Here is a 57,671-nt window from a genome sequence, read left to right on the forward strand (position 1 = left end):
TGTTTTTGGCAAAAAATGGACGTAAACCAAAAACATCTCCAGCATAACATTTGTTTAATAGCGTTTCTTCAGCATCGGCAATTACAGAAAGATTAATTACACCGGAAGCAACCACATAAAAACTATCGTGGAGTTTATCATTAATTTGAAATAGGATTTTATGCTTATCTAAATTGATAACACCAATACTTGTAGCAACCTGAATCAGTTCTTCGTGACTCAAATAACTAAAAGGTGAATATTCCTTTAAAAAGTTGGCAATGTTTTCGGCAACAGAATTACTCATGTGTTTATTTTAGGGAATAAATTTCTATTCACAAAAATAGCAAAGGTTTAGAGAAGAAGAAGCCAATTGTTAAAAACATTTGAAAAGTAATAATAGACAAGGAAGTGGTTGCTTTTCAAAAATACTATTTTACATAATATAAATTATAGTTCAATTGTGTTGTATTATTTTAATTTGAAATATAAAGTCATAACTTATTGTTTTTAAATAGTATAAACTACCTTTTGTAAAGTTATGATTCTAAAAATTAAGCTCTCTGAATTTTTTACCAATGGCTAAACTTAATTTGGTCTTATAATCTTCAATTAGCCATTCGCGATAATTCTTGCTGGTTTTTCCCAAACAATTTACAAATCGTTTTACGCGGCTTTCAATATCATCAGACAATAATTTAGAAAGCATTCTTGCCTGGACTAATTCGGTTGTATTTTCAACACACATTAAAGCATGTTGCAGAATTGATTTTTCGAGAACTTCTTTGGAACGCAAATTTTGAGCAACTCCTTTTTTAAATTCTTCTTCAATATCAATAGTTATATCAGCCGTTTTGGCAAACATCTTTCTAATGGATTCCGGCATTACATATTTGAAGTTATTTTCAATTTCGGCATCATCTCTAAGATTTTCCAAGTAATATTCAGGCGATCTGAAAATATGTTGCCAATCAACTGGGTCATTCCATAAACCAAATCGCAAAGCGTTATTCCCTAAATCGATAACCGTGAAAGTATCTTTATTTGGTAACTTTCTCGAACCACGTCCAATCATTTGAAAATATAATGTCAGGGATTTTGTGGCACGATTTAAAATAATGCTTTCCACTGTTGGCTCATCAAATCCGGTAGTCAGGATTCCAACAGAGGTCAAAATAGCATCCGGTGTTTTTTTGAACCATTGTAAAATCTCTTTTCTGTCTTCTACAGAGGTTGTATTGTCCAAATGTCTTATAGGATAACCAGCTTCTCTAAAGGTTTCATAAACATATAAAGACGTATTGATTCCGTTGTTGAATATTAAAGTCTTTTTTCCTAATGATTTTTCGGTATACGAATGCAATAATTTCTCCTGCATTACCATATTCATGTACAAATCATCAGACGATTTAACGGTATAATCACCATTAATTCCAACTTTCAAAGATGTTAATCCAACGTCATAACTATAGGTTGTTGCTTTCGCTAAAAACCCTTTATCTATAAGCGATTGAATCGTATCACCAACAATAAGTTCACTATAATTATGATGCATTGGCAACTTAATATTTGAACTCAAAGGTGTTGCTGTAACGCCAAGAATGAAAGATTTCTTAAACGAACTCATCAATTTTCGAAACGAATTGTAATGTGCTTCATCAATAATGACCAAACCAACATTGTCAATCATCAGCTTTTCATCATTCAAACGATTTTTCAACGTTTCAACCATCGCCACAAAACAGGAATACTCATCCTGGTCGGGCAATTCTTTAATATTACTGTTGATGATTTTGTTTTTTACATCAAACCCTTTAAGCATTTTTGAAGTTTGCTTGCAAAGCTCAATCCGATGTGTCAGCACTACAACTTTTTTGTCGTGTTTCGATAAATAACGTCTAACAATTTCTGAAAAAATTACTGTTTTTCCGCCACCTGTCGGCAATTGATATAACAAATGATGATCACTTGGTGCATTATCTAATCGGTCAAAAATTTTGTCAATATCGCCCTTTTGGTAACCGTAAAGTTCCTTTTTTTCTTCAATTTCGTGAATAAAATCTTTTTGAGACATGGCAATTTGTACAATTTTGCAAAAGTACATCTAAAAAAGAGTTATCGCTAAAATTAAATTGGTTATTTACAAAAAATTAATATTCAAAGCGTTCTACTATGGCATTGAATTCATATTGGTTAACCCAATTTTGATGCAAAGTCTCATCTTTTATAGCCACTACTCTACTTTGAAATTCACTTAAAATTCCATGCTCCATCAAAAAACTAACGGTCTGTTGGAAAGAAGTCAGCATACTTTTGAAAAATAATTCCTGCTTGATAGTTTTCTCAGCAGAAAATGTCTGGGCAATCTCAATGTTGTAAAGCATTATATCGGCAATGATGAAAACATCCACGCCAAGTGTTATAAAATGTTTGATGAATTTTTGAGCTACAGAACGACGCATTTTTGACTTCTTGCCTTTTACAGGAAAGTATTCATTGGATATTTTGAACTTAGCTTCACGAACTAATTTATCCTCATTGGGATTGAATACAAAATCATAATAGACTTTCACATCACTAAACTTATGGTACAATTCTATGATTTGCTCTTCCAATTGCTCTTTATTAAGCTCGTTTAAGTATTTTTTTAAATCGCGTTTACTCATAATGACAAATGTAAATTTCTTTATCGTTTATTGCCTCATATAATTAATGATATTCATTATTTTTGCAGTATAAATTATAAATCATGACCAAACTTTTCAAGTTCATTGCCATTGCTGAAGGTATTTCGTATTTAGTGTTATTTTTTAATATGTTAGTTATAAAACGTTTAAACCCCGAATTATATAAATCTTTGCTGTTTCCAATTGGCATGGCTCATGGATTATTATTTATATCTTATGTAGTTTTAGCTTTCATCATTTGGAAAAATCAAAAGTGGACAATTAAAGAGTTTTTTATTGTTCAGGTAGCATCACTTCTTCCGTTTGGGACTTTTTATATTGAAAAAAAATATTTGAAACATGCATAAACTAGTTGAAAAAATATTTGGCTGGTGCTATCCGTTACTCAAGAAACTTGATTTTGGTGAAACAATTTCAGCATACTTAAGTCTGGCTGTAAATATTTTTATTCTTTCTGTTTTATCCTATATAATCTATTTGGTTTTCCGATTTGTATTGGTTCGAACCATGATTATAGTGGCAAAAAAAACAAAAACAAAATTTGATGATTTATTAGTTTCCAATAAAACGGCTAAATATATTGCTCATCTAATTCCGCTGCTCTTTATATATAAATGTGTTCCAATAATTCTGGAAAACTTTGTGTATTGGGAATCTATTTTCGGAAAACTCATTGGTATTTACATTGTTTTACTGAGTTTGTGGATTATCAAAACCATTTTTAATGCACTGCGGGATCATTTAAAGCTTAACCCAAGATATAGCGACAAACCAATTGATAGTTACATTCAGGTAATTATGATAGTGTTGTGGGTTTTTGCTTTTATTTTTGTGGTTTCCAAAATTTTCGACATCAGAACCAGTACAATGCTGGGAACTTTTGGAGCTATTTCAGCCATTATCATTTTAATATTCAGAGACACTATCCTCGGTTTTGTAGCTAGTGTGCAGGTTTCGTTAAACGATATGGTTCGCATCGGCGATTGGATAACGTTTGACAAATTTGGGGCAGATGGTGATGTAATTGAAATCAATTTAGCAACTGTAAAAGTTCGAAATTTCGATAATACAACTACCACTATTCCAACCTACAGCATGATTTCTGATTCCTTCAGAAACTGGCGCGGTATGTTGGATTCAGACGGAAGAAGAATAAAAAGACATATTTTAATCAAAGTAAACAGCATTCGGTTTTTAGATGAAAATGAACTTCAGGAATTGAAAAAAATTCAATTGGTTAGTGATTACATTGATCTTCGTCAAACGGAAATTGATAAGTATAACAAAACACATCAGGTTGACAAATCGGTTTTAATCAACGGAAGAAACATGACAAATTTTGGGCTTTTTCGAAAATATATCACCCAATATTTAAGTCAGTATCCGGGTTTAAACAAGGATATGATTTTGCTTTGCCGTCAGCTGCAACCTACTCCACAAGGTGTTCCGTTAGAGATTTATACTTTTTCTAATGACAAACGATTTGAAAATTATGAATACATCATGTCCGATATTTTTGACCATATTTTTGCATCAATTCGTTTTTTTGATTTAGAAATCTATGAAATGCCTTCGGGTAAAAACGATTTTGTCGGCATCGACTAATCTTCTAATCGGTCTTTAACATACTCAATCTGAGTTTTACCATGAGCTTTGGGCTTTCCATCATCACCAAGACTAACCATAGTAATATGATCAATGGAAATAATGGTTTCTCTTGTCATCATATTTCTAACCTGACAAGTCAATGTGATTGAAGAGTTTCCAAATTTTATCACATCAATACCAATTTCAATAATATCACCTTGTCTCGCAGAGCTTCTGAAATTGATTTCAGACATGTGTTTGGTTACAATTTTGGAATTTTGAAGTTGGATGATAGAATATAAAGCCAATTCTTCATCAATCCACGCTAACAATCTTCCACCAAACAAAGTATGATTGGGGTTTAAATCTTCGGGCTTTACCCATTTTCTGGTATGGAATCTCATTTTTGTATTTAGTTTATGAACACAAAAATAATGATTTCAACATTTGCACGCATTAAAGTACAAAAAAGTTGATTTTTAATTGTAAACATTTATATTTGTACCGTTTGTAAAATATTATTAATTATCGAAAATCAAACCATATGAAGAAATACCTACTATTATTAATAACCTTATTTTGTGTTTCGCTGTCATCTAATGCCCAGAAAGATAGCAAAAAAAATAAGAAAGATTTAGAACTTATTTCAGTAGAGCAGGATAAAGAACTTGAAGGAGAATATTTCAACAGATGGAGTATTGAAGCTGATTTTGGTCAAGCCAAAGGTTCAAAACCATACACTGATGGTTATTATGCAAATAATCCAAAGAAAGTTTTTGGAGGAATGCCAATTAACCACGTTGGAATCGGAGCAAGATATATGTTTAGCCCAAAATTTGGAATTAAATCAAATTTCAACTGGGACAACCTTCAGGAGCAAAATGGTTCTGAAAGTTTGCCATTTCAAATGGAGCATCTTCAGTTTTCTGCCGAAGGAGTTATTAACATGACCCGATTATTTGATATTCAAAATCAAGTTGGACGATTCGGATTGTTATTTCATTTTGGATTTCAAGTTTCCCGTATGTCACCAAAAATGGGACCTTTAGTTGGTAAACATGAATGGAACGGTGGAGCTGTCGGCGGATTATCACCACAATTTAGAATATATAAAAACATAAGTATTTTTGCTGATTTTTCAGTTAACTCTAACCTAAGACAACATTTCACTTGGGATGGTCAAACTTATTCCGAAAGCGCAAATAACTTAACAGGAAGTTTATCGAGAGTTACATTAGGAGTTTCAGTTGCACTTGGAAAAGGGAAAATTCACGGAGATTGGGCTATCATTCAGGATAAAAATGATAAGCGTCTTGATTCTCTTAATAATAGAATTGGTGAAATCGAAGAGTTAATGAATGACAGCGATAAAGATGGTGTTCCTGATTATCTTGACGTAGAACAAAATTCAATTGCAGGAGTTGCTGTTGATACCAAAGGTAGAATGGTTGACAAAAACAATAATGGAGTTCCGGATGAGTTAGAGAAATATGTAAATAACTCGATTACAAACAATAACAATACTGCAACTGCAGCAGCATCTGAAAATGCCATATTGCAACTCATAAACGAAGGCTATATTGCTGCTTATTTTGATACAAATAAATCTCAGCCTAATAGTGCTTCTACCAGCAGCATCGGATTTATATTGAATTACCTTAAAAATAACCCAAGCAAAACTGTTGACATAACCGGTTATGCAGACGAAATTGGAAATACGGAATACAATAACAAGCTGGCTAGCGATAGAGCTCAAAATGTTAAAGCAATCCTGGTAAAAGCCGGAATCAGCGAATCCAGATTGAATATCTTATCAAATGGTGAAGATGATTCAGTAGATAAGAAATCAGAATACGCAAGACGTCTGGTTCGTAAAACAGTCTTCAAAATCAAATAATAATTAACAATTAATTATTAATAACTATAATAAACCTCTGTTGAAAAGCAGAGGTTTTTTTTTAACTTTCAAAGAAAAACATGGAAGCCAGAGACACACACGTACTTGAACTTAGAGGGGAAACCCTTGGAACAATCACTAATCAATCTTCATCTGAAGAAATTTTTCAAAACATGACGCTGCGTCCAATTCTTAAAACGCAAAATGATTTATTCATTCAGGTATTTATCAATTACGCCATCAAACAAAAAAATGTTTTTTTTAGCCTGACACCCGAAAAAAAGATGCAATACATTGAAAACGTTATTCAACGCGACATAAAGTTTAGAAACTCTCTAAAAGGAATGATAATAGCGTTGTTTACTTTGGATGAATATGCCGAATACATCCGAATATCTTCCAATTTGAATAAGCGAATGATGAATATGCTTATTGAACGGTTGAAAAGTCAAATGCAGCTTATCGAGCAATAGTTTGGTAAACTGACAAATATTAAAATCAACATCTTATTTCAGGATATTTATTAGGGATAATTCAATATCTAATTATCTTTAAAAAGTATATCGCAAAACTTAAAGTTTTCTACATTTTTACACATTTCACAACGTTTTTTTTATTATAATTGTTAAACTAATAACAATTTATGAAAGAAGAATATTTTAAATGGTATTCACCAAATTTAAATAAAGAAGTCGAAATGCTTGTTTTTGGTCATACCGGTTATCCGGTTATTCTCTTCCCTACTTCTATGGGAAGTTATCATGAAAATAAAGACCAAGGATTGATTGAAAGTGCCCGATGGTATATCGAGCAAGGATTAATCCAAATATTCTGCCCTTCAAGTATTGATAAGGATAGTTTTTATAACAAAAGCATTCATCCTGTGCATCGCATTCAAAACCATACCTGGTATGACAAAATGCTTTGCCACGAAATCGTTGAACGTATAAAAAACAATACCGGTTCAGGAAAAGTTGCCGTTGCAGGCTGCAGTTTTGGGGGTTATCACGCCGCTAATTTTGCTTTCCGCCATCCCGGATATGTTAGCCATATGTTCTCTATGAGTGGTGCTTTTAGTATTAAGAGCTTTATGGATGGCCATTGGGATGATGATGTTTTTTATAACAGTCCCGAGGATTATATTCAAGGACTAAATGACCACGAATTATGGAATATGGATATTGTTCTTGGAACCTCTAATTGGGATATTTGTTTCGATGCAAATCTTAAATTAAGCCGAATCTTAGCTCAAAGAGATGTGCCGCATTGGTTGGATATCCGACAAGACAGAGAGCACGATTGGCCGGTTTGGAAAGAAATGTTTCCTCATTATTTATCAAGGATAAAGTTTTTTTAAAGGAATAAAGACACAATTAGTATTAAGATTTTAAAATATAAGAAAATGAAAAAGATTGGAATTTTATTTGGTATGGAAGACACCTATCCACAAGCGTTTATCGACAGAGTAAACTCGAAAGGTGAAAAAGGCATTATTGCCGAAGCAGTTTCCATTGACAAAGTCGTGCAAAATAAAGGTGGCGAATATGCCGTAATCATCGATAGAATTTCACAAGACGTTCCTTTTTATCGCGCTTTCCTAAAGAATGCAGCACTCACCGGAACTAACGTTATAAACAATCCGTTTTGGTGGAGTGCTGACGATAAATTCTTCAACAACTGTCTGGCTGATACACTTGGTGTGCCGCTGCCAAATACGGTTATTCTTCCTTCAGCTGAACATCCAACAGATACAACTTCTAAATCATTCAGAAACCTGAAATATCCAATGGATTGGGATGGTATTTTTGATTATATAGGTTTTCCTGCTTATATGAAACCTTATGCTGGTGGCGGTTGGAAAAATGTTTACCGATTAGAAAACAAAGAAGAGTTTTGGCAAAAACATCAGGAAACCGGACAATTAGTAATGCTGCTGCAGGAAGAAATCGTGTTTACCGAATATTTCCGCGTGTATTGTTTGGGATGCAAAGATGTTAGAATTATGCAATACGAACCAAGAAATCCACATCATTTGCGTTATGTAATTGATGGTCCACCAGTAGATAAAAAGTTATTGGCAACTGTTAAAGATTATACGTTACGACTTTGTAAAGGTTTAGGATACGATTTCAATACGGTTGAATTTGCCGTTCGTGACGGAATTCCATACGCTATTGATTTTGGAAACCCTGCTCCTGACGCTGAATTAACATCTGTTGGCGCTGAAAATTTCGAATGGGTTGTAGAAGCTTCTGCTAAAATGGCAATCGCTGCAGCTAAAAAACAAAAACCTGGACAAACCAATTTGACTTGGGGAACATTTATTAAAGAGTCTGCTGCTCAGAAATAAAATATTCTTTGTTAATTAATAAGAGGAACGATGACGAAAAAATTACCAATATTCACCCTTGGTGTAGAAGAAGAATATCAAATTATAGATCCGGAAACACGTGATTTGCGTTCGCATTTATCCAAAATAGTTGACGGTGCTAAAATCATATTAAACGAACAGGTAAAAGCAGAAATGCACCAATCTGTGGTCGAAGTCGGAACCAATATCTGTAAAAATGTTTGCGAAGCCAAAGACGAAATTCGATTTTTAAGAAGCAAAATTGTAGAACTTGCAGATAAACAAGGTCTGGTTGTTGGCGGTGCAGGAACACATCCGTTTTCGCGTTGGCAAGATCAGCCGATAACTGACGATCCACGTTATCATCATATTGTAAACGAATTACAGGATGCCGCTCGTTCCAATCTGATTTTCGGAATGCATTGCCATGTTGGAATTGAAAATCGTGAAATTGGCTTGCAATTAATGAATCAGGCAACTTATTTTTTGCCTCATATTTTTGCTTTATCGACTAATTCTCCTTTTTGGGAAGGTAGAAATACTGGTTATAAATCTTTTAGAACTAAAGTTTTCGACAAATTTCCACGTACCGGATTACCTGAATACTTTGACAGCGTTCAAGCGTATGACAATTATTTGGAAACTTTGGTTAAAACAAAATGTATTGACAATCCAAAGAAAATCTGGTGGGATTTGCGCTTGCATCCGTTTTATGATACAATTGAATTCCGTATAACGGATATGATGTTGACAACTGATGAAGCAATGTGTGTTGTTGCCGTAATTCAGGCAATTGTTGCTAAATTATATAAACTTACAGTAGCAAATACCAGTTTCAATATCTATAGAATTGCATTGATTAAGGAAAATAAATTTCGTGCCGCACGTTACGGAATTGACAACCATATGATCGATTTTGGTTTGCAGAAAGAAGTAGAAACTAAAGATTTAATTCTTGAATTACTTGAATTTATTGATGATGTTGTTGATGAATTAGGCAGTCGTAAACATATTGATTATGTGCATACAATCCTAAAAGAAGGAACCGGTGCAGACAAACAGTTAAGAGTTTTTGAGCAGACCCATGATTTAACAAAAGTTGTTGATATGATTACAAGTGAATTTACAAAAGGATTATAATTGAAAAAGTTATATTTGCACCACCATCCGAGGCCAATTTTGGCCGAATTGAACGGAGTTAAATCATAAAAAAATGACCCAGCAAATTCGCATCGCAGTTTTAGATATGTACAACGGAGAACCCAATCAGGGAATGCGTTGTATCATTGATATTATCAACAGATTTAACCAAATTGTAACCTTTCAGATATTTGATATTCGCGGGAAATGTGAATTCCCAAACATTGAAAAATTCGATATTTATATTTCTACCGGCGGACCGGGAAATCCATTAGAAGGCGACGGAAACTGGGATTTAAAATACTATGATTTTATTGACCAATTAACTGAATGGAATAAAGAGCAAAAAGTAAAAAAACATGTTTTATTTATTTGTCATTCGTTTCAAATGGCTTGCTATCACTTTGGTTTGGCCGAAATCACCAAAAGAAAATCTACTTCGTTTGGTGTGATGACGATTCATAAAACAGAAGCCGGAACAAATGACCCAATTTTAGAAGGTTTGGAAAATCCATTCTATGGTATTGATAGTAGAGATTATCAAGTAGTGCAGCCTAAATTGAGCATCTTTAGTAAAAAAGGCGCTATGATTATTGCATTAGAAAAAATCAGAACGTATAGAGAATACGAACGTGCCATTATGGGTGTTCGGTTTACCGAGCAGTTCGTTGGATTGCAATTCCATCCCGAAGCAGACGCTTTGAGTTTTATTGCCAATTTAAAAAATGCAGAAAAACGCGAGAAAATCATCGCCATGAAAGGAAAATCAAAGTTCCGTGATATGCTGGAAGATTTATTAGATGAAAATAAAATCTACAAAACAAACGAAACCATTATCCCAAATTTCCTTCGTATTGCCATCAATGATTTGATTAAGACTAAGAAGATTTTATCGAATTAATAAAGTAAATAATGCTCTATGAATTCCAAATACAGACAACTCTTTAACGAACAATTTTCAGAAGCCAAATACAATAACTTTATTGAAGACATCACTTCTGATTTTGATTATAAAGTAACGTTCCGTATTGGGGAAACTCCTTTTTTTATTCCGAATGAATTGAAAGAACAATTGCTTGAAGGTTGTCAGCAAGTGATTGATTTTATTAAGAGAGATGATTTCATAAGCCTTACCAATAGAGCTTTAGAATTAAACCGAAAAGTTCCAAACGAAGATAATCACACCACATTTTTAGCGATTGATTTTGGGATTTGTGAAGAAGATGGTGAAATTGTTCCGAAGCTGATTGAAGTGCAGGGATTTCCGTCTTTATTTAATTTTCAGAATCATTTATCACAAAAGTTTGTCAACCACTACCCTTTTCTTTCAGAACTGACACCGTTTTTAAACGGACTTACTCAGGAAAGTTATTTGGCGTTAATCGAAGAAGTGGTTTGTAATAAGCATCCAAAGGAAAATGTTATACTGTTGGAAGTAGAACCCGAAAAGCAAAACACCAAAATTGATTTCTATTATTGCTATCGCGATATCGGAATCCCAATAGTTTGCGTTACGGATTTGTACCAAAAAGGGAAACAGCTTTTTTATAAAAATGAAAAAGACGAAGAAGTTTTGGTAAAACGTATTTACAATCGTGTGATTTTTGATGAACTGGATTTGCGTACCGATTTGAAACTGAATTTCGATTTCTCTTCCGATGTTGATGTGGAATGGGTCGGACATCCGAATTGGTTTTTCAGAATTAGCAAATTCATTTTGCCTTATTTAAAAGGAAAATATTTTATAGAAACTACCTTGCTTTCCGACTTAAAGGAAATCCCAGCTGATTTGGAAAATTATGTATTGAAACCGTTGTTTTCATTTTCAGGAAGCGGTGTTGTTTTCCATGTCAAAAAAGAAGATATCGAAGCTGTCAAAGAAAAAGATTTATACATACTTCAGAAAAAAGTAAACTACAAACCAATTATTCAATCACCTGATGGCAAAGTAAAAGCTGAAGTTCGCTTGCTTGCTGTATGGAAAAAAGACGCGCCTTCTCCTACTCTAGTCACTAACTTAGTACGTTTAAGTCGTGGAGAAATGATTGGAGTAAAATTCAATAAAGACAAAGATTGGGTTGGCGGAACAGTTGGAATGTTTGAAAAGTAATTATAGATACTGCTTCTTAATCTCTAAAAAGCTCTTTTCAGAATTTACCAATTGCTCAATAATTTCCTTTCTGAAAACTTCCAAATCGTCATATTGTAAATACTTTGCCCAATCGGTTTCGTTTAAAACTCTTTTTATGATTTGTATGGTCTTGGCCGTTTCTCTGGCATTTCGCAGGATTACTTGTTCCTGATTTTCCAGGCTTAGTTTGTGATAGAAATTGACTTCCCTTTCTTCAAAATCAACTTTAATAAAAAACAGTTTTGAAGTGTCATCATTGGAATAAAAATCAATCCATTTTGCAAAGCCAACAATGTTATGCTGACTTTTAAACTCGGCTAACGGAATCAACCGCCAATGACAATTAGCAACTCTTCCCCAATGATTGGAAATGCGATACAATCCTTCAGCAGTAAAGATATACTCGCTTCCGGATTGACTTTTGTAATTTATTTTTAAATCTTTAATTTCACTAAACAGCACTTCTTTCCAAATACAAAAAGTGTACGAGTGAAAGTTGAGTTTGGTGTAGGTTTTAGTTGCCACGAATATTAATGAAGTTTTTTTACGGCTTCTTGTTGCGCAACAGTAGCAAAGTCTTTTATTAATCGCGCAGCGTAATTGTCTAACAATTCAAGAATACGAGCATTGTTATCACTTTTCACAATCAAACCGGCATGATAATCTAACGGTACTCTGAAACAAACTTCGGCATCATCAAAACCAGATAAATCAGGATGTTCAAACTTGGAAAGCGTTAATACAATTCCGGCGAATTCCTTTTTGATAGTAGGTAATTTATAGTCTTTTCCCTTTGCCAGACAATCTTCAATTTTAGCCCATTCTCCCCAAAGATTTACACCCGAAGCCGCATCGACCATTTCGGCAAGATGTGCGCCACCGACACGTGACGCCGTTTCAAGGAAATAGATTTTACCATCATCATTACATTTGATAAACTCCGTATGATTGGCTCCATGCATCATTCCGAAAGCTTTCAACACTTGTTCGTTTACTTTCCTAATTTCCTTATCGTCTTTTGAATCGTATGGAATATTAGCACTTCTGAAAATTCCGCCACCTTGTGAGATTTCCATTGGTGTTGCCAAATATTGTGACGTAATTGAAAATACTGTTTTTCCTTTCCAATTCAAGCCATCACAGTGATAAACAGCTCCGGGTTTGAATTGTTCTACGAGATATTTTAAACGATTTGTATCACCCAAGTCATGGATTTTCTGCCACAGTTCTTCTTTAGAATGGACTTTCATAATGCCTGAAGCTGAAGCTTCAGAACGCGGTTTTAAAACCCATGGTGGCGAAACAGTATCCGCAAACTGATTGATTTCTTCATCGTTAAACAAAGAACTAAACGCGGGAATCGGAACGCCAGCGTCTTTGGCTTTCATTCGCATAGCCAATTTATCACGGAAATATCTCCCGGTCGTTTGTCCCATTCCGTCAATTCTGAGGTTTTCTCTAAGGTAGGCTGCTTTCTCTACATCAAAATCATCCAAAGCAACAATTGCATCAATTTTTTTATGACGCATCAAATTCCCAACACCTGCAAGTAACTCTTCTAAATTCCAATCGACATCTTGTCCCGGCATGAAAAAGATTTCGTCGATATAATCAAAAGCCCAAGGTTTGTCGCGTAGTTTTTCGGAAGTAATGAGATAAACACGATTCCCTTGCTTTTTTAAGTTGATTAAAAAATCATTTCCTTTGAAATAATTCGAAATGCAAATGAAGTTCTTAGTAACATTTTCCATACGCTATAGATTTTCAATAAAGTTTGTAATTAAATGCACACCGTAAGCCGTTGCATGTTTAGTTTTGGCAAATTCATCGTCGCCAAAAGCCACACCGGCAATATCAAGATGTGCCCATGAAGCGTGATTATCTGTAAAGAATTCCAAAAACTTTGCTGCAGAAATTGCTCCGGCAACAGGTTTCCCTGAATAGTTTTTTACATCGGCAATCTCACTATCAATATCCGGTTTGTAGGCATCCCAAAGCGGCAACTGCCATAAGCGTTCCCCAATAGTATCTCCGGCTTGTTGCAGTTTCTTTGATAAATCATCATTATTCGTAAACAATCCGGCACATTCGTAGCCCAAAGTTCCAACAACGCTTCCTGTTAACGTAGCCAAATCAACTACTGTATCGGGTTTGTAATTTTTAATCAGATACGATAAACCGTCAGCCAAAATCAACCTTCCTTCGGCATCGGTATCAATAATTTCAATTGAATGTCCGGCATAACTCTGAATCACATCACTAGGTAAAAACGATTGTGCATCAACCGAATTCTCACAAGCAGGAACAATTGCCGTAACCCGAATCGGTAATTTCAAATCGGCTATCAGTTGCATTGTTCCAAGAACTGCAGCGCCACCAGCCATATCGCATTTCATTTGCACCATTCCCGCAGTTTTAATATTCAGGCCGCCAGTGTCAAACGTAATTCCCTTTCCAACCAAGCCAATATGCTTTTTGGCACCAGCAGGTTTGTATTCCATAATGATGAATTGTGGTTCCTGTGCGCTGCCTTTTCCAACGGATAGAAACGAATGCAGACCAATGTGTTCTGATTGTTCTCTTCCAAAAACGGTAACTTCAAAACCATACTTTTTTCCGGTTTCGGTGGCCCAATTGGCTAAATATTTTGGTGTGATTTTGTTTGGTGGTAAATCGACTAAAGCAAAAGTTTCCAGTTGTGCGTTGGCGATTTTAATTCCTTTATTCGCAGCTTCATCAATATCTGTTTTAGAAATATAATTCAATTCAAAATCTGCATCCAAAAAAGGATGCGCTTCAGTTTTCTTGTAATGTCCTAAATCATAAGTTCCTAATAGTAAACCCGAAACAGCGGCTTCTATTTGATTGGCTGTGAATTTTTCAGGAATCACCAAGGCTACATTTTTAGCAAAGACTTCTTTTTGTTTAGAAGCAATTCTTCTGAAAGTAGTCTTCAACGCTTTATAATCCAAATCTTTTCCAAGGCCAATAAATACATGAGTGCAATCGTATTTTTCGACTAAATAATGGGTGTCTTTTTTTCCGTAAAACACTTGGGAATACACCGTAACACCGTGATATTCTATGGGAACTATACTTTTGGCAGTTGTTTCAAAAGCAGGGATTAAAATGGTTCCTGTGAAATTATGCAGGCTTTGTAATTTTTTAATTTTCATAGTATTGTTTTTAAACACAAAGTGCGCGAAGAAGGCACAAAGCTTTATTTCTATTCATTCTTATCACTGAAATACAGCCATTCAATCGCTTTTGGAAATTCATCACTCCAATAACGTTCGTTGTGTTTACCTTCCATATTGATACTTAGTCGCACTTTCATTTTATCGGTGTAACCCTCTTTTTTTAGCAGTCTTTTCTTGAAATTCTTAACGTGATCTATCATTGTGGCGCTTTCATCGCCTCCGGCATAAAGATAAATTCGAGTGTCCTGTGGTTCATCCATATCTAAAAACGAAAGTTTTATTTTTGGTACTACCCAAAGCGATGGCGAAAATATCATTAGCTTTCCAAATATTTCAGGATACATGATTCCCGAAAAAATGCTTACTAATCCGCCCATGGAACTTCCTCCGATTCCGGTGTTCTCTCTATCCGATTTTGTTCTGAAATTGCTGTCAACAAAAGGTTTTAATGTTTCGGTTACAAAGCGAATGTATTTTTTCCCCTGACCGTTTCCGAGAACGGTATTACCAACATTGTATTCTTTAATTCTTTCTTTTTCGGCGTGTTCAACAGCAACAACAATGATTTTACCAATGTTATATTCTGCCATTACCGCGAGTTTTTTATCAATTTCCCAATTGCCATATTTGGCTTTTTCATTGAATAAATTCTGTGCGTCCTGCAAATATAAAACCGGATAACTTTCGGTTGATTTATCGTAATCATGTGGCAGCAACGCCCAAACTCTACGGGTTTTATTCAATTGTGGGATTTCAAACTCTTCTGAAATTAAATGCACTTTGGGTAAGAACTTTGACTTGAATGGCAACCAATTGTGGCGCCACTTGGCAACATGTTCTTTGTGAACACCATTGTGTTTTTTACACGAACGGTTTTCGGTTCGGTTTCCGTATTTATCAATCTCTACTTCACTCCAATCACCTCGGGTGAATTTATATAACAACTCATCCGGATACACAAAATCATGTTCAAACTTAAAGTGATACAAACCCTGCCCCACTTTTTCCATTTCAAATTTCTTGTCCTGTGTTACCCAATCGTTGAAATTACCTGAAATATATACCGGACGCTCATCATCTTCGTCGGTGGTGAGTATAATATTGAGTTGGGGTTCAATGATATTTTTAATTTCTAAATCTTCTGCCACACTGCTTTCTTCTTTGCTCATCGCATTATGCTAATCTATATTTATACAAACGTAAAAATACCTTTTTGCATTTTTATAACAAAGCCTTTTCTAAAATATATGGATATTTTAGTAGAATGGAAGTGTTCTTATAGAATTGGATTTTTAAAGCAAAAATTTTAAGAAAAAAGCATAAAAAAACCTAACTGTCGTTGGCAATTAGGTCTTTGTTTGATGCAAACTATTTTTAGTCGTCATCTTCTGTTTCGTTGCTTTGGGTTTGCGGAGTATTATTTCTAATTTCGGTATGGCGAATTTCGCCTCCGGAAGTTCCGACATGTTGCGCAAAAAAAACAGCGAGAAGAGAAACGATAAAAATCAAAAAGGAAAATAAATCTGCTTTGCGGTGATTCTTGATATTCGTATACAATCCAAGTAATGAAAGTATCGCTAAAGTATATAAGACATAAGCCAAATTATTGGCAACTTCTTCATGTTCGTGGATAATTTGTTTACCAATAGCAGGCATGTCTTCAACTAATTCTTCTGCTCCTTCTCCAGTAGACATACTTATAAATGCAAAAATTGCAGCAACGATAAATATAACATAGGAAACATTTTTAATTGCATTGTTTTTTAAAAGCCTGCCTGCAATTAAAATTCCCACTCCAAAAATCGTCCCGATAATTGGAAAATGGTTAACTACTAAATGTAAATGCGCATCATTCATATTTTTACTTTTTTGATTTATAATTAAGTCGAAATTATAATTTTAAAATAAGATTTTAAATGATTATTATCATATTTACTTATTTAGAATCAATATGTTAGTCGCAATTACTTTGGAAAACTCAGACTCACACTGGTGCCAACATTCTCTTTGCTTTTGATTTCTAAATCAATTTGAAGTAGTAAACACAATCTTTTTACTATTGACAATCCAAGTCCGGTTCCTTTAATTTCAGGATGTTCGTTAGATTTTGAACGATAGAACTGATCGAATATTTTTTCCAAATCTTCTGTTGCAATTCCAATTCCACTATCGGAAATGGTGAAAACTACAGCATCGGTTGTTTCTTTAATATCAAAGTTTATTACGTTACCGGTTTTGGAGTATTTCACAGCATTGGTCAAAATATTATTGACAATAAGTGAAAACAAATACGAATCGGTTTCAACATAAAAATCCTTTGTGAATAATGGCACACAGCTTAGTTTCTTTTCATTTATAATCGTAGAATTTCTGGAAACAATATCTAGGAATATAGCGTTTAATGAGACTTTTTCTATTTTTAAAGATTGCCTTTGATTTTCGAATCGGGCCAATAAAAGCAACTCGTCAACCAAATGATTCAAACGGTTTACTTCGCTAATACAAAAATCAATTTTCTCTTTATACTCTTCGGGATTACGTGGTTTTCTTATCAATACTTCTAATGTTCCTTTGATAACTGCTAAAGGCGTTCGGAGTTCGTGAGAAGCATCTGAAGTGAATTGTTTTTCACGTTCTATGGCGTTTTCAACTCTGTCTAATAAATTGTTGATTGTATTTGAAAGCAAATGCAATTCGTCTTTGTTGATTGGCAAAGGAATTCTGGATTTCAAATTGTCTTTAGTGATAATATTTGACGTTTGAATAATAGCACTAATAGGCTTGATACTTCTTCCGGCAATAAATCGGGCGATAAGAAACAGCACCAAAAGAATCAGAGGATAGGCAACCAATAATATAATAAAAAGATTGTGTAACACCATCGCTGAATCTTCCAACGACATGGCAATAATCATATAGCCAATAATTTTAGTGTTCTGATATAAAGGAACTTGTATTTGTCTAACTGAAGTATTTTCTAATCTGGCATCAAACAAAACATTGTTGATAGCTTCGGGATAATAGTTTAGTTTTTTCTGCTTAAGATTTGGTGATTTATCAACTAATGCGCCCAAATCATCTACAAATTGTATGAATGCAGGACTGATATCGACTTTATTAAACTGTATTTTCTTCCATTGCTTTTCTCTGATCAGAAGCACACAATTTTCTTTGACTTCAATTTCTTTTAAATGTTTTGCAACTTCAATTTTAATATCATTGTTTACTTTGACATAAACGCTAAATCGTACTATAGAATAAATGACAAAGAACACCACAAAAATCAATAATGCGGTGGTAATTATATAATTGGAAGCTATTCTGTTTTTAAAAGAAAGTTGTTGCATTTTAGTTAATCGTTAGCGATGAAACCCACACCGCGAATGGTTTTAATATAATCTTCGTCGACTTTTAGATTGAGTTTTTTCCGAATGGCATTCATAAAAACATCTATAACTCCGGTATCATAATCAAAATGAATTCCCCAAACATCCTGAATAATTTGCGTTCTGGAACAAACATTCCCCTTGTTTTTTACCAAATAGCAAAGCAAGTCAAATTCTTTATGGGTTAGAGTGACATCACATTTGTTAACAGTCACTGAATGTTTTTGTATGTTAATTTCAATTGGACCAAGCGTAAGCGTTTCCTGTTCTGCTTTGTCACGCAATTGCACTTTGATGCGTTCTACTAATTCATCAAAACTAAATGGTTTTTTGATGTAATCGTTTGCTCCTGTTTTCAAACCTTCCACTGTTTCCTGTACAGTATCTTTGGCTGTTAGAAATATAATTGGGATTTTTGAATTGGTTTCTCTGATTTTTTGGCAAACCTGTAATCCTGTCATTTGAGGAAGCATCCAATCCAAAAGCACTAAGTCAAACTTCTGATTTTGAAAAAGTTTAAAACCATCTAAACCATTATTAGCTGCAGAAACCTGATAGTTTTCTTCTTCTAATCCTTGCTTTAAGAATTGAACAATTCCTTCTTCGTCTTCTACTATTAAAATATGCTTCATGTGTATTGCTGAATTTTTTCAAAAAGTAAATTTAAAACTTAATTGTCGGATAACCCATGTATAGAATCTGTATTTAAGTAAAAATTAATTTATAGGGTAAATAGATTATTAACTGTTACTACTTTAACCTAACAAAATAATAACCTTGTATGAGCTTTTTTAAAAAACATTCACCTTTCATCAACTTACTCATATTTTTCCTTGTTGTTAATGTAATTCTTAGAATTGTATTGCTCTTCCACCCTATTACGCAATCGACTTTCGGAGTTTTTGAAATCATCAAGATATTCTCATTTGGCTTGCTTTCAGATCTGTTTGTATTTATAGTAGCCAGTGCTTTTTTATGGTTGTATTTACTGTTTTTGTCTAATTCAAAATACGAGAAACCTTGGGGTTATATTATTTTTGCATGTTTACTTTCACTGCTGATATACGTTTCTTTTTTTAATACGATTCTCAATGAATATGGCGGTTCACTACCTGAAATTGGAATTAGTTTCATCGCACTTAAAACCTTTTTCTTTGGACTATTATTGTTTTTACCCAAGTATCGAAAACAAATTCGAATGGTTTTGTACAGCATTGCCATTTTTATTTTTGTCCTGGTAATTGTTCAAAATGCCATCAGTGAGTTTTTCTTTTGGAACGAGTTCGGCGTACGCTATAACTTCATTGCCGTTGATTATTTGGTCTATACAAATACGGTAATTGGCAACATTATGGAATCGTACCCTGTAATTCCGTTGTTTATTGGCGTTGGGTTGATAACCTCTTTGTTTACTTATTTTATCGTAAAACAGACAAAGCCTTTTCTTTACAATCTTCCTTCATTTGCGGATAAAATTAAAGGATTGGGCACGTATGTAGTTCTGTTTATAATCTCTTTATTGATGATTCCGTTTTTTGCAAATCAGCAAATGTCAACAAATGTCTTTACCAATGAGTTGCAGGCTGATGGTTTGTATAAATTCTATGTGGCGTTTATGAATAATGAATTGGAGTATGATAAATTCTATAAAACACTTCCCGATGCAGAAGCATTTGCAGTGTATAAAAAAGAACTTCCTGCACCTTCCAAACCAAGTGCTTCTGAAATGCACAAAAATGTAGTATTGATAACTGTTGAAAGTTTTAGCGCTGATTTTATGAAAGCTTATGGCAACAAAAAGAACCTTACGCCATTTCTGGATTCCTTAGCTACTCAAAGTTTGCAGTTTACTAACATATATGCCGTAGGAAACAGAACTGTCCGTGGACTTGAAGCCGTGACGCTTTGTCTGCCTCCAAGTCCAGCTGAAAGTGTGGTGAAAAAGAAGGATAATAAAAATAAGTTTTCTACCGGAAGTATTTTTAGACAAAAGGGATATCAGGTAAAATACATGTATGGTGGCGATGCCTTTTTTGACAATATGGGAGATTTTTTTGGTGGAAATGGTTATGATATTGTAGACAAAAAATCCTTCACACCTGAAGAAATTACTTTTGCTAACATTTGGGGCGTATGCGACGAAGATATGTATCGCAAAGCCATCAAAGTAATGAATCAGGAAGCCCAACAGCATAAGCCGTTTTTTAATCACATTATGACGGTTAGCAACCACAGACCGTTTACTTATCCTGAAGGGAAAATCGATATATCCGGAAAAGCAAAATCAAGAGATGGTGGCGTGAAGTATACTGATTATGCGTTGCGTCAGTTTTTTGCAATGGCGGAAAAGCAAGAGTGGTTTAAGAATACGGTATTTGTGATTTTGGCTGATCATTGTGCGTCAAGTTCAGGAAAAACAGAATTGCCATTGGAGAAATACCGTATTCCGGCTTTTATTTATTCCCCAGGCTTCGTAGAACCACAACAATTCAACAAATTAATGTCGCAAATTGATGTGATGCCAACAGTATTCGGCCTATTACATTTTAACTATAAAAGTAAATTTTACGGACAGGATGTATTCAAAGAAGACTTCGATCAAAGAGCTTTTATAGCTACATATCAGGATTTAGGTTTGGTGGAAGAAAATATGTTGACAGTCATTTCTCCAGTTAAAAAAGTAAAACAATTTGCTTTGAAAGTGGAAACTAACCCAGAATTGAAACCTGAATTTCAATTGAATTATAAAGAAGAACCATTAAAAAAAATCCATCAGGAATTGGTTTACGAAGCCATCGGTTTCTATCAGACCTCTGCTTATTTACTGAAAAATAAGAAGTATCAAAAATGATTTGTTGTGATTGATGAATGTATTAGTTATTTCTTTTTAGGAACAAATACCATTTTGTCTTTGTCGTAAACAAAAGCTGACTGTTGGGTTTTATTTTTCTGAATTATAGAACCATCCGGATTCAATACAAATTCAAAACCTTCCCTTCTCATTTTTTCCTGCGTTTCGGTAGCGGCTGTGCCACCCAAAGAAACAATCTCGGTAATATGATTCGTTAATTGGTAATTGGAATACACCTGCTTTTTGGAAGTTATTTCATAAATCACAGAATAGATTGTGGTTCTATCTTCTGTTTTCTTTACCGATTTAATCTGGCTAAGTTCTGTCCAGGAAAGCAAATATAATTTTACGCCACTAGCTGTAAATGAACTCAATTTGCAATTGGTTGGAGCGAAAGAAGCATCAACAGCTTTTACAACCAACGCATCATCGGTTTTTCCTTTTTCACTAATTGTAACCTGAAAATTGCCTTTTTTAATTTCAACTTGCAGATTGTCGACTTTAGGTAAAGCAGAGGCTGTTGTTGATTTCTTCTTTTGGCTGAAACCATTGACACTCAATACGGCAACACAAACAAACAAAATGACTTTTTTCATAGTAAAAATAATAGGTTAAAATGGATAGCTAAGTTACAAAATAATCTATTCGGTAAATGTTAAATAAAAAAACCGTCCCAAATACTTGGAACGGTTTTTTGTTATGGATTGCGAGTCAAGCTCGGAATAAGCGATTCACACAATTTTGTTATACAAAATTGGTTCTCTGCTTACTTTACTTCTTCGAATTCTACATCTTGTGTATTATCGCCTTGAGTGTCAGCTTGTGGTTGAGCGTCTTGCGCCTGACCAGCTTCACCTTGAGCATACATTGCTTCTGTAGCTGTTTTCCAAGCTGCATTTACATTGTCAAGACCTTTTTGGATAGCTTCCAAATCTTGGTTTTGGTGTGCCAATCTCAATTCTGTTAAAGCTAATTCGATAGCTACTTTATGATCGTCAGCTAATTTTTCTCCGATTTCTTTCAATTGACTTTCTGTTTGGAAAATCATACTGTCAGCTTCGTTTAATTTTTCAGCTCTTTCTTTTGCAATTCTGTCTGCATCAGCATTCATCTCAGCATCTTTTTTCATTCTTTCGATTTCTTCAGCGGTCAAACCAGATGAAGCTTCGATACGGATGTCATGAGATTTTCCTGTTCCTTTATCAGTAGCCGAAACTTTGATGATACCATTAGCATCAATATCAAAAGTTACTTCAATTTGAGGAACTCCTCTTGGTGCTGGTGGAATTCCATCTAAGTGGAAACGACCGATTGTTTTGTTATCTGCAGCCATAGTTCTTTCTCCTTGCAACACGTGGATTTCAACACTTGGTTGGTTATCTGCAGCTGTAGAGAATACTTGTGATTTTTTGGTTGGAATAGTAGTGTTTGACTCGATTAATTTAGTCATCACATTACCCATAGTTTCGATACCTAATGATAAAGGTGTAACGTCAAGTAACAATACATCTTTTACATCTCCTGATAATACACCCCCTTGAATAGCAGCTCCAATCGCTACAACTTCATCAGGATTTACTCCTTTTGATGCTTTTTTACCAAAGAACTTCTCTACTTCGTCAGCAATTCTTGGCATTCTTGTAGAACCACCAACTAAAATTACTTCGTCAATATCTGAAGTAGATAAACCAGCATCTTTCAACGCTTTAGCAACTGGTTCCATTGAACGTTTTACTAAAGAATCTGATAATTGTTCAAATTTAGCTCTTGTTAATTTTTTCACTAGGTGCTTTGGTCCTGAAGCCGTAGCTGTTACGTATGGCAAATTGATTTCTGTTTCTGCAGAAGATGACAATTCGATTTTCGCTTTTTCAGCAGCTTCTTTAATTCTTTGTAATGACATTGGATCTAAACGCAAATCAATTCCTTCTTCCGCTTTGAATTCGTCTGCCAACCAATCGATGATAGTTTGGTCAAAATCATCTCCACCTAAGTGTGTATCACCATTAGTAGACAATACTTCGAAAACTCCGTCACCTAATTCAAGGATAGAGATATCAAAAGTACCACCACCTAAATCGTATACTGCAATTTTTTGGTCTTTACCTTTTTTGTCCAAACCGTAAGCTAATGCCGCAGCAGTTGGCTCATTGATGATTCTCATAACTTTAAGACCCGCAATTTCACCTGCTTCTTTTGTAGCCTGACGTTGTGCATCATTAAAATATGCCGGAACAGTGATAACTGCTTCGGTAACGGTTTGACCCAAATAGTCTTCTGCCGTTTTTTTCATTTTTTGAAGTGTCATAGCTGACAATTCCTGTGCTGTGTACAAACGACCATCAATATCAACACGTGGTGTATTGTTGTCGCCTTTTACCACTTTGTAAGGCACTTTTTTAGCTTCGTCAGTAACTTCACTAAAGGTATGTCCAACAAAACGCTTAATAGAACCAACCGTCTTTGTTGGATTCGTTACCGCTTGTCTTTTGGCAGGGTCACCTACCTTAATCTCACCACCTTCAACGAATGCGATGATGGATGGTGTTGTTCTTTTTCCTTCTGAATTAGGGATTACTACTGCTTCTTGTCCTTCCATTACAGAAACGCAAGAGTTCGTTGTCCCTAAGTCAATTCCAATTATTTTTCCCATTTTTTTTTAATTTATATTTTAGTTTGTCTGTTTAATTTTTAAAACTTGTTTCTCAAAAGTCAAGTATTGTGCCAAGCAGCAAATGAGAATAAATTGTCAGTTTATTAAAAAAATGTATGACAAGATGACATTTGGCATAAAAAAATCCCAACCGTTAAGTTGGGATTCAATTTATATTAGTCATTCATCGAGATGAGGAATTCCTCATTGTTTCGGGTTTTCTTAATCTTATCATTAATTGTATCCATCGATTCCACCGGATTCATATCGGCAAGGAACTTACGCAATATCCACATACGTTTCAATGTGTTTGGATCTAGTAATAAATCGTCGCGACGCGTACTTGAAGATGTCAAATCGATAGCAGGGAAAATTCTGCGGTTGGCAATTTTTCTGTCCAATTGCAATTCCATATTACCGGTTCCTTTAAATTCTTCAAAGATAACCTCGTCCATTTTAGAACCTGTTTCGGTTAATGCTGTTGCGATGATACTCAACGAACCACCATTTTCAACATTACGTGCCGCACCAAAGAAACGTTTTGGTTTTTGCAGTGCATTGGCATCAACTCCACCCGAAAGTACTTTTCCTGATGCCGGTTGTACCGTATTATATGCTCTTGCCAAACGCGTAATAGAATCTAACAGTATCACTACATCGTGACCACATTCAACCAAACGTTTTGATTTTTCAAGAACGATATTGGCAATTTTAACGTGCTCTGAAGGTTCTCTATCGAAAGTAGACGCAATAACTTCACCACGAACGCTTCGCTGCATATCAGTAACCTCTTCAGGACGCTCATCTATAAGTAATACTATCAAATAAACTTCAGGATGATTAGCAGCAATGGCATTTGCAATGTCTTTCAACAACATTGTTTTACCGGTTTTTGGCTGTGCCACTATCATTCCACGTTGTCCTTTTCCTATAGGCGAAAACAAATCAATTACTCTTGTCGAAACGCTTGCTTGTTTTTCAGCTATGTTGAATTTTTCCTGTGGGAATATTGGTGTCAAATGTTCGAATGAAACTCTATCACGAACTACTTGCGGATCATGTCCGTTTATTTTTAAAACTTTTACTAATGGGAAGAACTTCTCGCCTTCTTTTGGAGGTCGCACCACACCTTTAACAGTATCTCCGGTTTTTAAACCAAACAATCTGATTTGTGAAGTCGAAAGATAAATATCATCCGGCGAAGCCAAATAGTTATAATCCGAAGAACGCAGGAAACCATAGCCATCAGGCATCATTTCGAGTACGCCTTCACTTTCTATAATTCCATCGAATTCAAAATCAGAATCTCTGAAATTATTGTGTTTTTTACCTTTAAAATTTGGATTGTTGTTACCGTTATTCCCGTTTTGGTTTACTTCGTCAGTTCGCTTACGCTCGTGTGGGTTATGATGCTTTGGCTTTTGAGCCTGATTACCATCATTGTTTTGATTTGGATTGGCTTCCGTTTGCTCTGTTTGTTCACTATCGACTACAACAGTTGGTTTTTGCTGCGCCTGTTCGCTAAGGCTCGTGTCTATAACTTCTAAATCGTTTTCCGTTGATTGCTCTTCTGAAGCTATTTGTTCTGTATTATTCTTTTTAAAAAGCGGTTTCTTAAACTTTGAGTTTTTGTTTTCAAAAGCTGGTTTTTCAGAAGCAGCTTCTTCGGTAAACAAATCACTTTGAATGGCATCAGTTGCTTTCTTTGATTCGGGTGAAATACGAGCTCGTTTGGTTTTATTATCAGCAGGTTTCTCTACTGCGACTTTTGGTTCTTCTTGGGCAACAGCACTGTTTTGGTGTTCCAAAATTTGCGCAATAAGCGTATCTTTTTTGGCACCGGCTACTTTAATTGTTTTAGCTAATTTGGCAATTTCCTGAAGCTCAGCAAGCTTCATTTCTTTTAGGGCAGAAATGTTAAACATAAATAGTATTTATATCGTAATCGTTAAAATGGAATGTAAAAAATGAGGGTAGATTTTAATGCTTAGAATAATCCGATTGATGAAGTTCTTGCGGATATGTTATGCAATAATACAAATAATATTTTATCATGCAATAGTATTTTTTTAAAAAGAAATTTTATTTTTGCATCACATTATTGAAAAAACAAATGTTTAGAATACAAACATATTATTTGATTGCCTGCTTGATTGTAACCGGAGTTTTACCGTTTGTGTTTCCATTGTGGACAGTTGCATCCGGAAAACCTTTCTATTTCATGATGGATATGGGTTATGTTACCTTATTTGGATTAAGCACAACACTATCTTTATTAAGCATTTTATCACATAAAAAAAGACAACAACAATTTGTCATGGGCAGATTGAATATAATATTGAATTTAATTTTATTAGGATTATTTGTGTATCGAACACTAACTGCATCTGGAGAAACAGCTATTTCTGAGAAGGGTGTTGGGATGTTCCTACCTATTTTTTCTATCGTAATTTTGGTTTTGGCCAACAAAGCCATAAAAAAGGACGAAGATCTTGTAAAATCTGTGGATCGACTGCGATAAACCTATAAACTTAGTTTTTTAGTGCTGCGAAAAACCCGAATCTTATGGTTCGGGTTTTTTATTTTTTACCTAATTCTATTATCTCTAAGTTCTGAATCTTATCGCCATCTATTTCAAACCGCAACATCGTTCGCACCTGATGAAAACCATAAATGCCACAAGCTCCGGGATTCATATGCAAAAGATTTAGACTTTTATCAAACTGTACTTTTAATATATGTGAATGACCACAAATAAAAAGCTTGGGCGGATTATTTTGAATTTCTGTCCGAATGCTTTGATTGTATTTCCCTGGATAACCGCCAATGTGCGTAATCCAAACATCGACATCTTCACAAAGAAAACGATTGTGCAACGGGAATTCCATTCGCGCCTTGTCATCATCAATATTACCGTAAACTGCACGCAATGGTTTCAATGATTTTAGTGTATCCGTTACAGTCAAATCACCAATATCACCGGCATGCCAAACTTCATCCGCCTGACGAACATACTTTAAAATAGCATCATCAATATGACTATGAGTGTCTGAAAGTAAAAGGATTTTTTTCATTTTTAAGTGACTGAGTTGCTAAGGTGCTAAGTTACTAAGATTTTGATTGAGATAATAACTGGGTTTCTCAGAACCTTAGAACCTTAGCACCTTCATAAATACTTAAATTGACCAAAAGTTTCTATATTTGGAAAACTAATCACATTAAAATCAGCATGAAACAACAAGAACAAGAAGAAATTACTCGTGATGAAATAAAAAAAGAATTCCAATTAGAACGAATGATATTATTCAGCGATGCCGTTTTTGCAATTGTCATTACGCTGATGGCAATAGAAATTAAAATCTCGGAAGACATTGAATTAAACACTGAAACTCTCGCAAAATCACTGGTTCATCTTTTACCAACCTTACTTGCTTATATTGTTAGTTTTGTTTTCATTGGTTCAATTTGGTATCAGCATTTAAAAATGTTCAGTCTGCTCAAAGATTACGATAAAGGATTGGTTATTCGTAATATGCTGTTGCTGTTTTTTATTGGTTTGTTTCCGTTTAGCGCCACATTAATAACAAGAGCCAAAGGGCAAATGATTCCGTTTTTCATGTATTTGTTTATGATTTTATTCTGCATTATTGCTCAGTATATTTTGTATAATTATATTGTCAACAATTCTTCTATCCGAATAAATACAGATATGAGCGAACACAAAACAGAATTGCGTAAAAGAAAAATTGCTGTCGTTGGTTTTTCAACAGCAGCTGTTTTAATTATGGTTACTTATCTTCTTATTCCACAACCGGAATTAAAAAATCTATCAATGCTTTGGATGATGGCATTTCCTATTGTATTCAAAATAATGACACGGAAAAAGAAACCTGCAACCGAATAAACTTTAACCTTTTCTCAACATAAAATCTTTGTAACTTTGACGCTTTAAAACTCTTGAACTTTTACATTGAGATATTTTATCGAACTAGCTTATAAAGGAACTAATTACCATGGTTGGCAGTATCAACCTGATGCTGATTCTGTACAGGAAACACTCAACAAAGCCTTATCGCTATTGCTGAAAACCGATATTGATATTGTTGGAGCCGGAAGAACTGATACCGGAGTTCATGCCAAACAAATGTTTGCTCATTTTGATTTCGAAAGCGAAATTGACACAGCACAATTGGTTCACAAACTCAATTCTTTTTTACCAAAAGACATTGCTGTTTTTAATATTCTAAAAGTTCCCGACGAAGCGCATGCACGATTTGACGCGACGAAACGTACTTATGAATATCACATCCACACGATAAAAGATGTTTTTGAAAATGATGGAAGTTATCAGTTTCAATTGTCATTGGATGTTGATAAAATGAATGAAGCATGTCAAATTCTTTTCAAACACAACGATTTCGAATGTTTTTCAAAAGTGAATACGGATGTCCATACATTCAACTGTGTGATTTTTGAAGCTAACTGGAACCAAAACGGAAACAAACTGGTTTTTACCATTTCGGCTGATCGGTTTTTGCGAAATATGGTTCGCGCCATTGTGGGAACTATGATAAACATCGGAACAGGAAAAATAAGTTTAGCCGATTTTGAAAAGATAATTGATAGCAAAGACCGCAGTCAAGCCGGATTTTCTGTACCGGCACACGGATTATATTTAACCAAAATTGAATACGAATATTTCAAATAACATTAATATAGGAACAGATTGCTTCGTTCCTCGCAATGACTATGCAAGCAAAAGCATTCGACACCAATTTATTTAAACGAATTTTAAAATACACTAAGCCTTATAAATTCAGGTATTATGGTGTTATTTTCTTTGCTTTTTCATTAGCGTTATTTGCCGCTTTAAGACCATTCTTATTAGAAATTACTGTTGATGATTATATAAAAACAGCAAGCAAATCGGGACTTCTGACTTATGTTATCATTATGGGATTTGCGCTATTGCTGGAAACATTATCGCAGTTTTACTTTGTATATTGGGCCAACTTGCTTGGACAAAACATCATCAAAGACATCCGGATTAAATTATTCAAACACATACTGACTTTCCGAATGAAGTATTTTGATAATTCACCTGTCGGGATGTTGGTAACACGCTCTGTATCTGACATTGAGCAAATAGCACGTATCTTTAGTCAGGGATTGTTTATGATTTTTAGTGATTTATTGAAAATGATTGTCTGCCTGGTCGTAATGTTTTGGATGAACTGGCAATTATCAATGATAGTTGTCGTCGCCATGCCAATTCTGGTTTATATCACACGAATTTTCCAACGCAAAATGCAGCTTGCTTTTGAAGAAGTGAGAACGCAGATTAACAATATGAATGTCTTTGTGCAGGAACGTGTTACCGGAATGAAAATCGTGCAACTCTTCAACAGAGAAGACATTGAATTTGAAAAGTTCAAAGAAATTAATCAGAAGCATAATCAGGCCTGGATAAAAAACATTCTTTATAACTCCATCTTCTTCCCTATTGCCGATATTATTTCATCGATAACTTTAGGAGCTGTAATCTTATATGGTGGTTTGCAGATTATTGATGAAAATCCATTTACTACCTTAGGTCAAATGATTTCCTATACGATGTTCATCGGGATGCTGTTTAATCCGTTACGTCAGATTGCGGATAAATTCAACGAAATGCAAATGGGAATGATTGCGGCCAATCGTGTATTTGATATTTTGGATACCAATGACGATGTTCAGAATGACGGAACAAAAACGGCTACTCATTTTCATGGAAACATTCGTTTTGAAAATGTTCGTTTTAGTTATATTGACAATGAAGAAGTGCTAAAAGGTATAAACCTAAAAGTAAATGCCGGCGAAACTATTGCTATTGTTGGTGCTACCGGCGCAGGAAAATCGACAATCATTAACCTTTTAAATCGTTTTTACGAAATAAATTCGGGCTCGATTTATATTGATGACCAAAACATAAACGATTTCAAACTTGAAAGTCTTCGCCAACAAATCGCCATTGTTTTACAGGATGTGTTTCTTTTTGCCGATACGATTCACAATAATATCACGCTGAACAATCCTGAAATTACACGCGAAACAGTCATTAATGCTGCTAAGGAAATTGGTGTTCATAAATTCATTAAAAGTCTGCCCGGCGGTTATGATTACGACGTAAAAGAACGCGGTGTAATGTTATCTTCAGGACAGCGTCAACTCATCGCTTTTCTTCGGGCATATGTGAGTAATCCGAGTATTTTGATTTTGGACGAAGCTACTTCTTCTATTGATACGTATAGCGAAGAATTAATTCAAAGAGCTACAGAAACCATTACCAAAGGCAGAACATCTATCGTTATTGCCCATCGATTGGCCACAATTATCAATGCTGATAAAATTATTGTAATGGACAAAGGCCAAATTGTAGAAGAAGGAACACATCAGGAATTGGTAACCAAATCGGAAGGTTATTATAAAAAATTATACGACTCGCAGTTTTCTTTAGAAAACAATTCCTAATTTGCCTGCAACAATAAATCAATTTACAATGGCATTTACCATAGCAATTTCTGAAGAACGAATTCCTTTAAAAAATAATATTTGGCAGAAAGCCTTTATCGCTTTTTTTCTGATAAACTGGATAAATTCCTATGTTGGAAATACCGATACCGCCAATTGGATTTTAGAAAACACCCTGGTTTTTATCTTTTTAGGGTTTCTTGCTTTGACCTATAAAAAATTTATATTCAGCGATTTGAGTTATCTGCTGATTTGTATTTATTTGTGTCTGCATGTTTATGGTTCAAAATATACTTATGCCGAAAATCCTTTTGGTTATTGGCTTAAAGATGCATTTGATATGTCCCGCAATCATTACGATCGGATAGTCCATTTTAGTTTCGGATTTCTGTTAGCCTATCCGATGCGCGAGATGTTTTTGAAATGGCTGAAATTTCCAAGTTGGGTAGCATGGACATTACCAATAGAAATTACACTTTCCATCAGCGGATTTTATGAACTGATAGAATGGGCTGTTGCCGATGTCTTCTTTAAGGCGCAAGGCGATGCCTATCTTGGAACCCAAGGCGATGTTTGGGATGCTCAAAAAGATATTTTTCTGGCATTTCTGGGAGCTATAATCGCCACAACTATAGTGAGTGTTGTTAAAAAGATTTGGAACGTAACTGAAAAACAAAGCATATTATAAAGTGGTTTCAACTTCTACTTTTATTTTAAAATAAATCCTTAAATTCGCAGTCTCTAATAATCAAAGAAATTTTACATATGAAATACGATATTATTGTTTTAGGAAGTGGTCCTGGCGGTTATGTTACTGCTATTCGTGCATCACAATTAGGCTTTAAAGTAGCCGTAATCGAAAAAGAAAACCTTGGTGGAATCTGCCTTAATTGGGGTTGTATTCCAACAAAAGCGCTTTTAAAATCGGCACAGGTTTTTGATTACCTAAAACATGCTTCTGATTATGGATTAACAATTAAGGAATTTGACAAAGATTTCTCAGCGGTGGTAAAACGTTCAAGAGACGTTGCCGACGGAATGAGCAAAGGTGTTCAATTCTTAATGAAAAAAAATAAAATCGACGTTATTGATGGTTTTGGAAAAATAAAACCGGGAAAGAAAGTTGATGTTACTGCAGCCGATGGAAAAGTTACCGAATATTCAGCTGACCATATTATCATCGCAACTGGTGCACGTTCACGTGAATTACCAAACCTGCCACAAGATGGTGTAAAAGTAATTGGTTACCGTCAGGCGATGACATTACCATCACAACCAAAGAAAATGATTGTTGTGGGTTCTGGTGCTATCGGAGTTGAATTTGCTCATTTTTATAATGCAATGGGAACAGAAGTTACCGTTGTTGAGTTTATGCCAAATGTCGTTCCTGTGGAAGATGAAGATATCTCAAAGCAATTTGAGCGTTCGATGAAAAAATCGGGAATAACCGTGATGACGAATTCTACTGTAGAAAAAATCGACACTTCAGGAAAAGGTGTAAAAGCTTTTGTAAAAACCGCTAAAGGAGAAGAAATCCTTGAAGCTGATATTTTACTTTCGGCAGTTGGAATCAAAACCAATATCGAAAACATCGGTTTAGAAGAAGTTGGCATTGCAACAGATAAAGATAAAATTTTGGTAAATGCTTATTCTCAAACCAATGTCCCGGGCTATTATGCTATTGGTGATGTAACACCAGGTCAGGCTTTGGCTCACGTTGCTTCAGCAGAAGGAATCAATTGTGTTGAGAAAATCAAAGGTTTACACGTTGAACCAATCGATTATGGAAATGTTCCGGGTTGTACTTATGCTACTCCTGAAATTGCTTCTGTTGGTTTAACCGAAAAACAAGCCAAAGAAAAAGGATACGAATTGAAGATTGGTAAATTCCCATTCTCTGCTTCAGGAAAAGCTAAAGCTGCCGGAACTCCGGATGGTTTTGTAAAAGTAATTTTTGATGCCAAATATGGCGAATGGTTAGGTTGTCACATGATTGGTGCCGGAGTTACCGATATGATTGCAGAAGCAGTTGTAGCGCGTAAATTGGAAACTACAGGACACGAAATCCTAAAAGCAATTCACCCACACCCAACGATGAGTGAAGCCGTTATGGAAGCGGTTGCTGATGCTTATGGAGAAGTGATTCACTTGTAATATCAAATCCTAAATAGTTAAGAATCCCATTCGAAAGAGTGGGATTTTTTGTTAACAAGTATTTCTTCCCAATTTTATTTGATAATCAATATTTTAATAAATTTAATAGTCAAAAAAACTAATCAATAAATCTATTATTTATGAAAAAAATTCAATTATTTAAAATCGTTTGCCTGTCCCTAATCTTAGTAAGCATGAGTTGTAAAAAAGCAGAAGAAGCTCCTGTTGAAGAAGCAAAACCTGCTTTTGATTTAGCTGCGGCTAAGACTTCAGTGGAAGCTGGTTACGCAGAATTTGAAAAAGCGTACAACGCCAAAGATTCAGTTGCTCTTGCAAATTGTTATGCCACTGATGGCAAATTCATGAATCCAAATGGTAAGGCTGTTGAAGGAAGACCAGCCATTCAAAAAACTTTTGGCATGTGGTTTAAAGGTGATACTACAAAAATAAAATTGAGTCTTGTTGACCTTTGGGGTAATGAAAACAATTTAACAGCTGAAAATGCCTGGACAGTCTCCGACAAGGACGGTAAAGTACTTGATGAAGGAAAATCACTTGAAGTCTATAAAATGGAAGACGGAAAGTGGAAACTCTACCGTGATTGTTTTAATTCTAATATGCCGGCAATGCCTGAAGGGAAATAAAAGTAACAATTATTAAGTTGCAAAGCCATCAAAAAAATATTCTTTGGTGGCTTTTTAATTAAACAAATAGGTTGTCCAATAAAATATTATATATCTAGTATGTTGAAAGTGAAGCTTTTTAAAAAATATTTATTTTAATGATTAAAAAAAGAAATGAAATAGTTGTGATTTATAGAATGAAAAGTTACATTTGCAACCGCAAAAAAGTTAAGTTCTTTGAGCATTATTGAAAATCTGGAGAGTTGCCTGAGTGGCCGAAAGGACATGTTTGCTAAACATGCGTATGGGAAACTGTACCAAGGGTTCGAATCCCTTACTCTCCGCTTTTTAATTTTCGGGGTGTAGCGTAGCCCGGTTATCGCGCCTGCTTTGGGAGCAGGAGGCCGCAGGTTCGAATCCTGCCACCCCGACTTTTTAACCGTTTTTGTACAAAAAATTGTTTTGGTTCCATAGCTCAGCTGGATAGAGCAACTGCCTTCTAAGCAGTAGGTCGAAGGTTCGAATCCTTCTGGGATCACAAGATAAACCATTGAGAAATCAATGGTTTTTTTGTTTAAAAAGCATTCCATAATTTGCAATAAAAGATTAGTTTTGCATTACAAACAAACAACAACTAATTATGAGTAAAAAAGTAGTCATCGTTTCAGCAGTCAGAACACCTATCGGAAGTTTTATGGGTTCGTTATCAACTGTTACAGCTACCCAATTAGGTGCAGCCGCAATCAAAGGTGCATTAAATAAAATCAATTTAGATCCAAACTTAGTAAATGAAGTTTTGATGGGTAATGTAGTCCAGGCCGGAGTTGGTCAGGCACCAGCCCGTCAGGCAGCTAAATTTGCTGGTTTACCAGATAACGTTCCGTGTACAACTGTCAATAAAGTATGTGCTTCCGGAATGAAAGCCGTAATGCAAGGCGCTCAAGCTATTATGGCTGGTGATGCCGAAATTGTAGTTGCCGGTGGAATGGAAAACATGAGTTTAATTCCACATTATGTTCATTTAAGAAATGGTGTGAAATTTGGCCCAACAACGATGGTTGACGGAATGCAGAAAGACGGTTTGACTGATGCTTATGATGGAAACGCAATGGGAGTTTCTGCCGATTTATGTGCAACCGAATATAAAATTACTCGTGAAGAGCAAGATGCTTTCGCTATTCAATCCTACGAGCGTTCAGCTAATGCTTGGGAAGCCGGAAAATTCAATAATGAAGTTGTTCCTGTAGAAATTCCGCAACGTCGTGGAGAGCCGATTGTTTTTGCTAAAGATGAAGAATACACCAATGTAAAATTGGATAAAATTCCTGCGTTAAATGCTGTGTTTACCAAAGATGGAACTGTTACCGCTGCCAATGCTTCTACTATCAATGATGGTGCGGCAGCTTTAGTATTAATGAGTGAAGAGAAAGCAAACGCTTTAGGATTAAAACCTTTGGCTTATATCAAATCATACGCTGATGCTGAACAGGAACCAAAATGGTTTACGACTTCGCCTGCAAAAGCGTTACCAAAAGCTTTGGACAAAGCCGGAATTTCAATTTCTGATGTAGACTTTTTTGAATTCAACGAAGCTTTTTCTGTAGTTGGTTTAGCAAATGCCAAAATCTTAGGTCTAGACAATGACAAAGTAAATGTAAATGGTGGCGCGGTTTCTCTAGGTCATCCTCTTGGATGTTCCGGAGCCAGAATCATTGTAACCTTAATTAATGTTTTAGAACAAAATAATGCCAAAATCGGTGCCGCAGCTATTTGTAATGGCGGCGGCGGTGCTTCGGCAATTGTTATTGAAAGAGCTTAAAAATAGTTATGAGTGATGAATTATGAGTTATAAGTTAACCGTAATTCTCAACTCATAACTCATAACTTATAATTCATAATTATCTTAATGTTTGCCATTTGTAATCTTGCTATAATTCCTTTACGAGCCGAGCCAAGCGACAGAAGCGAAATCGTTTCTCAAGTCTTGTTTGGTGAGCATTTCGAAATTTTGGAGACACAAAATCAATGGTCAAAAATTAAGTTGCAGTATGATGATTATGAAGGTTGGGTCGATTCTAAACAATACCAAACTATAACTGAAAAGAGTTTCAAAAGTTTATCAAAAGATGCTATAATATTGAACTCTGATTTGGTTGAATATGTCTCAAATCCATCAAATATATTGTTGCCAATTCCTTTGGGTTCTTCTTTATCATTTTTGCATCACGGCGAAATCAATATTGAAAATTTTGAATTTGAAGGCATGAGAACCAGTGGTGTCAAGCCAAAATCAGATTTGATTGCCACAGCTTATATGTATTTGAATGCTCCTTATTTGTGGGGCGGTAAGACACCATTTGGTATAGATTGTTCAGGCTTTACGCAAATGGTTTACAAACTGAATGGCTATCATCTGCTGAGAGATGCTTCGCAACAATCTACTCAAGGCGATGCGTTGAGTTTTATTGAAGAAAGTGAAGCCGGAGATTTGGCTTTCTTTGACAATGAAGAAGGAAAGATAATCCACGTTGGTATCATCATGGATAATAATTATATCATTCACGCCAGTGGAAAAGTCAGGATTGACCGTTTGGACCACTTAGGGATTTACAATGCAGAACAAAACAGACACACACACCGTTTGCGTGTCATCAAGAAAATCATTTAAACCGAAACATTGTTTCGGTTTTTTTGTTTAAATTTAGAATTCTAAACCCTTCCAAATGAAACATTTTTCAAAAACCGTATTGCTATTTATCCTCATAATAGTATCGGGCTGTCTTAAAAAAAGTGATGAAAAATCATCAGATGATTCAAGATACCAACCCAAAGAATTCGTTGAATTAAAGCATCCCGAATGGAGTAAAAATGCTACTATTTATGAGGCAAACATTCGACAGTTCACTCCCGAAGGAACATTCAAAGCATTCGAATCACATTTGCCAAGAATAAAGGCAATGGGTATTGATATCATTTGGTTAATGCCGATTCATCCAATTGGAGTTGAAAAAAGAAAAGGAACATTGGGTAGCGAATATTCTGTTAAAGATTATTATGGCATCAATCCAGAGTTTGGAACCAAAGAAGATTTTGAGTCATTGGTAGATAAAATCCATAGCATGGGAATGTATGTGATTATAGATTGGGTGGCTAATCATTCCTCTTGGGATAATCAATTGGCTAAAGATCATCCCGACTGGTATACCAAAACCGAAGAAGGCAATTTTCAGCCAACACCTTGGTATGATTGGGATGACGTAATTGATTTTGATTATGACAAACCCGGAATCCGAAAATACATGACCGAAGCATTGGTGTATTGGGTAAAGGAATGTGATATTGATGGTTACCGTTGCGATACGGCAGGATTTCTGCCAACCGATTTCTGGGACAATGCAAGAGCCGAAATGGATGCGGTAAAACCAGTCTTTATGTTGGCCGAATGGGAATCACGTGACTTACACATAAAAGCTTTCGATATGACGTATTCGTGGACATTCTTTGACAAAATGGTTGCTGTAACCCGCGATAAAAAAAGCATGGCTGGTTTGGTTGAATATATGGCGCATGATGTCAGCACGTTTCCGCGTGATGGTTACCGAATGCTTTTCACCGATAATCACGACATGAATTCCTGGAATCACAATATGGATTATAATTTTGGTGAAGGATTAAAAGCTTCAATGGTTTTGTGCGGAACTGTCAATGGAATGCCATTGGTTTATGGCGGTCAGGAAGCCGGGCTAAACCGTTCATTGAAATTTTTTGATAAGGACTTAATCGATTGGAGTAAAATGCCTTACGAAGGATTATTCAAAAAACTCTTTGATCTGAAACATAAAAATAAAGCGTTATGGAATGGCAAAGAAGGTGGCGTTATGGTTCGCATTTATAGTGATAAAATGGAACAGGTAGTTTCTTTTTCACGAACAAAAAACAATGACAAGGTTATTCCAATTATCAATTACAGCGATAAACCGGTAACCGTAAAATTAAATTCCGCACATCAAAAAGGAGAATACACCGAATTATTTTCGGGAGAAAAAATCACACTTAAAGGCGATGATGTTTTTGAGATGAAACCTTGGGAATATTTAGTTTTAGTGAAATAAAAAAGACCGTCTCGTTTCAAAAACGAGACGGTCTTTTTTATAATATTATTTTAATAAAAAGTTTAAACCAACATTCAAACTCGTACGACCGTTAGTCAGTGATGGATAACCTGGTACATTATTAATATCTGTAAAACCACCCTGTCCTTCTATTTCAGCGAAGAATTTAAGTTTATTTGAAATAGGAAGTTTAACTCCTATTCCGGCAGCTAAACCAAAATCATTTTCGTTGAAAAACTTTTTTACATCAGAATCAAATTGGGTGTCTTTTGCACTCATAAGAAATCCAAAGTAAGGTCCAAAATTCAAATACCATTCTCTCTTATTTCCAAAATGCCAATTGGCCATTACAGGAATGGTCAGATAATCTAAATTATAATCTGTTGGATATTCTTGTCCATCATCAAGGTTCAGAATTACATCGTTATCCCAACCTTTTTGATCATATATCATTTTTACTTTTAAACTCCAATCACTGGAAAAGTAATAATCAAGAGAACCTCCGAGATTCAATCCCGTACTTGAATCATATGAATACTGGCTATCAGAAACAGATGAACTATTAAATCCAATATTAACCCCAAATTCTACATCGCCTTTCTTTTGAGCAGAAAGGTTCGATGATATTCCGAATGCTATAAGTGCAACTAAAATGGTTTTTTTCATGACACTGAATTTTGTTTATTCAAAAATACGCTATTTCTCAACGAATTAGGCTCCTATTTAAATTTCTTTTAACGCTGAAACCAAATAATCTATTTCGGCTGTGGTGTTGTAATGACTGAATGAAATACGTAGACTTGGTTTTTTTAACTCATCTTCATAAAGCATTTCTACCAAAACATGTGATGGCTTAATACTTCCGCTTTGACAAGCACTGCCACGAGAAACCGCAATGCCCTTCATATCCAGATTAAATAAAATCATAGCTGTTTTTTCAGGTGTAAAAGGCAATAAAACATTCAAAATATTGTAAAATGTATTGCTTCCATTTATGGCAACATCCTGAAAAGAAGCTTGCAATTTTTGAAAACAATACGCTTTCAATTCAGAAATTTGCTTTCTTTCCTCATCCAAATGCTGATAAGAAAGCTCAAGCGCTTTTGCCATTCCGGCGATTTGATGTACCGATTCTGTTCCGGCGCGCCATCCTTTTTCCTGTTCACCACCAAATAACATTGGTTGCAAAACCAAATTTTTACGAACAAACGCAAAACCAACACCTTTTGGTCCATGAAATTTATGGGCACTTGCGACTAAAAAATCAACCTGCAATTCTTGTATATTCAATTCTGTTTTTCCAATAGACTGAACTGTATCGCAATGAAACAAGGCTTTGTTTTGATGACACATCACTCCTATCCTTTCAATATCATTAACAACTCCGGTTTCATTATTTACGTGCATCAACGAAACTATCGTTTTAGTATTATTGGAAAGTAAAGTTGAAAATTGGTCATAATCTAAAGTTCCGTCGTGAGCAACATTTACAAATTCAACTTCGATTCCAAATTCTTCCTGCAAAGCCTGAACGGTATACAAAGTCGCATGATGTTCCACTTTTGAGGTAATTATTCGGGTAACACCAAAGTCTTTTACAGCACTTCTTAAAATCCAGTTTGTGGCTTCGGTAGCTGTAGAAGTAAAAATGATTTCCTGCGCATTGCAATGCAAATATTTAGCAATTGTTTTTCTCGCCGTTTCAATAATGGCTTTGGCACTTCTTCCGACACTATGTGTTGACGAAGGATTTCCATACTCTGACTGCATCACTTTCATCATTTCATCAATAACTTCTTGACGAATTGGTGTGGTTGCTGCGTTATCGAGGTATATTTTTTTCATTTTACTTTGTACAATTCGACCTAACGGTCTCGAGTTGCAAATATAAAAGTACTGTTCTTAATTAAATGATAAAAGGCAAAATTTAATAGTATAAAAAACTTATTTTTGCTTAAAAATTATACTATTCCGATGAAAAGAATTTTATGCGCACTCTCATTGTTACTCTTAATTACTGCTTGTGACGATGGAAATTTAACTGTTGATGTTATCGATTTTTCAGAAGTAACTGCCAATAAATGCAGCACTAAAGATGTGATTTATAAAGTTAAAGATGGCGAAATGCTTTTTATTGAAATTCCGGCTTCGGCTTTTCCTGCTGATGTAACGCCTGATGGCGTGCCAATACAAGTTGCCATAAATTCTACCAACAAGGTAACTTACAGAAAATATGATGGCGATGTAAGTGCAAATAATATTTGCCCGACAGTTCCTGATGCAACACCAAATTTAAAGGAAGAATGGAATGCAACTGCCGGTACAATTCAAATCACATCTACTGCGGTTAAGTCGACTAACTCAACCGACAATTCCACCCGAATTACCGGTTATACTTATAATATTGTTTTTAAAAACATAACCTTTCAAAAGCCAACCGGACCTCAGGTTTATGAAACTTTCGTATTCGGAAATTATGCGACTACTGTAAGTCAGTTAGCCTTTGGCTTTAATCATGAAGTTGATAAAAGTGCTTGTAGTAACAAAGTTTATGATTTTAGCGGTGGCGAAGTTTTTACTTTAGATGTTGCCGATTATGATGTCTTATTTGCCAGTGAAGTAACGACAACTCCAAGAACCAGATTGATTAGCGCTACTAATAAATTATCCTATCGATTATATTCCGGTACAATAACAGATGATTATTTCTGTGCTGTGACTATTCCGACTACGCCTACACTATCACAGCAATGGGATGCTGTAGATGGCATTGAAGCTACAAGCGGAATAATTGAAGTAAATACAACATCCTTAGGTTCTGATTTTCTGCATACTATACGATTAAAAAAAGTTACTTTAAAGAAAGGAAACAGTGAATTTTCTTTAGGTGATGATTATCTTTTTGGAACTTTGATAACCAATTAATTTTACCAAAACTATCATGCCAACTGACTGTATTAGCTACCAAAAATCAGGATATTTCACTAAATTAATTGTAGATTATTTAGACGAAAAGCCCGAATTGAAATCGCTATACAATCGTTTTCCAAGCCTTGAAAATTTTAAAGGACAACTGGAAGAAAAGGCACAAAACTATCCAGCGGAAAATAGAAAAAGTTTGGTTGCTGCTCTTGAAAATCAGTATAATGATTTTCAAATTTCTGAAGCTACAAAAGCTAATATTTCACTCTTATCAAATACCAAAACGTTTACCATTACAACTGGTCACCAACTGAATTTGTTCTCTGGGCCATTGTATTTTTTGTACAAAATTGCTTCCACTATTACGCTTTGTGCTGCCTTAAAAAAGGAATATCCGGCTTATGATTTTGTTCCGATTTATTGGATGGCGACTGAAGATCATGATTTTGAAGAAATAAATCATTTCAACTTTAAAAATTCAAAAATCATCTGGAACAAGGAAAGTCATGGTCCGGTTGGCCGACTTTCGACAGAAGGATTGGCAGCCGTTTTAGATGTCTTTGCATCAGAATTAGGAATTGGAGAAAACGCAACTTATTTAAAAGAACTTTTTGAAAATAGTTATCTAAAGCATAGCAATCTTGCAGCTGCCACACGGTTTTTGGCAAACAAATTATTTGGTGATAAAGGCTTGGTTATTCTTGATGGTGATGATAAAAAGTTAAAACAATTATTCAGTCCTTTTGTCAAAAATGAATTAATTTATAAAACGTCTTTCCAAAAAGTTACTGAAACCAATTCTATACTTCAGGCTTCCTATGACATTCAGGTAAATCCAAGAGAGATCAATCTGTTTTATATAGAAGATAGTATTAGAGAACGTATAGTTTTTGAAAACAATCAATTTAAAGTAAACAATACCAAACTTGCTTTTTCTGAAGAAGAAATTTTAGAATTAGTAGAAAATCATCCTGAAAAATTTAGCCCAAATGTTATTCTTCGTCCATTGTACGAAGAAATCGTTTTGCCCAATTTGTGTTACATTGGCGGTGGCGGTGAAATTAGCTATTGGCTTCAACTACAATCTACTTTTGAAGCTAACAAGGTGACTTTTCCAATACTTCTAGTGCGTAATTCTGTTTTGTTAGCAACGGAAAAACAAATCAAAAAAGTAGAAAAATTAAACCTTTCATGGGCAGATTTATTTAGCAATCAGCAAGAGTTGTTTACCAATAAAACAAAAGAATTTTCAAAATTCAACTTAGATTTCTCCGAGCAAAAAGAACATATAAAACAGCAATTTGAAAAGTTACTGCTCATTGCTAATCAAACCGAAAAATCGTTTATTGGCGCTGTGAAGGCCCAACAAACCAAACAAATAAAAGGCTTAGAAAATCTGGAAAAACGTTTGCTAAAAGCAGAAAAAAGAGTCTACGCTGAAAAACTGGAACAAATCATTCTACTCCAAAACGAACTGTTTCCAAACCAAGGATTGCAGGAGCGAAAAGCTAATTTTTCAGAGTTTTATTTGGATGTTAATGGCAAACTCATAGAAAAACTATTTCTGGAGTTAAAACCATTAGAGCCTAATTTTACTGTAATTACGCTTTAATTCAGTAAAGTTTTCAACACGAAAACGTTGTAGCTGTTCTTATTTTCATAATGCAATTTTATTTTTACTAATTTTAGGTAAACCAATTTAAAACCAAACCATTATGAAAAAACAATTACTCTTATTTGTTGCTCTATTCTTTTCTACCCAAATAAATTATAGTCAGGTAATTTCAATGATTGGAAGTACGAGTCCTTCCGGAAGTTGGGCTGTTGATACTGATATGAATACAACCGACAATATTACATATACATTAAACAATGTAACTGTTACCACCGCAACTGATCCAGGAACAACTGGTTTGAAATTCAGGCTAGATCATGATTGGGCGACCAACTGGGGTTCAGCAAATTTTCCTTCAGGAACGGGAACTCAAAACGGGGCTAATATCATGACTCAGGCTGGAACTTATGATGTGACCTTCAACAGAAGTAATGGTACTTATACCTTTATTCCATCTGGATTTACAAGTATTGGAATTTGGGGACCAGCGGTTGATTCTATAAATGGTTTTGGTGGCCCAGATGTAAATATGAACACTACAGATGGAATTATATATACACTATCCGGATTTAATTTCACTAGTGGAACAGCTTATTTCCGTTTTAACGACGATAGTCTAAACACATGGGGAAGTGTTGCTTTCCCAACAGGAACAGCGGTTCAGGGCGGCCCAACAATACAAGTAACCGGTGGCGAATGGTTTGTAACCTTTAACAAAAATACCGGTGCCTATAGCTTTGCTTTTCCAAGCATAGGCATTCTTGGAACAGCTTTAAATGGTTTCTTAGTTGACGATACTGATTTAAGTACTACGGATGGTTTTGAATATACTATCAACAGTTTAACCTTAACCGATGGTGAAGCAAAATTCAGGAAAGATAACCTGTGGACGACCAATTGGGGATCATTAGGTTTTCCATCAGCAACAGGAATACAGGATGGTCCAAATATTCCCGTAATTGCGGGAACTTATGATATTGTTTTCCAAAAGAGTACCGGACATTATTTGTTTACAGATGTCTTATCCACACCTGAAAATTCCATTTCAAATTTGAAAATCTATCCTAATCCAACAAACAATATTTGGAATCTGTCACATACAACAACGATTGACAGTGTTGAACTTTTTGACATTAATGGTAAAACAATTCAGAGTTTTGAACCAAATACTTCTCAATTCGAATTGGATGGAAATAAGTTAAGTCAGGGAGTTTATTTTGTAAAAATCAAATCAGGAGCAGATTTTGCCGTGCAAAAAATTATCAAGAATTGATAGTCGTTCTATTTTTAATAATGGTTTAAAAAGTTTACTTTTGCACCAAAATTAAAATAAAACAAAAATGGCAACGAATAGAACATTTACAATGATTAAGCCTGATGGTGTTGAAAACGGACACATCGGTGGAATTTTAAATATGATTACTGAAGGTGGTTTCAGAATTGTAGCAATGAAATTAACGCAATTGACAGTAGCTGACGCAAAAGCATTTTACGCTGTACACGCTGAAAGGCCTTTCTACGGAGAATTAGTAGAATTCATGACACGTGGACCAATCGTAGCAGCAATCCTGGAAAAAGACAATGCTGTTGAAGATTTCAGAACGTTAATCGGAGCTACAAACCCTGCACAAGCTGCAGAAGGAACTATCCGTAAAAAATATGCAACTTCAGTTGGTGAAAATGCTGTTCACGGTTCAGATAGCGATGAGAATGCAGCTATCGAAGGTGCTTTCCACTTTGCAGGAAGAGAGCAGTTTTAATTCAGAACTAATATATAATATAAAATCCCGTTTCGTTTGAAGCGGGATTTTTTGTGTCTGGTTTGTAACAATTTTCGCTACAATTATACTAAAAAGTAATACTCATCGTTATAATATCATTACTAACCAAAATTTAAACTTTATGAAAAAAAAACTGATTTCAGTTTTAGTCATTTTAATCTCTTATGCTGCTTTGGCGCAATCAACTCCTGAAAAAAAAGAAAGCAAATTTGAGTTAACGGTCAATACCAAATTAGGATTTGCCAAACTGAAGCAAACCGGCAATGTGGCATTAAACGGAAACATTAACGGTGGCGACATATTATTTTCACTGCCTTTAGGAAAAACATGGAAAATAGCTTCAGGTATCGGTTACTTTGAATACAATGCCAATCCTACCATTGCTGGAAATACAGCCAGTTTAAAAAACACTTATTTACATATACCGTTACAATTTAATAGTGACTTAGCTATTTTTAACAATGAAAATACACAGAATCAAAAAATATTCTTCAATCTTGGCTTAGGATTGTATACCAATACTTTATTAAAACAGGAATTAGAAACCATAACAGACAATACTTCAACTAAAAATATGGGATGGAACTTTGGTTTTTCAAGTCAAATCGGACTAAAGTTTCTCCTTACTGATGCGCTTAACCTTGGTATGGGTTTAGAAAGTCAAAGCGATTTTACCAAAATGAAAAAAGATGGTGCTGAACAAAGAATCGAACAAATAAATGCTCTATATTTTAAAATGGGTTTTACCTTTTAAAACCAATGCAATTCATATAAAAAAGTCCTCTCACCTATTGGAACGAGAGGACTTTTTTAGTTTTACAGACTATTTTTTAATTTCGGTGATGATCAGTTTTATAGTCGTTTTTCCAACATTTTTTCCACTATGGGTAACCGCTGGTAGAAAAAGAGCTTCCCCTACTTTAACATCCATAGTAACCGGTGCTTGGCCTTTGTCTGTGATTTCAATTTTTCCAGCAGCTACAACATAAGCAACATGGTTTGGATGGCTGTGCCAAGGTATAACATCTCCAGGTGCCATTTCAAATTGCAGTACTCTTACAAATTCATTATCGAGCAGTACTTTAGTGTAATTTTTTGGCGCAAGAGGCACCGGATCCTGTGCATAAGCAGAAGCACTTAAAAGGATGATGACCATGATGATAAAATTTGCTGGGTTTTTAATTAGTGTTTTCATTACTTATTTATTTTAAAGGGTTAATCTCTTATAAGGAATATAGATTTGCTTATGAGAGTAAATAATTTTAAAGCAAAATAATCTGCTCTTATGGCTTTTTGGCAAGTCCTTATTTTTGAGCAGTAAGAAAAGTATAGTATCAGAAGAAATTCAAAATATGCATACCAAATTGGCAGCTTTACATCGTGGTGACTATATTCACATCAGTGCGATTAAGCCATATCATTTACCAAAATCAGCAGGTTTAAGATTTTTGAAATGAAGCGATTTATAAAACAGGAATATAAATTTACAAAAATATTAATTGCAAATCAATAGAAATAAACTAATTATAAATAACAAGCCCTCTCGTCATTTGGAACGAGAGGACTTGTTATTATTGTAAACTTGCTAAACTTTGCTCTATAGTGGCGATTTTAGCCAAAGCATCTGCTTCTTTTTTTCGTTCAATTTCAAGTACTTTTTCGGGTGCGCCACAAACAAACTTCTCGTTAGATAATTTGCCTTGAACACTTCTTAAAAAGCCTTGCGTGTATTTTAATTCTTCTGTTAGTTTCGCAATCTCGGCAGCAATATCAATATTCCCAGAAACCGGAATAAAGTATTCGTTAGATTTTACTCTATACGTCAAAGCTCCATCAATTTTATCGGTAATGTATTCTAAAGAAACTATGTTGCCAAGTTTCATGATTACGCTGTCAAAATAAGTCGAAACCTTTTCGTTGTTTACCACTTTTAAATCGATAGCATCTTTCATTGCGATGTTTTTGGCTGCACGAATGGTTCTCAAACCAGCGATAACTTCAGAAGTAAATTCGAAATCTGATATTAGCTTTTCGTTAAACGAAGTCATCTTAGGATATTCCGCAATAATTAAGGCTTGTTCCGGAGTTCTATCCGCAATGTGCTGCCAAATTTCTTCTGTTAGGAAAGGCATAAACGGATGCAATAATTTCAGATTAGCTTCCAACATTTCAATGGCTTTGTTGAATGTCGCGCTGTCGATTGGCTGTTGGTAAGCCGGTTTTATCATTTCTAAAAACCACGAACAGAAATCATCCCAAACCAATTTGTATATCGCCATCAAGGCATCAGACAATCTGTATTTTTCGAAATGATCTTCAATTTCTACCAATGTTTGTTGTAATTTTGACTCATACCATTCTATAGCCACTTTAGAACTTTCCGGTTGTGCAATATCGGCAACTTCCCAACCTTTGATTAAACGGAATGCATTCCAGATTTTGTTAGCAAATGCTTTTCCGTTATTACAAAGTTCTTCATCGAACATGATATCGTTTCCGGCAGAAGCGCTTAAAAGCAATCCAACACGAACACCATCAGCACCAAATTTCTCAATCAGTTCCAAAGGTTCAGGTGAATTTCCTAACGATTTTGACATTTTACGGCGTTGCTTGTCACGCACCAAACCTGTCAGGTATACATTTGAAAACGGTTTTTTACCTGTATATTCATAACCTGCAATAATCATTCTGGCAACCCAGAAGAATAAAATATCCGGACCTGTAACCAAATCATTGGTTGGATAATAGTATTTGAAATCCTCGTTTTCCGGTTCCATGATTCCACCAAAAACAGCCATCGGCCACAGCCATGACGAGAACCAAGTGTCAAGCGCATCAGCATCCTGACGTAAATCGGAAGCCTGAAGATTAGGATTTACTTTTTCCCTGGCTAAAGCCAAGGCCAATTCAGGTGTCTCCGCCACCACAAAATCTTCTTTTCCGTCGCCATAGAAATAAGCCGGGATTTGTTGTCCCCACCACAATTGACGGGAAATATTCCAGTCGCGAATATTTTCTAACCAATGACGATAGGTGTTATCAAAACGAGAAGGATATAATTTAATTTCTTTGGTTTCCAATACCGATTTGATGGCAGGTTTTACCAATTCTTCCATGCTCAAAAACCATTGATCAGACAAACGAGGTTCGATTACAGCTTTGGTTCTTTCGGAAGTTCCAACTTTGTTTAAATAATTTTCAGTTTTGGCTAAAGCTCCAGTAGTTTCTAATTCTTTGGCAATTTCTTCACGAACTACGAATCGGTCTTTTCCTTGGTAATGCAATCCATAAGAATTCAAAGAGGCATCTTCGTTGAAGATATCTATGATTTCAAGATTGTGCTTTTCGCCCAATGTTTTGTCGTTCATATCGTGCGCAGGTGTTACTTTTAAACAACCTGTTCCGAATTCAACATCAACATAGTCATCTTCAATGATTGGCACTACTCTACCGCAAATTGGCACTATCGCTTTTTTGCCTTTCAGATGTGTAAAACGTTCGTCATTTGGGTTAATACAAACAGCGCTATCTCCGAAAATGGTTTCAGGACGTGTAGTTGCAACCGTTAAGAAATCGGAACTTCCTTCTATTTGATATTTTAAAAAGTATAGTTTTCCTTGTCTTTCCTCAAAGATTACTTCTTCATCAGACAAAGTTGTTTTGGCTTCCGGATCCCAGTTTACCATACGGTAACCGCGATAGATATATCCTTTGTTATATAAATCAACGAAAGAACGAATTACGGATGCTGACATATCAGGATCCATAGTAAACTTGGTTCTGTCCCAATCGCAGGAACAACCTAATTGTTTCAACTGTTCTAAGATAGTTCCACCGTATTTGTCTGTCCAGTCCCAAGCGTGTTTCAAAAATTCTTCACGCGTTAAATCATTTTTGTTGATGCCTTCGCTTTTCAACTTTGCCACAACTTTAGCTTCAGTAGCAATAGAAGCATGGTCTGTTCCCGGAACCCAACAGGCGTTGAAACCTTTCAATCGCGCACGACGAATTAAAACATCCTGAATAGTGTTGTTTAACATATGTCCCATGTGCAAAACTCCGGTCACGTTTGGTGGCGGAATGGTAATGGTATATGGTTTTCTATGGTCGGGTTTTGAATGAAAATAATTGTTTTTCATCCAGTAGTCGTACCATTTTTTTTCTACTGCTGCTGCGTTAAACTGTGCGGGAATCGACATATTTGATTGTTCGGTTATTTGTTTATTTGCTTCGCCAGTTCGCTGGCGCTCGGGTGTTTACAAAAGTTCATTACGCTTTTCTTTTAGCCCCGATTGAAACTAGCTACCATGTAGCGTGGAAAACGGGAAAATGGATAGCTGATAATCACTGACCACTCGCTCCTAACCCTTTTGGCATGCCTTTTGTAAACTGCACTGCAAAAGTAATTAATAAAGACTTTAGAAAAAATTAAGAATTAAATTTTTGTGCATTAATTTAAACGAAGTATTTTTACTAACCAAATAACACATAGAACCTATGAAAAAATATTTACTTATTGCTGTTATCCTTATGAATGCTGCAGTTTTTGCCCAAAAAGGTCCAAAAATTGAGTTTAAAGCTAAAGACAACACCATTGACTATGGAACGGTAAATAAAGAGGATGATAATGGTATTCGTACTTTTGAGTTTACCAATACTGGTGATGCTGACTTGATTATCACCAACGTTCAATCAACTTGTGGTTGTACGGTTCCATCAAAACCAACAGAACCAATTCCACCCGGAAAAACCGGAAAGATTGATGTAAAATACAATATGCATACCGGACCAATAAGAAAAACAATTACCGTTGAAAGTAATGCTGTGAATGTAGAAGAAGGCCGTGTTGCATTAAAAATTAAAGGAGAAGTTATAGAAAAACCTATAGTGAATCTCTTAGAAAAAAAGAAAACAAGTCCGATGATGCAATAAAAAAAGTCCCGATTAAAATCGGGACTTTTTTTATATAATGTTTTTGAGTTGGAATTTGATTTTAAAAATTTTCCCTCCTCTTTCAACTTCTATTTCGATTGGTTTTCTATCTTCTGATTTGAAAAGTTCATTTATCATTTCGATACTTAACCAGTGTCCCATTTGACTATTTATTCTAAGAATTCTGTCCCCAACTTTTAGCCCGGCTTTTTCGGCTTCGGAACCTATTCTAACACTTGCTATTTTAAAAATTGGTTTTAGTGTAAAGTGAATCTTTAAGTTGCTTTGATATTTATCAAGATTATTATCAGTATATATCTTTATACCACCAGTTGATCTCTCATCCATAGTTTCCTTAACCCATTCTAAACCAGCGTGCTCTACTTCTATTCCACTCATATTAAAATGAAATGGTTCGTCTATCCTTTTACTTGGTTTGGTGTAGACTGCATTATTTAAATAATCAAACACTATGGTAAACCTTGAAATAACTTCACTTCCCAAAGAACCAACTCTATTCGGAACAAAATTCACACTTTTCAATGACGTCGAATCGGGAAAAGTTATCAAAGGATTCTTGAATGTTTTATTGCCGAATTCAAAGCTATTCAATCTGGCTCTTTTGCCATAAACGTTCCCGCTAAACCCTCTGCCAAGATAGTCTTGTATGTTTTTTTCGGGTAATTTAATTTTATCAGTTCTATTTAAAAAAACCCAAACAGCATCACTATTACCTGTATCTATCAATAATTTTGAAGGAACTGTTTGCTCACCGGAATTAATGCTTAAAATACAATAAGGCTTTTTATCTTCAATCGTTATTGAATCTTTAGTAAAACTTTTTTTTAATCTGCTATTGATATTTTTGTAATCATGGTTGTACACAATAATTTTTCTTTTGTCATAATTTATTTCAACAATATGATTTCTGAAAAAATAGGAACCAATAATTCCGTTTACCGGAATTCCAACATGAGAAGAAAAATTAAACTCCTGGTCAAGAACAACATAAATTTCATGCTTATAATCGACTAAATCTTTTATTTCAACTTTGTTTCCGGATGATTTATACGAATCAATTGCATCCTTGCTTCCTAATCCTCTTAGCTTTAATTTTTCTACTTCAAATAATTTGACCTCGTCTTTATCATCCAAACTAAAAAGTATCGTTTGCTCGACACCAGTGTCTAATAAAAATGTCAACTCTTCCCCGTTTATAGTAACCGGGATAAAAATTAGATTATTAATAAGTTTGAAAGGGATAACAACTTTATTTTTTAAATTGTTTATCTGAAATTCAGATTGGCTAAAACCATTAAAAGAGAGAAACAGAAAAAATAAGAGTAGCTTTAAACGCATTACAGATGATTTTGTATAAAAATAAAAAATAATTCCCTGCCAATTGCGATTTTAACAAATTATATATAAGCCGATGAATTGTATACCTCTAAAAAAAATCGCAAATTTGCAGCACAAACAAAAATAGTCATGCCAAAAATATCATTGAAAGGTCAAAAAATGCCTGAGTCTCCAATCAGAAAATTGGTTCCTTACGCAGAAATTGCTAAAAAGAAAGGCCATAAAGTATATCATTTAAACATTGGTCAACCTGATATTAAAACACCTGATGTAGCGTTAAATGCAGTAAAGAATGCAGATATAAAAGTTTTGGAATACAGTCATTCGGCTGGTTTTGAAAGTTACAGAACCAAGCTTTCTGCTTATTATAAATCACACGGATTACCTATTGATGTTGCTGATATAATCATCACAACCGGTGGTTCTGAAGCACTGTTGTTTGCTATGGGAAGCACTATGGATGTTGATGATGAGATTATTATCCCCGAACCTTTTTATGCTAATTACAATGGTTTTTCAACAGCTTCCGGTGTAAAAGTTGTACCTGTAATTTCTACTATCGATGAAGGTTTCGCTTTGCCTCCAATTGCTGCCTTTGAAAAATTAATTACACCAAAAACAAAAGCTATATTAATTTGCAATCCAGGAAATCCAACCGGTTATTTATATTCAAAAGAAGAAATTTTGCAATTGGCTGAAATCGTAAAAAAGCATGATTTATTTCTAATTGCTGATGAAGTCTACAGAGAATTTATTTATGATGAAAATGAAAAGCATTTTTCTGTAATGAATGTTCCCGGTTTAGAAGAAAATGCCATCATGATTGATTCTGTTTCTAAAAGATACAGCATGTGTGGTGCCCGAATTGGATGTATTGTTTCTAAAAACAAAGAAGTAATGGCAACGGCTATGAAATTTGCGCAGGCTAGATTGAGTCCGCCAACTTACGCCCAAATTGCAAGTGAAGCAGCTTTAGATACACCACAAAGTTATTTTGATGATGTAATTGAAGAATACAAAGACAGGAGAGATACCTTGATTGCCGAATTGCAAAAAATTGAAGGCGTAAAAGTAGCAACACCAAAAGGAGCATTTTATTGCATTGCGCAGCTACCTGTAAAAAATGCTGACAATTTTGCCCAATGGCTTTTAGAGTCTTATGACAATAATAAAGAAACGGTAATGGTTGCACCAGCAGCCGGTTTTTATTCAACACCGAATGTTGGTTTAAATGAAGTCCGAATTGCTTATGTCCTTAAAAAAGACGATTTGATTCGCTCTGTTGCTATTCTCAAAGATGCTTTGGAAGTTTATAATAAAAAATAATTTCTCAAATTATAGTAATAAAAAATCCTGTCTTGTTTAAACGAGACGGGATTTTTCTTTTTTTAGAAGCGGCACTCCGCATATCTTTACACTACTGCTCCCGCTATCCGCGCTACAAGGTAGCCAGCTGCTATCGGGGCTATAATCACGAATTGTTTTTCTATCACATAAAAAAAGCCCTGGCTAAACCAGGGCTTTTAACTTATAATTTATAACTCATAATTCATAACTCAAACTATCGCTTCATAGCGAAGTGTGACTTAAATTGTTTTATCACGCCGCCTTCCACAAAATCAACCGTAAACCAGTAATCATCCGATGGTAACAGATGCCCGTTATACGTTCCATTCCAACCTTGTCCTGTCGGACTGATTTGTTTGAGCAGTTTGCCATAACGGTCAAAAATGAAGATTTTTGCAGATTCATCCAATCCAACAACATTCCATGTATCATGGATTCCATCGCCATTCGGAGTAAAGTAATGAGGATAATCAATGATATAAACCTCGTTTATAATTAACTCCTCACAACTGTATGCTATGTCACCTTTGGCATCCCAAACATGGATGATGTGTGTGCCCATGCTGACACCTTCAAACACATTGCTATCCTGTCTCGGTCCGTCATCCAAACTGTACTGATAATCCGGTGCGCCATAACCTTCTACAGTCACAGTAATAATTTGTGACGAACTAAAGGCGCCCGTTACCGTGTATCCTACTGTTCCTGCCGCTATAACTGCCTGTCCTGATTGTACCACAGGGAAAGATGCCGATGTAGTCTGGCATGCCAGTGGACTGGCACTGGTAACCCTTACCGTATACTCTCTGGTGGCTCCTGCTACTGCCGGTGTGTCAACGGTATATGTTGGTCCCGTTGCTCCCGGTATTGGTGTCGTAGATGCATCTTCAAACCATTCATAAGTATAGTTGTTTGGATTCACAACACCACTGTTCAGCGTAAGTGGTCTTACCACCTGATTCGTAATAAAGTCAACACAGATAGTCGTTACATTATTTGCTGTATTTATAACCGGATTTGGATAACGCTCCACTTTAATATCTATTGTAGTGATAGCATAACATACCGGAGTAATCAGATTGCTGCTGTTCTCTACCTTAACCCAAATCGTATCGGTATCCGCATCGGTTTGATACGCCTGTGCCTGTGCCAGAGTCAAGGCATTGGTTCCTGCTACTGCATTGGCTAAGCTGGTGTAATAACTAACTATAAATATAGCAGCATCCTGTCCGTCTAATATATCCGCTGCATAACTCGTTAAATCAACAAGGCCAACCCCATCATACGGATTACCGTCATTATCACATTCGTTAAACTGCTGTGGACCTACAGCTCTGGCATACGCCTCTACTACAAGTGGCAGCACTCCTGTGTTAACACAACTTGTAGCATTGTTAACCACTCTGACGTAAATATCCTGAGCATTCGGAGTTACATTGGTATAACTGTTCGGTAGTGTCGGAGTCCCTGCTGTGGCTGCTGCCTGCGATGGGTGATAACTAATGGCATAATCTGCCGGTAATTGAGTAGGGCCTAATATCGCCTCAGCCAAATCAGGATTAGTCAAATCAAATACAGCGATGCCATCAGCATTATCATCACATGCTCTGTATGGTGCCAGTGGCTGAACAACAATCGGTAATGGATTTACCGTTAATGCTTGTTCTACTATTACATAACAGTTCTCACCTTGGTAGTCTACCCTGTTGTTCTCTACTCTAATCCAAACATTGCCGCCTACTAAAGCTGCTGTGGCCGGAATTAATTCGCTTACGTTGTCAACGGCATTGTCCCGCGTTGCAAAATAATGGAATGTAAGGTTCGGATCTCCATTTGCTATGTATGCTTCATTAACCGTTAAATCAAACACCTCCATCATGTCGCCCGGATTGTTGTCATCACATTTTGGGGCTAATGGTGTTGGGTTTCTATTTGGTGTTGGTATTGGCAACACTCTGATATCTAAAGTCGTGATGCTTTTACATCCTGCTGTTGTTGTCACTACTACTCCAAGGGTTTGTACCGCAGGATGTGCCGGAACGTTTTGGTAAGCGGTTGGTGTAGTAATAACATTGGTGTTATCTTGGGCATCCGTTAGACTTGGATAATACGTTACCGTATACCCTGTTCCCTGATTGATCTCAGTGTTTTTTATGGTTAAATCAAACACATGGAACTGATTGTTTGGAGTATCATCGGCATCACAAACACTCAGCGGGGCTGGTGTGGTAAGTAATAACGGGGTATCAATCTCTATTTGGAACGAACCAACGTTAAAACAACCGGTCGTTTTATGCTCTACCCTAACCCATATTGTTGTACCATCACTAACAATATAGCTGGTATCATTTATAATTGGCGAGTTGCCTTGTTCTGCTAATAATTGCGTGGTGTAATACTCCACGGTATAATCAGCAGCAGCTCCGGTTTGTTGGGCTAAAACAGCGGCTGTTGTCTGGGTTAAATCTACAGTTGTACTGGCACTTTGTGGACTACTGTCCTGATCACATACCGTTATTGGGTCCAGATTTACCGGAGCAATCGGACTTGGGTCAGCATTTAACTCTATTGGAAGAACGCTATAACAATGGGTCACATTATCCTCGGCTCTTACATAGAGGATTTGTACAAACGGATCGATACTAAAGTAAGGCACACTTGTATCTATATCGTTGTCACCCGAATTCGCATCGTCTATGGTCTCATGGAATGTTATCGTATACGTGGTCATACCATTTAACAATCCTGGTAGTAAAGTCGTTAAATCAAAATTGGCAAAACCATCCTGATTGGCATCACAAACTGTGTAAGGCGCTGTTGGCGGAATTGGTGTTGGCAATGGCTCCACTCTGATATCCATCGTAGAGATTACATAACAGTCTGTGTCAGTATTCGTTATACGGATACCTAACGTCTGAACGTAAATTACAGCGTTAGTGTATTGTAAATTGGTAATGGCATTACTGTTTGATTGTGCCTCGCCTAAACTCGGATAAAAAGTAACAGCCATACCGGTTTGTCCCAATAATATAGCACTTACCTGTGAGGCTAAATCAAAGGTCTCAAAGCCTACTGCTCCCGTATAATCACAAAGTGAATACTGCGGATAGTTCGGCTGGGTAGCATTCGGTAACGGATTTACAATTAACTGCAAAGTCACAATATCATAACAACCCGTAGCTGTAGTTTCTACTCTGACATAAATCGTCTGGGTATTAATGGTGCCATTGGTATAACTCGTCGGATTGGTGATGTTACCTGTTCCCAATTCTGCTGCTGCCTGAGTGGTGTAAAAAGTTACCGTGTGGGTAAGTGGATTTATAGTACCCAGTATATCAGAAATGGTGCTCGTTAAATCAAAGGTCTCATAACCTGCTGCTCCGGTATAATCACATAGCTGATAATCATCAGGCTCGGTAGCAACCGGAGTCGGATCAACAATTAGCTGAAGATTTACATAATTAGCACAGCCTGTCAGCGTGTAAAATACGCGAACATAAATAGTTTGTGTATTTATGGTAATATTATAATATGGACTTGGCTTTGGATTAGCTCCGGTTTGTGAATCCGTTAAAGTTTCATGGAAGGTAACAGAAACTCCCGCTGGCAGCGGTGAGCCCGGAGGTGTTCCGGTTATCTCATTAATAGTACTGCTCAAATCAAACACACCAAAGCCGTCATTATTCGGATCACAGTAATGTAATGGCAATGGAGTGATTGCCGTCGGTCCCTGAGTCACTCTGAGCAGTTGCGTTGTCGTAGCATAACATCCTGTAGCTATGTTCTCTACACGAATGTAAACTGTTTCGTTGTCATTTCCAATGTAAGCTGACGGTGAACCGATTATTGTAGGCGAACCATTCTGTGCAGCTGCCAAAGTATTGTAATACGTAACAATCATACCCGTAACGCCATTGGTCACTGTGCCTTCGTTTACCGTTAGGTCAAACTCTGCCGTAGTTGACGAACCGATGCTGCACTCATTTAAGTCAGGTGCTACAGTTACTGCAGGCAATGGATTTACAATCAAATTAAAGGAACTTGTCGTATTACAGCCTGTAGCATTGTCTCTTATATTTATCCATATCTGCTGTGGATTGCTCGTGTTTGGATACAAATTAGGCAACGGACTGGTTTGAGTTTGTGCATCGGCTAAAGTCGCATAATAAGTTACCGTTACTCCGGTTTGTCCATTAGCGATTTCTGTAGTTTTTGTCCCCAAATTAAATACCTCAATTCCATCTCCCGGATTGTTATAATCACACAACTCATAATCCGTAATTACAGGATTTGGCAGCGGAATTGGGTTGACAATTAAGTGGAAGGATGTCGTTGAGTAACATGCAGCTGCTCCCGCAAAAGAAGCTCTGACATAGATTATCTGGTCGAATGGATTAAGATTACAGTATGAAGTTGGTGTCGTTATTGTAGTACCGCCAATATCAGCATCTGTTTGTGTTTCGTGATAGGTAATTACAACTGTTGGGTCTGAAGTTATCTCAGTATTTTTAGTTGTCAAATCAAATCCACAGTAAAAACCGGTATTGTCTAAACTATCATCACAAACTACATACGCAGTCGGAGTGTTGATAATTGGTGCTGTGTTTACAGTTACTACCGCAGAACCTGTCTGGGCTTGTGAGCAGGCCGGAGCAGCTGCATCCTGAACACTCACTAAAGCATAAGTGTAAGTTCCTTGTGGTGTCGTTGGAACATTCACCGAAACGCTGTTTCCGCTTGTAGTTGAAACCGGCGGTTGCACTACTGTATTAATTGAATACGTGAAAGTATAAGGTGCGGTACCGTTTGCACCGGTAAATATAATTTGCGGCGACGGATCATTCAAACATACCGTTGTAGTTCCGAAAATTGTCGCAGTTGGTAATGGGTTTATAGTTACAGTTGCAATGCTGCTAACATTAATACATGGTGCAGTTCCGGTTAAAGTATAGGTAAAGGTTGAAGTGGTAACTCCAAGAGCTGGCACAAATGTTCCTGCAGCGGCATTGAAAGTTCCTCCTGTTCCTGTGGTTCTTGTCCAAGTTCCTCCGGCTTGTTCACCTGTAATTAAAGTATACAAATTAATAAGGGCAGCATTATTTTCACAAATGGTTGTCCCTCCATCAGTTCCCGCTATAGGTTGTGGATTAATGGTAATGGTAGCCAAACTGCTGTCATTGATACACGGGGCTGTTCCGATTAAAGTATACGTAAAAGTCGAAGTGGTTGCACCAACTGCAGGGGTATATGTTCCGGCTACTCCATTAAAAGTCCCTCCGGTTCCCGAAGTTTGTGTCCAAACTCCACCTGTTTGTTCTCCGCTTATTAAACTGAATAAATCTACAGCTGTTGTACTGGTTTCGCAGACAACTGTGCCTCCGTCAACACCGGCATTAGGTTGTGGATTTATGGTAACAGTAGCTAAACTTGTATCATTAATACATGGTGCTGTTCCGTTTACTGTATAAGTAAAAGTTGAAGTAGTAGCTCCGGCCGCAGGGGTATATGTTCCGGCTACTGCATTGAAAGTTCCTCCGGTTCCCGAAGTTTGTGTCCAAACTCCACCAGCCTGCTCACCAGTAATTAAACTGAATAAATTGATGGCTGTAACACTCGTATCACAAACAATAGTTCCACCATCAACACCCGCTGTAGGTTGTGCATTTATAGTTATTGTAGCCACACTACTGTCAGTTGTACAAGGAGCCGTTCCTGTTACAGTATAAGTAAATGTTGAACTAGTGGCTCCAACTACAGGTGTATAAGTTCCGGCAGCAGCATTAAAAGTCCCTCCGGTACCTGTTGTTCTTACCCACGTTCCACCAGCTGCTTCGCCAGTAATCAAACTAAATAAGTCTACGGCAACGGTGCTGTTTTCACAAACAGCAGTACCTCCGTCAACACCAGCTGTAGGTTGTGCATTTATAGTAATAGTAGCTAAACTTGTATCATTAATACATGGAGCTGTTCCGTTAACTGTATAGGTAAAAGTTGAAGTCGTAGCTCCAACCGCTGGTGTAAATGTACCGGCAGCTGCATTGAAAGTTCCTCCGGTTCCCGAAGTTTGTGTCCATACTCCACCAGCTACTTCACCTGTGATTAAACTGAATAAGTTAATTGCTGTAACACTCGTCTCACAAACAATAGTTCCGCCATCAACACCGGCTGTAGGTTGTGTATTTATAGTTATTGTAGCCACACTGCTGTCAGCTATACAAGGAGCTGTTCCTGTTACGGTATATGTAAATGTTGAAGTAGTTGCACCAACTGCAGGAGTATATGTACCGGCAGCTGCATTGAAAGTTCCTCCGGTTCCTGTTGTTCTTACCCAGGTTCCACCAGCTGCTTCACCAGTAATTAAACTAAATAAGTCAACGGCAACAGTGCTGTTTTCGCAAACAGCAGTACCACCATCAACACCGGCTGTAGGTTGTGTATTTATAGTAACAGTAGCT

Annotated in this window: 48 protein-coding genes and 3 tRNA genes (2 of these 51 only partly in view); 30 read left to right on the forward strand and 21 right to left on the reverse strand. The window is 35.9% G+C overall.

Going from position 1 to position 57,671, the window contains the following annotated elements; genetic code table 11:
- The 3 genes from GS03_RS09640 to GS03_RS09650 form a co-directional block, all read right to left on the reverse strand.
- A protein-coding gene (locus GS03_RS09640; protein ID WP_136152335.1) for a DUF294 nucleotidyltransferase-like domain-containing protein crosses the window boundary here: on the reverse strand, positions 1 to 286 show its 5' end (the start). Its footprint begins 1,631 nt before the window's first position; the window shows 286 of its 1,917 coding nt (coding positions 1-286); the start codon lies at positions 284 to 286; its stop codon lies beyond the left edge, outside the window.
- Between the two features lie 240 nt (positions 287 to 526).
- The gene (locus GS03_RS09645) at positions 527 to 2,083 is read right to left on the reverse strand and encodes a DEAD/DEAH box helicase (protein WP_246034068.1); all 1,557 of its coding nucleotides are present in this window, start codon (positions 2,081 to 2,083) and stop codon (positions 527 to 529) included.
- A 46-nt stretch (positions 2,084 to 2,129) separates the two neighbouring features.
- The gene (locus tag GS03_RS09650; protein ID WP_136152336.1) at positions 2,130 to 2,645 is read right to left on the reverse strand and encodes a DUF6155 family protein; all 516 of its coding nucleotides are present in this window, start codon (positions 2,643 to 2,645) and stop codon (positions 2,130 to 2,132) included.
- 83 nt (positions 2,646 to 2,728) lie between these two features.
- Here GS03_RS09650 and GS03_RS09655 point away from each other — a divergent pair, with 83 nt between their 5' ends.
- Together GS03_RS09655 and GS03_RS09660 are read left to right on the forward strand one after the other, a co-directional pair.
- Positions 2,729 to 3,013 carry a DUF3817 domain-containing protein gene (locus GS03_RS09655; RefSeq protein ID WP_136152337.1) on the forward strand — a complete coding sequence of 95 codons (285 nt, stop codon included), beginning with the start codon at positions 2,729 to 2,731 and terminating at the stop codon, positions 3,011 to 3,013.
- A complete protein-coding gene (locus GS03_RS09660) occupies positions 3,006 to 4,271 on the forward strand; it encodes a mechanosensitive ion channel family protein (protein ID WP_136152338.1) in 1,266 nt (421 codons plus the stop codon). The genes GS03_RS09655 and GS03_RS09660 overlap by 8 nt, the downstream gene beginning before the upstream one ends.
- Here the strand turns inward: GS03_RS09660 and GS03_RS09665 are convergent.
- Positions 4,268 to 4,657 (reverse strand): acyl-CoA thioesterase, encoded by a 390-nt coding sequence (locus GS03_RS09665; RefSeq protein WP_136152339.1) that lies wholly within the window; start codon positions 4,655 to 4,657, stop codon positions 4,268 to 4,270. The genes GS03_RS09660 and GS03_RS09665 overlap by 4 nt on opposite strands.
- A 140-nt stretch (positions 4,658 to 4,797) precedes the next feature.
- Here GS03_RS09665 and GS03_RS09670 point away from each other — a divergent pair, with 140 nt between their 5' ends.
- The 7 genes from GS03_RS09670 to GS03_RS09700 all read left to right on the forward strand — a co-directional run bounded on the left by GS03_RS09670 (position 4,798) and on the right by GS03_RS09700 (position 11,750).
- The gene (locus GS03_RS09670) at positions 4,798 to 6,150 is read left to right on the forward strand and encodes an OmpA family protein (RefSeq protein ID WP_136152340.1); all 1,353 of its coding nucleotides are present in this window, start codon (positions 4,798 to 4,800) and stop codon (positions 6,148 to 6,150) included.
- Between the two features lie 80 nt (positions 6,151 to 6,230).
- Positions 6,231 to 6,623, forward strand: a complete 393-nt coding sequence (locus tag GS03_RS09675) for a glyoxalase (protein ID WP_136152341.1) — start codon at positions 6,231 to 6,233, stop codon at positions 6,621 to 6,623.
- Positions 6,624 to 6,793: 170 nt separating this feature from the next.
- Positions 6,794 to 7,507: an esterase family protein gene (locus GS03_RS09680; RefSeq protein ID WP_136152342.1), complete on the forward strand. Its 714-nt coding sequence runs from the start codon at positions 6,794 to 6,796 to the stop codon at positions 7,505 to 7,507.
- 45 nt (positions 7,508 to 7,552) lie between these two features.
- Positions 7,553 to 8,500: an ATP-grasp domain-containing protein gene (locus GS03_RS09685; protein WP_136152343.1), complete on the forward strand. Its 948-nt coding sequence runs from the start codon at positions 7,553 to 7,555 to the stop codon at positions 8,498 to 8,500.
- A 30-nt stretch (positions 8,501 to 8,530) separates the two neighbouring features.
- Positions 8,531 to 9,640, forward strand: a complete 1,110-nt coding sequence (locus tag GS03_RS09690; protein WP_136152344.1) for a carboxylate-amine ligase — start codon at positions 8,531 to 8,533, stop codon at positions 9,638 to 9,640.
- A 73-nt stretch (positions 9,641 to 9,713) separates the two neighbouring features.
- Positions 9,714 to 10,541: a type 1 glutamine amidotransferase gene (locus GS03_RS09695; protein WP_136152345.1), complete on the forward strand. Its 828-nt coding sequence runs from the start codon at positions 9,714 to 9,716 to the stop codon at positions 10,539 to 10,541.
- 18 nt (positions 10,542 to 10,559) lie between these two features.
- Positions 10,560 to 11,750, forward strand: a complete 1,191-nt coding sequence (locus tag GS03_RS09700) for a hypothetical protein (RefSeq protein WP_136152346.1) — start codon at positions 10,560 to 10,562, stop codon at positions 11,748 to 11,750.
- Here the strand turns inward: GS03_RS09700 and GS03_RS09705 are convergent, their stop codons facing one another.
- The 7 genes from GS03_RS09705 to GS03_RS09735 all read right to left on the reverse strand — a co-directional run bounded on the left by GS03_RS09705 (position 11,751) and on the right by GS03_RS09735 (position 18,989).
- Entirely contained in the window at positions 11,751 to 12,296 is a 546-nt protein-coding gene (locus GS03_RS09705; RefSeq protein WP_136152347.1) for a hypothetical protein, read from the reverse strand.
- 5 nt (positions 12,297 to 12,301) lie between these two features.
- Positions 12,302 to 13,522 (reverse strand): ATP-grasp domain-containing protein, encoded by a 1,221-nt coding sequence (locus GS03_RS09710; RefSeq protein WP_136152348.1) that lies wholly within the window; start codon positions 13,520 to 13,522, stop codon positions 12,302 to 12,304.
- A gap of 3 nt (positions 13,523 to 13,525) precedes the next feature.
- A complete protein-coding gene (locus GS03_RS09715) occupies positions 13,526 to 14,947 on the reverse strand; it encodes a leucyl aminopeptidase family protein (protein ID WP_136152349.1) in 1,422 nt (473 codons plus the stop codon).
- 50 nt (positions 14,948 to 14,997) lie between these two features.
- Entirely contained in the window at positions 14,998 to 16,140 is a 1,143-nt protein-coding gene (locus tag GS03_RS09720) for an alpha/beta hydrolase (protein ID WP_136152350.1), read from the reverse strand.
- A 205-nt stretch (positions 16,141 to 16,345) separates the two neighbouring features.
- Positions 16,346 to 16,828, reverse strand: a complete 483-nt coding sequence (locus tag GS03_RS09725; RefSeq protein WP_136152351.1) for a hypothetical protein — start codon at positions 16,826 to 16,828, stop codon at positions 16,346 to 16,348.
- 107 nt (positions 16,829 to 16,935) lie between these two features.
- Positions 16,936 to 18,318, reverse strand: coding sequence for a sensor histidine kinase (locus GS03_RS09730; protein ID WP_136152352.1), 1,383 nt, complete (start codon positions 18,316 to 18,318; stop codon positions 16,936 to 16,938).
- A gap of 5 nt (positions 18,319 to 18,323) precedes the next feature.
- Entirely contained in the window at positions 18,324 to 18,989 is a 666-nt protein-coding gene (locus GS03_RS09735; protein ID WP_136152353.1) for a response regulator transcription factor, read from the reverse strand.
- 149 nt (positions 18,990 to 19,138) lie between these two features.
- Between GS03_RS09735 and GS03_RS09740 the strand changes: the two genes are divergently transcribed.
- A complete protein-coding gene (locus GS03_RS09740) occupies positions 19,139 to 21,208 on the forward strand; it encodes an LTA synthase family protein (RefSeq protein WP_136152354.1) in 2,070 nt (689 codons plus the stop codon).
- Between the two features lie 26 nt (positions 21,209 to 21,234).
- On the opposite strand, the gene GS03_RS09745 is transcribed toward GS03_RS09740, so the two are convergent.
- From GS03_RS09745 to rho, 3 genes are all read right to left on the reverse strand, one after another.
- Positions 21,235 to 21,804 (reverse strand): hypothetical protein, encoded by a 570-nt coding sequence (locus GS03_RS09745; protein WP_136152355.1) that lies wholly within the window; start codon positions 21,802 to 21,804, stop codon positions 21,235 to 21,237.
- Between the two features lie 170 nt (positions 21,805 to 21,974).
- Positions 21,975 to 23,861 (reverse strand): molecular chaperone DnaK, encoded by a 1,887-nt coding sequence (gene dnaK, locus GS03_RS09750; RefSeq protein WP_136152356.1) that lies wholly within the window; start codon positions 23,859 to 23,861, stop codon positions 21,975 to 21,977.
- Positions 23,862 to 24,037: 176 nt separating this feature from the next.
- Entirely contained in the window at positions 24,038 to 25,786 is a 1,749-nt protein-coding gene (rho, locus tag GS03_RS09755) for a transcription termination factor Rho (RefSeq protein ID WP_136152357.1), read from the reverse strand.
- A gap of 188 nt (positions 25,787 to 25,974) precedes the next feature.
- Here rho and GS03_RS09760 point away from each other — a divergent pair, with 188 nt between their 5' ends.
- A complete protein-coding gene (locus tag GS03_RS09760; RefSeq protein ID WP_136152358.1) occupies positions 25,975 to 26,382 on the forward strand; it encodes a DUF4293 family protein in 408 nt (135 codons plus the stop codon).
- Between the two features lie 58 nt (positions 26,383 to 26,440).
- Here GS03_RS09760 and GS03_RS09765 read toward each other — a convergent pair whose 3' ends face one another.
- Positions 26,441 to 26,935 carry a metallophosphoesterase family protein gene (locus GS03_RS09765; RefSeq protein WP_136152359.1) on the reverse strand — a complete coding sequence of 165 codons (495 nt, stop codon included), beginning with the start codon at positions 26,933 to 26,935 and terminating at the stop codon, positions 26,441 to 26,443.
- A 155-nt stretch (positions 26,936 to 27,090) separates the two neighbouring features.
- Between GS03_RS09765 and GS03_RS09770 the strand changes: the two genes are divergently transcribed.
- From GS03_RS09770 to GS03_RS09825, 12 genes are all read left to right on the forward strand, one after another.
- On the forward strand, positions 27,091 to 27,765 hold the full coding sequence (locus GS03_RS09770) for a TMEM175 family protein (protein ID WP_136152360.1): 675 nt from the start codon (positions 27,091 to 27,093) through the stop codon (positions 27,763 to 27,765).
- Between the two features lie 66 nt (positions 27,766 to 27,831).
- Entirely contained in the window at positions 27,832 to 28,569 is a 738-nt protein-coding gene (gene truA / locus GS03_RS09775) for a tRNA pseudouridine(38-40) synthase TruA (RefSeq protein ID WP_136152361.1), read from the forward strand.
- A 41-nt stretch (positions 28,570 to 28,610) separates the two neighbouring features.
- Positions 28,611 to 30,371 carry an ABC transporter ATP-binding protein gene (locus GS03_RS09780; RefSeq protein ID WP_136152362.1) on the forward strand — a complete coding sequence of 587 codons (1,761 nt, stop codon included), beginning with the start codon at positions 28,611 to 28,613 and terminating at the stop codon, positions 30,369 to 30,371.
- 28 nt (positions 30,372 to 30,399) lie between these two features.
- Positions 30,400 to 31,059, forward strand: coding sequence for a DUF2238 domain-containing protein (locus tag GS03_RS09785; RefSeq protein ID WP_136152363.1), 660 nt, complete (start codon positions 30,400 to 30,402; stop codon positions 31,057 to 31,059).
- Positions 31,060 to 31,136: 77 nt separating this feature from the next.
- Positions 31,137 to 32,525 (forward strand): dihydrolipoyl dehydrogenase, encoded by a 1,389-nt coding sequence (gene lpdA, locus GS03_RS09790; RefSeq protein WP_136152364.1) that lies wholly within the window; start codon positions 31,137 to 31,139, stop codon positions 32,523 to 32,525.
- A gap of 140 nt (positions 32,526 to 32,665) precedes the next feature.
- Positions 32,666 to 33,169, forward strand: a complete 504-nt coding sequence (locus GS03_RS09795; RefSeq protein WP_136152365.1) for a YybH family protein — start codon at positions 32,666 to 32,668, stop codon at positions 33,167 to 33,169.
- A gap of 236 nt (positions 33,170 to 33,405) precedes the next feature.
- Positions 33,406 to 33,492, forward strand: a tRNA-Ser gene (locus tag GS03_RS09800).
- 12 nt (positions 33,493 to 33,504) lie between these two features.
- A tRNA-Pro gene (locus GS03_RS09805) sits at positions 33,505 to 33,579 on the forward strand.
- Between the two features lie 33 nt (positions 33,580 to 33,612).
- Positions 33,613 to 33,686, forward strand: a tRNA-Arg gene (locus GS03_RS09810).
- A 102-nt stretch (positions 33,687 to 33,788) separates the two neighbouring features.
- Positions 33,789 to 34,967, forward strand: a complete 1,179-nt coding sequence (locus tag GS03_RS09815; protein WP_136152366.1) for an acetyl-CoA C-acyltransferase — start codon at positions 33,789 to 33,791, stop codon at positions 34,965 to 34,967.
- Between the two features lie 87 nt (positions 34,968 to 35,054).
- A complete protein-coding gene (locus GS03_RS09820; protein WP_136152367.1) occupies positions 35,055 to 35,816 on the forward strand; it encodes a C40 family peptidase in 762 nt (253 codons plus the stop codon).
- A 55-nt stretch (positions 35,817 to 35,871) separates the two neighbouring features.
- Positions 35,872 to 37,260, forward strand: coding sequence for an alpha-amylase family glycosyl hydrolase (locus GS03_RS09825; protein WP_136152368.1), 1,389 nt, complete (start codon positions 35,872 to 35,874; stop codon positions 37,258 to 37,260).
- A gap of 45 nt (positions 37,261 to 37,305) precedes the next feature.
- Here GS03_RS09825 and GS03_RS09830 read toward each other — a convergent pair whose 3' ends face one another.
- Positions 37,306 to 37,926, reverse strand: a complete 621-nt coding sequence (locus tag GS03_RS09830; protein ID WP_136152369.1) for a porin family protein — start codon at positions 37,924 to 37,926, stop codon at positions 37,306 to 37,308.
- 57 nt (positions 37,927 to 37,983) lie between these two features.
- Positions 37,984 to 39,105, reverse strand: a complete 1,122-nt coding sequence (locus GS03_RS09835) for a cysteine desulfurase family protein (protein ID WP_136152370.1) — start codon at positions 39,103 to 39,105, stop codon at positions 37,984 to 37,986.
- Between the two features lie 129 nt (positions 39,106 to 39,234).
- Here GS03_RS09835 and GS03_RS09840 point away from each other — a divergent pair, with 129 nt between their 5' ends.
- From GS03_RS09840 to GS03_RS09860, 5 genes are all read left to right on the forward strand, one after another.
- Entirely contained in the window at positions 39,235 to 40,185 is a 951-nt protein-coding gene (locus GS03_RS09840; protein ID WP_136152371.1) for a hypothetical protein, read from the forward strand.
- Between the two features lie 16 nt (positions 40,186 to 40,201).
- Positions 40,202 to 41,794 (forward strand): bacillithiol biosynthesis cysteine-adding enzyme BshC, encoded by a 1,593-nt coding sequence (gene bshC / locus GS03_RS09845; RefSeq protein ID WP_136152372.1) that lies wholly within the window; start codon positions 40,202 to 40,204, stop codon positions 41,792 to 41,794.
- 103 nt (positions 41,795 to 41,897) lie between these two features.
- The gene (locus tag GS03_RS09850) at positions 41,898 to 43,070 is read left to right on the forward strand and encodes a T9SS type A sorting domain-containing protein (protein WP_136152373.1); all 1,173 of its coding nucleotides are present in this window, start codon (positions 41,898 to 41,900) and stop codon (positions 43,068 to 43,070) included.
- Positions 43,071 to 43,137: 67 nt separating this feature from the next.
- Complete coding sequence (locus GS03_RS09855) at positions 43,138 to 43,557, forward strand: nucleoside-diphosphate kinase (protein ID WP_136152374.1); 420 nt, start codon at positions 43,138 to 43,140, stop codon at positions 43,555 to 43,557.
- 142 nt (positions 43,558 to 43,699) lie between these two features.
- Positions 43,700 to 44,332, forward strand: coding sequence for an acyloxyacyl hydrolase (locus GS03_RS09860; protein WP_136152375.1), 633 nt, complete (start codon positions 43,700 to 43,702; stop codon positions 44,330 to 44,332).
- A 69-nt stretch (positions 44,333 to 44,401) separates the two neighbouring features.
- Here GS03_RS09860 and GS03_RS09865 read toward each other — a convergent pair whose 3' ends face one another.
- Positions 44,402 to 44,773: a cupin domain-containing protein gene (locus GS03_RS09865; RefSeq protein ID WP_136152376.1), complete on the reverse strand. Its 372-nt coding sequence runs from the start codon at positions 44,771 to 44,773 to the stop codon at positions 44,402 to 44,404.
- 376 nt (positions 44,774 to 45,149) lie between these two features.
- Entirely contained in the window at positions 45,150 to 47,777 is a 2,628-nt protein-coding gene (locus GS03_RS09870; protein WP_136152377.1) for a valine--tRNA ligase, read from the reverse strand.
- 298 nt (positions 47,778 to 48,075) lie between these two features.
- On the opposite strand from GS03_RS09870, the gene GS03_RS09875 reads away from it, so the two are divergent.
- Positions 48,076 to 48,510, forward strand: coding sequence for a DUF1573 domain-containing protein (locus tag GS03_RS09875; RefSeq protein WP_136152378.1), 435 nt, complete (start codon positions 48,076 to 48,078; stop codon positions 48,508 to 48,510).
- 30 nt (positions 48,511 to 48,540) lie between these two features.
- On the opposite strand, the gene GS03_RS09880 is transcribed toward GS03_RS09875, so the two are convergent.
- Positions 48,541 to 49,869, reverse strand: a complete 1,329-nt coding sequence (locus tag GS03_RS09880; protein WP_136152379.1) for a pepsin/retropepsin-like aspartic protease family protein — start codon at positions 49,867 to 49,869, stop codon at positions 48,541 to 48,543.
- A gap of 129 nt (positions 49,870 to 49,998) precedes the next feature.
- Here GS03_RS09880 and GS03_RS09885 point away from each other — a divergent pair, with 129 nt between their 5' ends.
- Positions 49,999 to 51,195, forward strand: coding sequence for a pyridoxal phosphate-dependent aminotransferase (locus GS03_RS09885; RefSeq protein ID WP_136152380.1), 1,197 nt, complete (start codon positions 49,999 to 50,001; stop codon positions 51,193 to 51,195).
- A 235-nt stretch (positions 51,196 to 51,430) separates the two neighbouring features.
- On the opposite strand, the gene GS03_RS09890 is transcribed toward GS03_RS09885, so the two are convergent.
- Positions 51,431 to 57,671, reverse strand: the 3' portion of a protein-coding gene (locus GS03_RS09890; RefSeq protein WP_136152381.1) for a T9SS type B sorting domain-containing protein. Its footprint extends 4,127 nt past the window's final position; only the last 6,241 of its 10,368 coding nucleotides appear in the window; its start codon lies beyond the right edge, outside the window; its stop codon occupies positions 51,431 to 51,433.

The organism is Flavobacterium sangjuense, assembly GCF_004797125.1.
GTDB lineage: Bacteria > Bacteroidota > Bacteroidia > Flavobacteriales > Flavobacteriaceae > Flavobacterium > Flavobacterium sangjuense.

Excerpts from the sequence above, each read along its gene's own strand:
- GS03_RS09645 (WP_246034068.1), bottom strand. The coding sequence starts at position 2,083 with ATGTACTTTTGCAAAATTGTACAAATTGCCATGTCTCAAAAAGATTTT.
- GS03_RS09650 (WP_136152336.1), bottom strand. The coding sequence starts at position 2,645 with ATGAGTAAACGCGATTTAAAAAAATACTTAAACGAGCTTAATAAAGAG.
- GS03_RS09655 (WP_136152337.1), top strand. The coding sequence starts at position 2,729 with ATGACCAAACTTTTCAAGTTCATTGCCATTGCTGAAGGTATTTCGTAT.
- GS03_RS09660 (WP_136152338.1), top strand. The coding sequence starts at position 3,006 with ATGCATAAACTAGTTGAAAAAATATTTGGCTGGTGCTATCCGTTACTC.
- GS03_RS09665 (WP_136152339.1), bottom strand. The coding sequence starts at position 4,657 with ATGAGATTCCATACCAGAAAATGGGTAAAGCCCGAAGATTTAAACCCC.
- GS03_RS09670 (WP_136152340.1), top strand. The coding sequence starts at position 4,798 with ATGAAGAAATACCTACTATTATTAATAACCTTATTTTGTGTTTCGCTG.
- GS03_RS09675 (WP_136152341.1), top strand. The coding sequence starts at position 6,231 with ATGGAAGCCAGAGACACACACGTACTTGAACTTAGAGGGGAAACCCTT.
- GS03_RS09680 (WP_136152342.1), top strand. The coding sequence starts at position 6,794 with ATGAAAGAAGAATATTTTAAATGGTATTCACCAAATTTAAATAAAGAA.
- GS03_RS09685 (WP_136152343.1), top strand. The coding sequence starts at position 7,553 with ATGAAAAAGATTGGAATTTTATTTGGTATGGAAGACACCTATCCACAA.
- GS03_RS09690 (WP_136152344.1), top strand. The coding sequence starts at position 8,531 with ATGACGAAAAAATTACCAATATTCACCCTTGGTGTAGAAGAAGAATAT.
- GS03_RS09695 (WP_136152345.1), top strand. The coding sequence starts at position 9,714 with ATGACCCAGCAAATTCGCATCGCAGTTTTAGATATGTACAACGGAGAA.
- GS03_RS09700 (WP_136152346.1), top strand. The coding sequence starts at position 10,560 with ATGAATTCCAAATACAGACAACTCTTTAACGAACAATTTTCAGAAGCC.
- GS03_RS09710 (WP_136152348.1), bottom strand. The coding sequence starts at position 13,522 with ATGGAAAATGTTACTAAGAACTTCATTTGCATTTCGAATTATTTCAAA.
- GS03_RS09715 (WP_136152349.1), bottom strand. The coding sequence starts at position 14,947 with ATGAAAATTAAAAAATTACAAAGCCTGCATAATTTCACAGGAACCATT.
- GS03_RS09720 (WP_136152350.1), bottom strand. The coding sequence starts at position 16,140 with ATGAGCAAAGAAGAAAGCAGTGTGGCAGAAGATTTAGAAATTAAAAAT.
- GS03_RS09725 (WP_136152351.1), bottom strand. The coding sequence starts at position 16,828 with ATGAATGATGCGCATTTACATTTAGTAGTTAACCATTTTCCAATTATC.
- GS03_RS09730 (WP_136152352.1), bottom strand. The coding sequence starts at position 18,318 with ATGCAACAACTTTCTTTTAAAAACAGAATAGCTTCCAATTATATAATT.
- GS03_RS09735 (WP_136152353.1), bottom strand. The coding sequence starts at position 18,989 with ATGAAGCATATTTTAATAGTAGAAGACGAAGAAGGAATTGTTCAATTC.
- GS03_RS09740 (WP_136152354.1), top strand. The coding sequence starts at position 19,139 with ATGAGCTTTTTTAAAAAACATTCACCTTTCATCAACTTACTCATATTT.
- GS03_RS09745 (WP_136152355.1), bottom strand. The coding sequence starts at position 21,804 with ATGAAAAAAGTCATTTTGTTTGTTTGTGTTGCCGTATTGAGTGTCAAT.
- dnaK (WP_136152356.1), bottom strand. The coding sequence starts at position 23,861 with ATGGGAAAAATAATTGGAATTGACTTAGGGACAACGAACTCTTGCGTT.
- rho (WP_136152357.1), bottom strand. The coding sequence starts at position 25,786 with ATGTTTAACATTTCTGCCCTAAAAGAAATGAAGCTTGCTGAGCTTCAG.
- GS03_RS09760 (WP_136152358.1), top strand. The coding sequence starts at position 25,975 with ATGTTTAGAATACAAACATATTATTTGATTGCCTGCTTGATTGTAACC.
- GS03_RS09765 (WP_136152359.1), bottom strand. The coding sequence starts at position 26,935 with ATGAAAAAAATCCTTTTACTTTCAGACACTCATAGTCATATTGATGAT.
- GS03_RS09770 (WP_136152360.1), top strand. The coding sequence starts at position 27,091 with ATGAAACAACAAGAACAAGAAGAAATTACTCGTGATGAAATAAAAAAA.
- GS03_RS09780 (WP_136152362.1), top strand. The coding sequence starts at position 28,611 with ATGCAAGCAAAAGCATTCGACACCAATTTATTTAAACGAATTTTAAAA.
- GS03_RS09785 (WP_136152363.1), top strand. The coding sequence starts at position 30,400 with ATGGCATTTACCATAGCAATTTCTGAAGAACGAATTCCTTTAAAAAAT.
- lpdA (WP_136152364.1), top strand. The coding sequence starts at position 31,137 with ATGAAATACGATATTATTGTTTTAGGAAGTGGTCCTGGCGGTTATGTT.
- GS03_RS09795 (WP_136152365.1), top strand. The coding sequence starts at position 32,666 with ATGAAAAAAATTCAATTATTTAAAATCGTTTGCCTGTCCCTAATCTTA.
- GS03_RS09815 (WP_136152366.1), top strand. The coding sequence starts at position 33,789 with ATGAGTAAAAAAGTAGTCATCGTTTCAGCAGTCAGAACACCTATCGGA.
- GS03_RS09820 (WP_136152367.1), top strand. The coding sequence starts at position 35,055 with ATGTTTGCCATTTGTAATCTTGCTATAATTCCTTTACGAGCCGAGCCA.
- GS03_RS09825 (WP_136152368.1), top strand. The coding sequence starts at position 35,872 with ATGAAACATTTTTCAAAAACCGTATTGCTATTTATCCTCATAATAGTA.
- GS03_RS09830 (WP_136152369.1), bottom strand. The coding sequence starts at position 37,926 with ATGAAAAAAACCATTTTAGTTGCACTTATAGCATTCGGAATATCATCG.
- GS03_RS09835 (WP_136152370.1), bottom strand. The coding sequence starts at position 39,105 with ATGAAAAAAATATACCTCGATAACGCAGCAACCACACCAATTCGTCAA.
- GS03_RS09840 (WP_136152371.1), top strand. The coding sequence starts at position 39,235 with ATGAAAAGAATTTTATGCGCACTCTCATTGTTACTCTTAATTACTGCT.
- bshC (WP_136152372.1), top strand. The coding sequence starts at position 40,202 with ATGCCAACTGACTGTATTAGCTACCAAAAATCAGGATATTTCACTAAA.
- GS03_RS09850 (WP_136152373.1), top strand. The coding sequence starts at position 41,898 with ATGAAAAAACAATTACTCTTATTTGTTGCTCTATTCTTTTCTACCCAA.
- GS03_RS09855 (WP_136152374.1), top strand. The coding sequence starts at position 43,138 with ATGGCAACGAATAGAACATTTACAATGATTAAGCCTGATGGTGTTGAA.
- GS03_RS09860 (WP_136152375.1), top strand. The coding sequence starts at position 43,700 with ATGAAAAAAAAACTGATTTCAGTTTTAGTCATTTTAATCTCTTATGCT.
- GS03_RS09865 (WP_136152376.1), bottom strand. The coding sequence starts at position 44,773 with ATGAAAACACTAATTAAAAACCCAGCAAATTTTATCATCATGGTCATC.
- GS03_RS09870 (WP_136152377.1), bottom strand. The coding sequence starts at position 47,777 with ATGTCGATTCCCGCACAGTTTAACGCAGCAGCAGTAGAAAAAAAATGG.
- GS03_RS09875 (WP_136152378.1), top strand. The coding sequence starts at position 48,076 with ATGAAAAAATATTTACTTATTGCTGTTATCCTTATGAATGCTGCAGTT.
- GS03_RS09880 (WP_136152379.1), bottom strand. The coding sequence starts at position 49,869 with ATGCGTTTAAAGCTACTCTTATTTTTTCTGTTTCTCTCTTTTAATGGT.
- GS03_RS09885 (WP_136152380.1), top strand. The coding sequence starts at position 49,999 with ATGCCAAAAATATCATTGAAAGGTCAAAAAATGCCTGAGTCTCCAATC.